Source organism: Aneurinibacillus terranovensis DSM 18919 (genome assembly GCF_000430625.1).
Classification (GTDB): domain Bacteria; phylum Bacillota; class Bacilli; order Aneurinibacillales; family Aneurinibacillaceae; genus Aneurinibacillus_B; species Aneurinibacillus_B terranovensis.
The window spans coordinates 179502-235198 of sequence record NZ_AUMJ01000004.1; the positions used below are offsets into that span (position 1 = coordinate 179502).

At 46.8% G+C, this 55697-nt stretch carries 57 protein-coding genes and 1 pseudogene; 51 read left to right on the forward strand and 7 right to left on the reverse strand.

What is annotated here, in order from left to right:
- From H525_RS0100905 to H525_RS0101100, 40 genes are all read left to right on the forward strand, one after another.
- A partial coding sequence (locus tag H525_RS0100905) for a chemotaxis protein CheW (protein WP_211236948.1) occupies positions 1–343 on the forward strand: 343 nt, incomplete at its 5' end.
- Between the two features lie 13 nt (positions 344–356).
- Entirely contained in the window at positions 357–833 is a 477-nt protein-coding gene (locus H525_RS0100910) for a chemotaxis protein CheW (protein ID WP_027414624.1), read from the forward strand.
- A 2-nt stretch (positions 834–835) separates the two neighbouring features.
- Positions 836–1456, forward strand: coding sequence for a chemotaxis protein CheC (locus tag H525_RS0100915; protein ID WP_027414625.1), 621 nt, complete (start codon positions 836–838; stop codon positions 1454–1456).
- Positions 1453–1935 carry a chemotaxis protein CheD gene (locus H525_RS0100920; RefSeq protein WP_027414626.1) on the forward strand — a complete coding sequence of 161 codons (483 nt, stop codon included), beginning with the start codon at positions 1453–1455 and terminating at the stop codon, positions 1933–1935. Before H525_RS0100915 ends, H525_RS0100920 begins: the two co-directional genes overlap by 4 nt.
- Before the next feature lie 3 nt (positions 1936–1938).
- Entirely contained in the window at positions 1939–2358 is a 420-nt protein-coding gene (locus H525_RS0100925) for a hypothetical protein (protein WP_027414627.1), read from the forward strand.
- A 17-nt stretch (positions 2359–2375) separates the two neighbouring features.
- Positions 2376–3164, forward strand: a complete 789-nt coding sequence (locus H525_RS0100930; RefSeq protein WP_035099489.1) for a FliA/WhiG family RNA polymerase sigma factor — start codon at positions 2376–2378, stop codon at positions 3162–3164.
- A 37-nt stretch (positions 3165–3201) separates the two neighbouring features.
- Entirely contained in the window at positions 3202–4638 is a 1437-nt protein-coding gene (locus tag H525_RS0100935) for a flagellar assembly protein A (RefSeq protein ID WP_162142459.1), read from the forward strand.
- Between the two features lie 14 nt (positions 4639–4652).
- Positions 4653–4979 (forward strand): hypothetical protein, encoded by a 327-nt coding sequence (locus H525_RS0100940; RefSeq protein WP_027414630.1) that lies wholly within the window; start codon positions 4653–4655, stop codon positions 4977–4979.
- 21 nt (positions 4980–5000) lie between these two features.
- Complete coding sequence (locus H525_RS0100945; RefSeq protein WP_027414631.1) at positions 5001–5492, forward strand: DUF6115 domain-containing protein; 492 nt, start codon at positions 5001–5003, stop codon at positions 5490–5492.
- A 188-nt stretch (positions 5493–5680) separates the two neighbouring features.
- Entirely contained in the window at positions 5681–6385 is a 705-nt protein-coding gene (gene rpsB, locus H525_RS0100950; RefSeq protein WP_027414632.1) for a 30S ribosomal protein S2, read from the forward strand.
- Between the two features lie 104 nt (positions 6386–6489).
- Complete coding sequence (gene tsf / locus H525_RS0100955; protein WP_027414633.1) at positions 6490–7377, forward strand: translation elongation factor Ts; 888 nt, start codon at positions 6490–6492, stop codon at positions 7375–7377.
- A gap of 130 nt (positions 7378–7507) precedes the next feature.
- Positions 7508–8230, forward strand: coding sequence for a UMP kinase (gene pyrH, locus H525_RS0100960; protein WP_027414634.1), 723 nt, complete (start codon positions 7508–7510; stop codon positions 8228–8230).
- 4 nt (positions 8231–8234) lie between these two features.
- Positions 8235–8792 (forward strand): ribosome recycling factor, encoded by a 558-nt coding sequence (gene frr / locus H525_RS0100965; RefSeq protein WP_027414635.1) that lies wholly within the window; start codon positions 8235–8237, stop codon positions 8790–8792.
- Between the two features lie 57 nt (positions 8793–8849).
- Entirely contained in the window at positions 8850–9620 is a 771-nt protein-coding gene (locus H525_RS0100970; protein ID WP_027414636.1) for an undecaprenyl pyrophosphate synthase, read from the forward strand.
- A 23-nt stretch (positions 9621–9643) separates the two neighbouring features.
- Entirely contained in the window at positions 9644–10420 is a 777-nt protein-coding gene (locus tag H525_RS0100975) for a phosphatidate cytidylyltransferase (RefSeq protein WP_027414637.1), read from the forward strand.
- A 23-nt stretch (positions 10421–10443) separates the two neighbouring features.
- The gene (locus H525_RS0100980; protein WP_027414638.1) at positions 10444–11601 is read left to right on the forward strand and encodes a 1-deoxy-D-xylulose-5-phosphate reductoisomerase; all 1158 of its coding nucleotides are present in this window, start codon (positions 10444–10446) and stop codon (positions 11599–11601) included.
- 24 nt (positions 11602–11625) lie between these two features.
- Complete coding sequence (rseP, locus tag H525_RS0100985) at positions 11626–12870, forward strand: RIP metalloprotease RseP (RefSeq protein WP_027414639.1); 1245 nt, start codon at positions 11626–11628, stop codon at positions 12868–12870.
- Between the two features lie 60 nt (positions 12871–12930).
- On the forward strand, positions 12931–14646 hold the full coding sequence (locus tag H525_RS0100990; protein ID WP_027414640.1) for a proline--tRNA ligase: 1716 nt from the start codon (positions 12931–12933) through the stop codon (positions 14644–14646).
- Between the two features lie 125 nt (positions 14647–14771).
- Positions 14772–19070, forward strand: a complete 4299-nt coding sequence (locus H525_RS0100995; RefSeq protein WP_027414641.1) for a PolC-type DNA polymerase III — start codon at positions 14772–14774, stop codon at positions 19068–19070.
- A 204-nt stretch (positions 19071–19274) separates the two neighbouring features.
- Positions 19275–19733, forward strand: a complete 459-nt coding sequence (gene rimP, locus H525_RS0101000; protein WP_027414642.1) for a ribosome maturation factor RimP — start codon at positions 19275–19277, stop codon at positions 19731–19733.
- Between the two features lie 26 nt (positions 19734–19759).
- Positions 19760–20932 carry a transcription termination factor NusA gene (gene nusA / locus H525_RS22375; protein ID WP_051330711.1) on the forward strand — a complete coding sequence of 391 codons (1173 nt, stop codon included), beginning with the start codon at positions 19760–19762 and terminating at the stop codon, positions 20930–20932.
- Between the two features lie 7 nt (positions 20933–20939).
- A complete protein-coding gene (rnpM, locus tag H525_RS25940) occupies positions 20940–21215 on the forward strand; it encodes an RNase P modulator RnpM (RefSeq protein WP_027414643.1) in 276 nt (91 codons plus the stop codon).
- Positions 21212–21532: a YlxQ family RNA-binding protein gene (locus tag H525_RS0101015; protein WP_027414644.1), complete on the forward strand. Its 321-nt coding sequence runs from the start codon at positions 21212–21214 to the stop codon at positions 21530–21532. The genes rnpM and H525_RS0101015 overlap by 4 nt, the downstream gene beginning before the upstream one ends.
- A complete protein-coding gene (gene infB, locus H525_RS0101020; RefSeq protein WP_027414645.1) occupies positions 21529–23979 on the forward strand; it encodes a translation initiation factor IF-2 in 2451 nt (816 codons plus the stop codon). Before H525_RS0101015 ends, infB begins: the two co-directional genes overlap by 4 nt.
- Positions 23980–24005: 26 nt before the next feature.
- Positions 24006–24365 (forward strand): 30S ribosome-binding factor RbfA, encoded by a 360-nt coding sequence (gene rbfA, locus H525_RS0101025; RefSeq protein WP_027414646.1) that lies wholly within the window; start codon positions 24006–24008, stop codon positions 24363–24365.
- A complete protein-coding gene (locus tag H525_RS0101030) occupies positions 24365–25357 on the forward strand; it encodes a DHH family phosphoesterase (protein WP_027414647.1) in 993 nt (330 codons plus the stop codon). The genes rbfA and H525_RS0101030 overlap by 1 nt, the downstream gene beginning before the upstream one ends.
- A complete protein-coding gene (gene truB / locus H525_RS0101035; RefSeq protein ID WP_027414648.1) occupies positions 25354–26274 on the forward strand; it encodes a tRNA pseudouridine(55) synthase TruB in 921 nt (306 codons plus the stop codon). Before H525_RS0101030 ends, truB begins: the two co-directional genes overlap by 4 nt.
- A gap of 23 nt (positions 26275–26297) precedes the next feature.
- Complete coding sequence (locus tag H525_RS0101040) at positions 26298–27242, forward strand: bifunctional riboflavin kinase/FAD synthetase (protein WP_027414649.1); 945 nt, start codon at positions 26298–26300, stop codon at positions 27240–27242.
- Positions 27243–27378: 136 nt separating this feature from the next.
- Positions 27379–27648, forward strand: a complete 270-nt coding sequence (gene rpsO, locus H525_RS0101045) for a 30S ribosomal protein S15 (RefSeq protein ID WP_027414650.1) — start codon at positions 27379–27381, stop codon at positions 27646–27648.
- A gap of 151 nt (positions 27649–27799) precedes the next feature.
- Positions 27800–29902 carry a polyribonucleotide nucleotidyltransferase gene (locus tag H525_RS0101050; RefSeq protein WP_027414651.1) on the forward strand — a complete coding sequence of 701 codons (2103 nt, stop codon included), beginning with the start codon at positions 27800–27802 and terminating at the stop codon, positions 29900–29902.
- Between the two features lie 117 nt (positions 29903–30019).
- Complete coding sequence (locus H525_RS0101055) at positions 30020–30964, forward strand: polysaccharide deacetylase family protein (protein ID WP_027414652.1); 945 nt, start codon at positions 30020–30022, stop codon at positions 30962–30964.
- A 68-nt stretch (positions 30965–31032) separates the two neighbouring features.
- Positions 31033–32295 carry a M16 family metallopeptidase gene (locus tag H525_RS0101060; protein ID WP_027414653.1) on the forward strand — a complete coding sequence of 421 codons (1263 nt, stop codon included), beginning with the start codon at positions 31033–31035 and terminating at the stop codon, positions 32293–32295.
- Positions 32282–32731: a dUTP diphosphatase gene (gene dut / locus H525_RS0101065; protein ID WP_027414654.1), complete on the forward strand. Its 450-nt coding sequence runs from the start codon at positions 32282–32284 to the stop codon at positions 32729–32731. The genes H525_RS0101060 and dut overlap by 14 nt, the downstream gene beginning before the upstream one ends.
- A gap of 131 nt (positions 32732–32862) precedes the next feature.
- Positions 32863–33111, forward strand: a complete 249-nt coding sequence (locus tag H525_RS0101070; protein WP_027414655.1) for a YlmC/YmxH family sporulation protein — start codon at positions 32863–32865, stop codon at positions 33109–33111.
- Between the two features lie 163 nt (positions 33112–33274).
- Positions 33275–34174: a dipicolinate synthase subunit DpsA gene (dpsA, locus tag H525_RS0101075; RefSeq protein WP_027414656.1), complete on the forward strand. Its 900-nt coding sequence runs from the start codon at positions 33275–33277 to the stop codon at positions 34172–34174.
- Positions 34171–34770 carry a dipicolinate synthase subunit B gene (locus tag H525_RS0101080; protein WP_027414657.1) on the forward strand — a complete coding sequence of 200 codons (600 nt, stop codon included), beginning with the start codon at positions 34171–34173 and terminating at the stop codon, positions 34768–34770. Before dpsA ends, H525_RS0101080 begins: the two co-directional genes overlap by 4 nt.
- Positions 34771–34865: 95 nt before the next feature.
- Positions 34866–35918, forward strand: coding sequence for an aspartate-semialdehyde dehydrogenase (locus H525_RS0101085; protein WP_027414658.1), 1053 nt, complete (start codon positions 34866–34868; stop codon positions 35916–35918).
- Between the two features lie 7 nt (positions 35919–35925).
- Positions 35926–37152 carry an aspartate kinase gene (gene dapG / locus H525_RS0101090; protein WP_027414659.1) on the forward strand — a complete coding sequence of 409 codons (1227 nt, stop codon included), beginning with the start codon at positions 35926–35928 and terminating at the stop codon, positions 37150–37152.
- A gap of 11 nt (positions 37153–37163) precedes the next feature.
- Positions 37164–38033, forward strand: coding sequence for a 4-hydroxy-tetrahydrodipicolinate synthase (dapA, locus tag H525_RS0101095; RefSeq protein WP_027414660.1), 870 nt, complete (start codon positions 37164–37166; stop codon positions 38031–38033).
- A gap of 240 nt (positions 38034–38273) precedes the next feature.
- On the forward strand, positions 38274–39938 hold the full coding sequence (locus tag H525_RS0101100; RefSeq protein ID WP_027414661.1) for a ribonuclease J: 1665 nt from the start codon (positions 38274–38276) through the stop codon (positions 39936–39938).
- Between the two features lie 61 nt (positions 39939–39999).
- Here H525_RS0101100 and H525_RS0101105 read toward each other — a convergent pair whose 3' ends face one another.
- On the reverse strand, positions 40000–40179 hold the full coding sequence (locus H525_RS0101105) for a small acid-soluble spore protein H (RefSeq protein WP_027414662.1): 180 nt from the start codon (positions 40177–40179) through the stop codon (positions 40000–40002).
- 184 nt (positions 40180–40363) lie between these two features.
- On the opposite strand from H525_RS0101105, the gene H525_RS22380 reads away from it, so the two are divergent.
- The 7 genes from H525_RS22380 (at position 40364) to H525_RS0101135 (ending at position 46180) form a co-directional block, all read left to right on the forward strand.
- A complete protein-coding gene (locus tag H525_RS22380) occupies positions 40364–40930 on the forward strand; it encodes a sigma-70 family RNA polymerase sigma factor (protein ID WP_035099558.1) in 567 nt (188 codons plus the stop codon).
- A complete protein-coding gene (locus H525_RS22385) occupies positions 40920–41417 on the forward strand; it encodes a DUF3600 domain-containing protein (RefSeq protein WP_035099493.1) in 498 nt (165 codons plus the stop codon). Before H525_RS22380 ends, H525_RS22385 begins: the two co-directional genes overlap by 11 nt.
- A 177-nt stretch (positions 41418–41594) precedes the next feature.
- A complete protein-coding gene (locus H525_RS0101120; protein ID WP_027414663.1) occupies positions 41595–41858 on the forward strand; it encodes a hypothetical protein in 264 nt (87 codons plus the stop codon).
- Between the two features lie 165 nt (positions 41859–42023).
- Positions 42024–42248: a hypothetical protein gene (locus H525_RS22390; protein WP_035099494.1), complete on the forward strand. Its 225-nt coding sequence runs from the start codon at positions 42024–42026 to the stop codon at positions 42246–42248.
- Positions 42249–42510: 262 nt separating this feature from the next.
- On the forward strand, positions 42511–43170 hold the full coding sequence (locus tag H525_RS22395; RefSeq protein WP_035099496.1) for a spore coat protein: 660 nt from the start codon (positions 42511–42513) through the stop codon (positions 43168–43170).
- 245 nt (positions 43171–43415) lie between these two features.
- On the forward strand, positions 43416–45125 hold the full coding sequence (locus H525_RS0101130) for a methyl-accepting chemotaxis protein (protein ID WP_027414664.1): 1710 nt from the start codon (positions 43416–43418) through the stop codon (positions 45123–45125).
- 290 nt (positions 45126–45415) lie between these two features.
- Complete coding sequence (locus H525_RS0101135; protein WP_027414665.1) at positions 45416–46180, forward strand: sulfite exporter TauE/SafE family protein; 765 nt, start codon at positions 45416–45418, stop codon at positions 46178–46180.
- A 27-nt stretch (positions 46181–46207) separates the two neighbouring features.
- Here H525_RS0101135 and H525_RS0101140 read toward each other — a convergent pair whose 3' ends face one another.
- From H525_RS0101140 to modA, 3 genes are read right to left on the reverse strand one after another with little or no spacing between them, the layout of a single operon-like run.
- Positions 46208–46867 (reverse strand): ATP-binding cassette domain-containing protein, encoded by a 660-nt coding sequence (locus tag H525_RS0101140; RefSeq protein WP_027414666.1) that lies wholly within the window; start codon positions 46865–46867, stop codon positions 46208–46210.
- A 13-nt stretch (positions 46868–46880) separates the two neighbouring features.
- Positions 46881–47558, reverse strand: coding sequence for a molybdate ABC transporter permease subunit (gene modB / locus H525_RS0101145; RefSeq protein WP_027414667.1), 678 nt, complete (start codon positions 47556–47558; stop codon positions 46881–46883).
- Positions 47559–47599: 41 nt separating this feature from the next.
- Positions 47600–48415 carry a molybdate ABC transporter substrate-binding protein gene (gene modA, locus H525_RS0101150; RefSeq protein ID WP_027414668.1) on the reverse strand — a complete coding sequence of 272 codons (816 nt, stop codon included), beginning with the start codon at positions 48413–48415 and terminating at the stop codon, positions 47600–47602.
- Positions 48416–48659: 244 nt separating this feature from the next.
- Between modA and H525_RS0101155 the strand changes: the two genes are divergently transcribed.
- The 3 genes from H525_RS0101155 to H525_RS0101165 all read left to right on the forward strand — a co-directional run bounded on the left by H525_RS0101155 (position 48660) and on the right by H525_RS0101165 (position 51814).
- On the forward strand, positions 48660–49616 hold the full coding sequence (locus H525_RS0101155; protein ID WP_027414669.1) for a helix-turn-helix transcriptional regulator: 957 nt from the start codon (positions 48660–48662) through the stop codon (positions 49614–49616).
- Complete coding sequence (locus H525_RS0101160) at positions 49603–50124, forward strand: SGNH/GDSL hydrolase family protein (RefSeq protein ID WP_155837047.1); 522 nt, start codon at positions 49603–49605, stop codon at positions 50122–50124. The genes H525_RS0101155 and H525_RS0101160 overlap by 14 nt, the downstream gene beginning before the upstream one ends.
- A gap of 307 nt (positions 50125–50431) precedes the next feature.
- Entirely contained in the window at positions 50432–51814 is a 1383-nt protein-coding gene (locus H525_RS0101165; protein ID WP_027414671.1) for a glycine--tRNA ligase, read from the forward strand.
- Positions 51815–51961: 147 nt separating this feature from the next.
- Here H525_RS0101165 and H525_RS22400 read toward each other — a convergent pair whose 3' ends face one another.
- Positions 51962–52270: a GntR family transcriptional regulator gene (locus tag H525_RS22400; protein ID WP_245590368.1), complete on the reverse strand. Its 309-nt coding sequence runs from the start codon at positions 52268–52270 to the stop codon at positions 51962–51964.
- Between the two features lie 342 nt (positions 52271–52612).
- Here H525_RS22400 and H525_RS0101175 point away from each other — a divergent pair, with 342 nt between their 5' ends.
- Positions 52613–53407 carry an IclR family transcriptional regulator gene (locus H525_RS0101175; protein ID WP_027414672.1) on the forward strand — a complete coding sequence of 265 codons (795 nt, stop codon included), beginning with the start codon at positions 52613–52615 and terminating at the stop codon, positions 53405–53407.
- A 171-nt stretch (positions 53408–53578) separates the two neighbouring features.
- On the opposite strand, the gene H525_RS0101180 is transcribed toward H525_RS0101175, so the two are convergent.
- Complete coding sequence (locus H525_RS0101180; protein WP_027414673.1) at positions 53579–54925, reverse strand: MFS transporter; 1347 nt, start codon at positions 54923–54925, stop codon at positions 53579–53581.
- Between the two features lie 511 nt (positions 54926–55436).
- Positions 55437–55697: pseudogene (locus H525_RS28365) on the reverse strand (AAA family ATPase); the annotation flags it as partial.

Sequence of the window (55697 nt, forward strand, 5' to 3'; positions counted from 1 at the left end):
TTCGATCATTGAGACCGCGGTCTTCTCGCCGGATGAGATTATGCACGCTCATCGTCAGGATGTGATTGACTTCCGCGGCCGGGTCGTTCCACTCGTCTCCTTAAAATCGCTGTTCTCTATCCCGGATAACGGAATCCCGAAAGATAAAGACATTTCCGTTGTTATCGTCCGTAAAGGGGAGAAAATGGCGGGACTAGTGGTGGATTCCTTTATTGGCCAGCAGGAAATTGTCCTCAAGTCGCTTGGCAAATACCTGGTGAATGTGTTTGCGATCTCAGGCGCGACCATTCTGGGGGACGGTCAGGTGGCGCTCATTATTGACTGCAATGCACTGATTAAATAGGGGAGGAAAAAGCATGCTAGATCACAAAGAAATAGTAGAAGAGATTAAGGTCATTGTGTTTCGGTTATTGGATGAAGAGTATGGGGTTGAGGTGGATCAGGTAAAATCAATTGAACGGCTGGAACACATTACCCGCGTCCCCCGTACACCGAAGTTTGTGAAAGGGGTTATTAATCTGCGCGGCGTCGTCACACCGATTGTCGATTTACGGCGGCGTTTTGGGCTGGCGGAAGCCGAGTATAATGAATCCACGCGTGTCATTATTGTAGGTGTCGGCGAAATTGAGGTGGGTCTTATTGTTGATTCGGCGAATGATGTGATTGATATTCCTGTGAACGCGATTGAACCGCCTCCTGAAGTAGTTGGAGGAATTGAAGCCGTTTATCTTCGCGGCGTTGCCAAACTCGCCAAACGCCTTCTTATTCTGTTGAATTTGGATAAAGTTTTAAATACGGAAGAACTAAAACAGCTTGAAAGCATTGAAGGGTAGCCATGGACAACATGAAATCATTTGATGACTTTCAATTTGACGTGCTGCGTGAGGTAGGCAACATCGGCGCCGGGAATGCGGCTACTGCTTTGTCCAAGCTTATCCAGAAGGAAATTGATATGAAGGTACCCCAGGTCAAAATCATTCCCTTTGATGAAATTGCTGATTTTGTCGGTGGGGCCGAAACGGTGGTCGTATCTGTTTTATTGCGTGTATTTGGTGACATACCCGCCCATATGTTTTTTATCATCTCTGTGGAATCGGCTAAAAATTTAATTAAACAATTGATGGGCATCGACACTGGGGAAGCGGAAGAATTCGACGAGATGGAGCTGTCTGCTCTTAATGAAATCGGGAATATTCTGGCAGGGTCCTACCTTTCATCTCTGGCTGATTTTACAAAATTAAATATGCAGCCATCCGTACCGGCGGTTGCGATTGATATGGCGGGAGCGATTTTATCATACGGGCTAATGGAGATTGGATATCAGGGAGATTACGCCTTGACCATTGATACCGCGTTTTTTGAAGGCAACGACGAGGTGGAAGGTCATTTCTTTTTAATTCCAGAGCCAGACTCTTTAAAACAACTTTTTATAGCGTTAGGAGTTCCGAGTGAATGAACATTGTAAAGGTTGGAATGGCTGATTTAAATATTGCAAAATCTCCGGATCGAATACGTACAACGGGACTGGGTTCTTGCGTGGGTGTCGTATTGTTTGATACGACAACGAAAATAGGGGGAATGGCTCATGTTATGCTGCCCGATTCATCATTAAGCAAGGGAAGCGTCAATATCGCAAAATATGCGAATACGGCGATCCCAAAATTAATTGATGATATGGAAAAAGCCGGGGCGAGTCGGTATAAACTTGTGGCCAAACTCGCCGGCGGCGCGCAGATGTTTGCTTTTTCTTCCGGCAGCGATACGATGCGCATTGGACCGCGAAATGTGGAAGCTTGTAAAATCGCGCTGAATTCGGCGCGCATTCCCATTCTTGCGGAGGATACGGGAGGGAATTGCGGACGCACGATCGAATTAGATAGTGGTACAGGAGTATTGTCTATTCGAACAGTAAATCAAGGGGTAAAGGAATTATAAACTATGTGGCTGGGCTCTTTTAAATGGAATATTTATATTGCCGGCATCGTCAGTGTTCTTACATTCATTTTCAGCATCATAAATAATTTGTTTTTAGAGAGCCTGCTGCGAGCTCTCAATGCTTTTGCGGTTTTTTTTCTGCTTATGTTTGTTGTGCGCTATCTGGGAAGCAAATTGATCGGTGAAGAGAACAGACATTTACTTGAGGCGGATAAAGGGCAGTTCATAAATCTCGTCACACCGGATTTACCACCGGCCTCCGACCCACCTCCTTCGCAGGATGTGGCATCGGATAAGACAACAGACGTGAATTTCCAGGAATTCTCTCCCTTTGATTTTCCAAAGGTTAGCGATAACCAGGAAATTTCGGACGTGAGCCCGGAGGATGTGGTGAAGGCATTACGGATGTTATCAAATGACTAGAAGGCGGTGAGTCCAGCGTGGGGCGAAAAGCTAAAAAAGCCATCGATATAAACAAGTGGAAAGCCTGGCGGGAACAGGGGGATCGCCAGGCAGAAATAGATTTGATTGAACAATACCTGCCGCTCGTAAATTATGTTGCCGCACGCCTTTCGATCGGCCTTCCCGGTACGGTTGATAGAGACGATTTGGTCAGCTTTGGTCGTTTTGGATTGTTGGATGCCTTAAAAAAATTTGATTATACGCGCGGGCTGCAGTTTGAAACTTATGCAATGTGGCGAATTCGCGGGTCGATGATTGACGGATTGCGTGAAGTCGATATCATTCCGCGTTCTGTGCGGGATAAAGCAAAAAAAATTGAAGAGGCCTACACCGTGCTTGAACAGCAGAATCTGCGCTCCGCTTCGGACGATGAAATAAGCGAGTATTTAGGCATGTCAGTGGAAGAGCTACACCGTACCTTCCAGGAAATATCGTTTGCATCCGTTCTGTCTCTTGATGAACCGATTCAAGACGACGAAGATCAGAAACATTCGCGGCAAAGCATTATTGTTGACGAACGGGCGGAAAAACCGGAGACGGCGCTTCACAAAGATCAGCAGAAAGAAATACTCGGAGAGGCAATATACAGGCTTCCCCCGAAAGAAAAAAACGTAGTTACCCTTTTTTACTATGAAGAATGTTCGCTTACGGAGATTGCCGAAATTATGGGGCTGTCAGCATCGAGAATTTCCCAATTGCATTCAAAGGCAATCTTTCGCCTGCGCGGGGCGCTTTCGCGAGCGAAAGAATCATTGTTGAAAGAGTAACGAAAGAAGAAGCAAAGGGAAAAGAGGGCTGATGACCGTGGGAATAACAGATAAGAAAGCGGAGGAACCTCATGGGGATAAACCTCTGTCAGAAATGATTGTCGTAACCATCTCGAAAGATAAACTGGAAGCAACACTTGATCTCTTCCTGGATAGAGAAAATATAACGATGACGGCCGAAGAACTGATGGATATACTTAGAGAGAAAAAAGTAACGTTCGGCATAGAAGAAGCGGTAGTAAAGGATATTGCGCATAATCCGCATTCATACATGGGGCAGCCGGTGGTCGTTGCGCGGGGAAAAGCCCCTGTGGCGGGTGAGAACGGACGCATCGAATATACGTTTGAACAAATTCATACGAACAAACCGAAGGAACGAGAGGATGGAACCGTCGATTTCTACAATGTTCTTACCTTGATGAACATTAACAAAGGACAGATGCTGGCCAAGAAAATCCTTCCTACCAAAGGGGAACCGGGCATGGCGGTTACAGGGGACGAGATTAAAGCGAAGGACGGCAGGGAGGTTCATTTTAGCATCGGCAAAAACGTCCTGCTCGATCAGGAAAAAATGCACGCGTATGCGGCCATCGATGGGCAAATATCCATTACGGAAAAGAATAAAATGAACGTTTTTTCCGTCTACGAAGTAAAAGGGGATGTCGATTTCAGCGTCGGTAACATTGATTTCGTAGGAAATGTCGTGATACGTGGGAACATTCAACCCGGGTTTGTAATCAAGGCGGGCGGTGATATCAGGGTAATGGGGAGCGTGGAAAGTGCGACGCTTATTGCGGGTGGATCGATCGAAATTACCGGGGGCATCATCGGCCATCATAAAGGATATGTACAGGCGGGTGTGGATCTTAAAACTGCGTTTATTCAGGAGGGAATAGCCAGCGCCGAGCAGGATGTGATTGTATCGCAAACGATAATGCGCAGCGATGTCAGAGCGGGGCGAGACATTATTTGCAAAGCGACCAAAGGGCTTATTGTCGGCGGTTCCGTTCAAGCTGGGGAACGGGTAATCGCAAAAATTGTCGGCAACAGTTCCAATACAATGACGACGATCGAAGTAGGGGTAAAACCACAGCTGCGTGAAGAGCAGGAAAAGCTGCGAAATGAAATTCGTGAGTCTAAGAAAGAAATAGAGAAGGCGGAAATAAGCCTTGCCTATCTCGATCAAATGCTGGCCCAATTGGGCAAGCTGCCTGCCGATAAGCAAAATTTACGGATTAAGTTTTTAAACAGCAAGCTTATTGCAGAAAAGAAAATTGAAACCTCAGAAGATCGGTTGAAAGAAATTGAGCATTTATTGAACGGCCCGGAGAACGCTCGAATTGAGTGCTCCGGCATCATGTACAGCGGTACAAAGCTGGTTATTGGCCGAGCCGTGAGATTTATAAAGGAAAATTGCAGCCGCATGTATTTTCGCCTTGGAGAAGACGGTGAGATTTCATCACATATTTTATAAGCGGGTGATTAGAAATGTCATTACGGCCGATTGAATTGCAAACCGCTATTCCTCGTATTCACGAAGTAGGGAAAATCCAGGACCAACAACAGCATCATCCACGGCAGGAACAGGTGGAACTTGGTCTGCAGATGCAAAGGGAAGAGGAGCGGAACCAAGCCCGTCCCGTGTCTGCCCAATCAGCGGATGAAGGCCATATTAAGGACCGCAACCAGAAGAAAGGCGATACGAAACAACAACAAAAGAAATCTGCTCAGCATCCGGCCAAAAGTAAACAGGATCAAAAGGATTCCGCTGCGCTCCACCCTTACATGGGACATACGATTGACATTACCTTTTAACACAGATAGTTGGTGAATGACATGTTTATTGAAATCTGGCTCGTACTGCTTACTGCTGTCGTTTTGTTTTTATTAATTCGAACGGTGCGGCGTCCGCTGTCTGCGGACAATCCCGCTCTGCATGATGAAATGGCCGCTTTTTTTGATGAATTTGAGCACGAAAATAAAGAGATGATGCAGTCTATCTCACAAATGAAGCGCTCTCTCGATCAAAAAATAGACGGACAGGCGTCCGAACTGGCGGCCCTGCGCCGGGAAATGGGGTCACTGTATACCCGGTGTGAACATCTTCAGCAGCTAGCTGCCGGATGGCAACAGGGCCCGCCGGAACAAAAACCGGCACCTGCCCAGGTAAAACCGGCGTTCTTTTTACGGGACGATTATAAAGATATTCCTCCGCTTTTTTATAAGGGGTATTCTACTCAGGAAATCGCGCGTAAGCTTGGCATCGGGAACGGTGAAGTCGAAATGGTCGTCCAGATGCTGAAAAAGCATGAAGCAAATGACCAATAAAACTTTTTTGCCGTCAGTTATCTCGATTATTGCTTTTCATTAACAAATATGGTATAGTTACAAACGGTGTGAAAATACACACGCCTTTTAATTTGAATGATGGTGCTTAAACGAAAATTTTAAGTTTCATTCAAAGATGAGAAAGGCGGAGGATTGACAAAAAACCATTTAGAGGAGGTGTCGTGAAGATGGCAGTAATTTCTATGAAACAATTACTCGAAGCGGGCGTTCATTTCGGTCACCAGACTCGTCGCTGGAACCCTAAAATGTCTCGCTATATCTTCACCGAACGTAACGGGATTTACATTATTGACCTGCAAAAAACAGTGAAAAAAGTTGATGAAGCTTACAACTTTGTTCGCGAAGTGGCAGCTGCAGGCGGCAAACTTTTGTTTGTCGGCACAAAAAAACAAGCGCAGGAATCTGTAGCTGAAGAAGCTGAACGCTGCGGAATGTATTTCATTAACCAGCGCTGGTTGGGTGGTACATTAACAAACTTCAGCACCATTCAGAAGCGTGTGGCTCGTCTCCACCAGCTTGAACAAATGGAGAGCGATGGAACGTTTGAACTGCTACCGAAGAAAGAAGTTATTTTACTCCGCAAAGAACAAGAACGCCTGGAAAAATTCCTTGGCGGTATTAAAAACATGAAAGACCTTCCGGATGCAATGTTCGTTATTGATCCGCGTAAAGAGCGCATTGCGGTCGCAGAAGCTCGCAAGCTTGGTATTCCTATCGTAGGAATTGTCGATACTAACTGTGATCCGGATGAAATTGACTATGTGATTCCAGGTAACGATGATGCGATCCGTGCCGTTAAGCTATTAACCGGAAAAATCGCTGATGCGATTCTGGAAGCAAATCAAGGTGAAGAAACTGCAGTTAATGCATAAATTCCGTAGGTAATGGAAAGGGTGGCCTGAGGTTTTTGAAACCTTTTTCCACCCTTTTCTTACACTCCGGGGAAAAATATACATGATTCTAGGAGGACCCGCACATGGCGATCAGCGCAAGCATGGTTAAAGAACTGCGTGAAAAAACGGGCGCAGGCATGATGGATTGTAAAAAGGCTTTGCAGGAAGCCGACGGAGATATGGAAAGAGCGATTGATATTCTTCGTGAGAAAGGCATTGCGAAAGCAGCGAAAAAATCTGACCGCATTGCAGCAGAAGGGCTTACAGGCGTTATCGAACAAGGCAATGTGGCTTGTATCGTAGAGGTCAACTGTGAGACAGACTTTGTTGCTATAAACGAAAATTTCAAGGCGTTTGTAACGGAAGTAGCCGAGCATATTATCAGCGAGCGTCCGTCTTCTGTTGAAGAAGCGCTGGGCCAGCCTTTTAAAGGAAACGGGGCTCCGCTTTCTGAAGTGCTGAATGAAAAAATTGCGCAAATCGGTGAAAACTTGTCGATCCGACGTTTTGAAGTCGCAGAAAAAGCGGATAATGCAGTGTTCGGTAAATATTTACATATGGGCGGCCGCATTGGAGTACTGCTTGTATTGAATAATTCTAAAAATGAAGAATTAGCGAAAGACCTCGCCATGCAGGTCGCGGCAGCTAAGCCAACGTATGTTGTCCGTGAAGAAGTGCCAACGGCTGAGCTTGAAAGAGAGCGGGAAGTGCTGACTGCCCAGGCTCTAAACGAAGGCAAGCCTGAGAATATTGTGCAAAAAATGGTAGAAGGCCGCATTAATAAATATTATGAAGAAGTATGCCTTGTAGACCAGACTTTTGTTAAAGACCCGGACAAAAAGGTAAAAGCTCTTCTGAAAGCAGAAAATGGGGAAGTAAGCCGCTTCGTGCGCTATGAAGTAGGGGAAGGCATTGAAAAGAAGGTGGATAACTTCGTAGAAGAAGTTATGGCTCAAACGAAAAAACAATAAAGCCTCCTGAAAATGAAAAAGAATCGCTTATGTAAAAATAGGGAACACACTGTGTTCCCTATTTTACAAAGTCAAAGAAATGCACAAATATGACCAACAAGAAATAAAGTATGATTGGAGTTGTTTTTCCATGCCTCTTCCCGCATTTAAACGCGTTGTATTAAAATTAAGTGGAGAAGCCCTAGCAGGTGACATTGGTTACGGGATTGACTCCAATGTCATTCAATCAATTTCTGTACAAATCAAAGAAATTGTCGAACTCGGTGTGCAGGTTGCCATTGTCGTAGGTGGGGGGAACATTTGGCGTGGCCTTTCAGGCAGTGAAAAAGGGATTGACCGCACAACAGCTGATTATATGGGAATGCTCGCTACCGTTATGAACAGTTTGGCCCTGCAGGATGGGTTGGAAAAAGTAGGCGTTCCTACACGGGTACAAACCTCAATCGAAATGAGGCAGGTTGCAGAACCGTACATACGAAGAAAAGCCGTCCGCCATTTGGAGAAAAACCGGGTCGTTATCTTTGCGGCAGGGACAGGAAACCCCTATTTTTCAACGGACACAACCGCAGCTCTCCGCGCGGCTGAAATCGAAGCAGAAGTCATCCTGATGGCCAAAAACAAAGTGGATGGCGTATACACCGCTGACCCGTCCATTGATCCGGACGCGCAAAAATTTGATTCACTCACATATCTGGAAGTGCTGAACAAAGGCCTGGGTGTCATGGACTCTACCGCATCCAGTCTGTGTATGGATAATAATCTTCCGTTACTTGTCTTCTCCATTATGGAAGAAGGAAATATTAAAAAAGCAATTATGGGCGATAAAATTGGTACAATAGTGAAAGGGGATTAATGTCATGCCACAACAGATAATTAAGGATGCTGAGCAAAAAATGGAAAAGGCGATTGGTGCTTTAAAGCGTGAACTGACGACACTGCGTGCCGGAAGGGCAACACCGGCCCTGCTGGATAAAATTGTGGTTGATTATTACGGATCGCCGACGCCCGTGAACCAAACGGCCAATATTACGGCTCCGGAACCGCGCCTTCTTGTCATCCAGCCGTGGGAGAAAACATTGCTCGGCCCGATCGAGAAAGCCATTCAAAAATCCGATTTAGGACTTACCCCTACGAATGACGGAAGTGTCATCCGTATTTCCATCCCGGCTCTTACCGAAGAGCGGCGCGCTGAACTTGTGAAACTGGCGAAAAAAGAAGGGGAAGAGGCTAAGGTAGCCATCCGCAACATTCGCCGCGATGCAAATGATGCGATTAAAAAGTTGGAGAAAGACGGAAGCCTGACAGAAGATGAAATGAAGCGCCACCATGATCAGGTGCAAAAAATAACCGATAAATTTGTTGATATAGTGGATAAAACGGTAGCAGAAAAAGAAAAAGAGATTATGGAAGTGTAAGTTCTTGCCCCCTCTTCCTGAGGGGGCTTATGATATTTTTTTACGGGGGATTGGCGTATGATTAATAAACTGTCGAGGTGGATGCATAATAACGACAATACGACAAAGGGGAAGGAGCTTGATCGCGACAATATCCCCGAACATGTGGCGATTATTATGGACGGAAACGGAAGATGGGCCAAGCGCCGTGGGCTGCCGCGGGTAGCCGGGCATCGGGCCGGGATGAAAACAGTCATTGAAATTACCCGTGCCGCGGATGAATTGGGCGTGAAATACCTGACGTTATATGCATTTTCCACAGAGAATTGGAAACGGCCAACGGATGAAGTTGAGTTTCTTATGCGTCTCCCGGGGCAGTTCTTAATGGCCGAGCTTGATGAATTGATTGAGCGCAATGTACAGGTCCGGATGGTAGGCAATGAAGAAAATCTTCCTTCCTATACCGTGCAGGCTGTTCGTGAAGCGATAGAAAAGACGGCAGGGAATACCGGGCTGATTCTAAACTTTGCGCTTAATTACGGGAGCCGGGCCGAAATCGTAAATGCCGTGCGCGAAATCGCTGCCGAAGTGCAGGAAGGACGGCTGGCTGCAGGCGATATTGATGAAAATGTGATTGGACGTTATTTAGAAACGAGCGGGATGCCCGATCCCGATTTATTGATTCGAACGAGCGGCGAACTTCGCTTAAGCAATTTTATGCTCTGGCAGATGGCGTACAGCGAACTCTGTTTTATCGGTGTATACTGGCCTGATTTTTCCCGCGATCATTTTTATGAAACAATTCTGGAGTACCAGCAGCGGAGCAGAAGATACGGAGCACTTACTTAGGTCTCATATCAGGGGTGGGGTGTTTGAAAACACGCATTATTACGGGAATCGTGGGAGGAGCTGGTTTTCTTCTACTCGTCTATGCAGGAGGGGTCTGGTTTACTTCCCTTATTTTTTTTATGGCTACCATAGCGTATTATGAACTTATCCGGATGAATAAAATGAAAATTTTCGATTGGCCTGCATTAGCCGGTCTGCTGCTGCTCTGGCTGCTGATTTTACCTCGCATGGTATGGCAGGGCGAATTCATTCGGGGCGATATTTTATATATATTTGTGCTGCTGTTTCTCTTTATTACGGTAGCTTCGAAAAATCGGATCCAATACCGGCATGTTGCCTATATACTGTTCAGCTGCATTTATTTAGGGATTGCGTTTCACTTTATGAATGAAACGAGGCTGGTTCAGGGGCTCGGCATAACGCTGGCCATTCTTTTTTCGACATGGGCTACAGATACCGGAGCGTATTTTGCCGGCAAATTTTTTGGCAAAACCAAATTGTGGCCGTCGATTAGCCCAAATAAAACGGTTGAAGGCTCGCTCGGTGGGATTGTGCTTACGGTTATCGTGATGGTTATTTTTGCTCTTTCCCTGCATTCCGTTCCGCTTGCAAAGGCACTTATTCTTGGAGTAGTCGTGTCCGTTAGCGGACAAATTGGGGATTTGATGGAGTCGGCCGTGAAGCGTACGCTCGATGTAAAGGATTCCGGCAGTATTTTGCCGGGACACGGGGGTATACTGGATCGCTTTGACAGTTTAATCGTTGTGTTTCCGGCATTGCACCTTTTACAATTATTGTAGGCCGCATGTTTTAGGGGGACATTATGAAAAGAATAAGTATTCTCGGTTCAACAGGATCGATTGGGACGCAGGCACTGGATGTCGTACGCCAGCATCCGGACCGATTTTGTGTTGCAGCTCTGGCTGCCGGACGAAATATCGATTTGCTAGTAAAACAGGCGATGGAATTTCGGCCCAAGCTTGTTTCTGTGGAAACAAAGGAACTGGCCGAAAAAATTAAATTGGAGTTACCTTCGGATATTGATGTATTATATGGAGAAGAGGGTGTAACGGCCGCTGCGGTACATCCGGACGCAGAATTCGTGGTCTCTGCAATTGTAGGCATCGCAGGGCTTGTGCCCACGCTGAAAGCAATTGAAGCGGGGAAAATGATCGGGCTGGCCAATAAAGAAACCCTCGTAACGGCCGGAAATATTGTGATGAAAAAAGCGAAAGAAAAGGACGTACCCGTCATACCTATAGATAGTGAACACTCCGCCATTTTTCAATGCTTACAGGGTGAATATCCCCGCTGTATTGAGCGCATTATTTTAACGGCTTCGGGCGGCTCGTTTCGCGATTTAACGCGGGAGCAGCTTGGAAAAGTTACGGTCGGGCAGGCGCTGCAGCATCCAAACTGGAGTATGGGGGCTAAAGTGACCATTGATTCGGCAACAATGATGAACAAAGGACTTGAAGTAATGGAAGCGCATTGGCTCTTTAATCTGCCATACGAGCGCATCCGGACAGTCCTGCATAAGGAAAGTATTATTCATTCTATGGTCGAGTTTAAAGACCATGCAATTATGGCTCAACTGGGAACACCGGATATGCGGATTCCGATTCAATATGCGCTGACGTATCCGGAGCGGCTCTCGATTTCATCAGAACCGCTGGATTTAGTCAGGATTTCCACGCTTCATTTTGCTGAACTCAATTTTGAACGGTATCCGTGCCTTGCTCTTGCATACGAAGCGGGCAGGCGGGGCGGAACGATGCCGGCGGTACTCAACGGTGCAAATGAAGCGGCTGTGGCCCGTTTTCTACGGGGGGAAATTAGCTTTTTAGCTATTGAAGATACTATAGCAGAAGTGATGGCAAAGCATGATCTGATTGCGGAACCGGCGCTTGAAGATATTTTTGAAGTGGACAGGTGGGCGCGTCACGCAGCATTCAGCCATCATGTAACCGGTGAAGGTTAAACAAACAGGAAAGGTGGAACCGTTTTGTTAATAAAGGTTTTATCCATAATTCTTGTGTTTGGAACACTCGTATTTTTTCATGAACTAGGGCACCTGCTGTTCGCCAAACGAGCGGGCATTCTTTGCCGTGAATTTGCGATTGGAATGGGTCCGAAACTGTTTTCGTTCGTGAAGGGTGAAACAAGGTATACGCTCCGTTTGCTTCCGATTGGCGGATTTGTGCGAATGGCCGGTGAAGACCCCGAGGTCATCGAGATTAACCGAGGCCAGGATGTTGGTCTGGAATTTGACCACAAAGGAAAGATCGCCCGGATTATCTTAACCGATATCCGCAATTATCCGAAAGCCCATGTCATGACTGTAGAGCATGCCGACCTGGAAAGGGAACTCGTGATTCGCGGCACGGAAGACGGACAGGACGTGTTCTATCCCGTTCATCCGCAGGCGATGGTTGTCAGCCAGAACCAGGAAACGCAGATTGCTCCGTTTGACAGGCAATTCGGCAGCAAAACGGTCGGGCAGCGTGCAGCCGCTATTTTTGCCGGGCCTCTCTTTAACTTCATCCTCGCATTCATCCTGCTTACCGTTATGGGATTAGCGTATGGGGTTCCAGTGGATCGCCCGATGATTGGACAGCTCGTTCCAAACGGGTCAGCGGCTGCAGCAGGCCTTATGGAAGGAGACCAGGTACTTTCGATTAACGGAAAACCGATTTCCCGATGGACGGATATGGTATCTGTTGTCAGTGGCTCTCCGGGTCGTCCGCTTGCTTTCACGATCAAACGGGATGGAATGACGTTGGAAAAAAGGGTGGTTCCGGTTAAGGACCCACAGAGTCAGACCGGTAAAATCGGTGTTTACCAACCGCTGTCGAAATCGCTCACAGGCGCAGCAAGCTACGGTGCAAAAACAACGTACGATTTCTCCAAACTTATTTATACGAGTCTTGGCAAACTGTTTACCGGCCAGGTACCGGTTAAGGATTTGTCAGGCCCTGTCGGGATTTTTAACTATACGGCGAAAGCAGCTGAGAACGGGTTTGTCATCCTGCTTCAATGGACGGCCGCGTTAAGTGTAAACTTAGGGATCGTGAATCTGCTTCCTTTGCCGGCATTGGACGGCGGACGGCTCGTTTTTCTTGGAGTGGAAGCGGTGCGTGGACGGCCTGTTGACCCGCAGAAAGAAGGGATGGTCCATTTTCTCGGATTTGCCTTCCTCATGCTATTAATCCTTGTTGTTACATGGAATGATATTCAAAAATTTTTCTAAGCATGCTGTAATTGTCATAAGAAAAGAAGAGTTGTCCAGCCACCTAGGAGGTAGAGTTTTTTGAAACAGTCGAAGTTATTTCTCCCAACACTTAGGGAGATTCCTGCAGAAGCTGAAATCGTCAGCCATCAATTAATGGTGCGGGCCGGACTGATGCGCCAGCTGGCGTCTGGTGTGTACACATATTTACCGCTTGGCCAGCGTGTGCTGCGCAAAGTACAGCAGATTGTCCGGGAGGAAATGGATGCCGCGGGCGCCCAGGAAATTTTGATGCCGGCCATTCAACCGGCCGAGCTGTGGAAAGAGACCGGCCGCTGGGACGCGTACGGTCCTGAACTCATGCGGTTAAAGGACCGGCATAACCGGGATTTTGTCCTTGGACCGACACACGAAGAAGTCGTGACCGGGCTTGTCCGTGACAACTTGAATACGTATAAGAAGCTCCCGATTAATCTTTACCAGATTCAGACGAAATACCGTGATGAAGTTCGCCCGCGCTTTGGCGTGATTCGTTCCCGCGAATTTATCATGAAAGATGCGTATTCGTTTGATACGAGCCGTGACGGCCTGGATGTGAGCTACCAAAGCATGTATGACGCGTATACCCGTATTTTTACCCGGGCCGGGCTTACATTCCGTGCGGTGGAAGCGGACGCCGGTGCCATCGGTGGTAAAGGGACACATGAGTTTATGGCGCTTTCCGATATCGGGGAAGATACGATCGCGTATTGTACGTCATGTAGTTATGCGGCAAATCTTGAGCAGGCGGAAGTAGTGTACAAGCCCGGTTCCGCCCGCGAAGAATCGCGTGCCGCAGAAAAAGTTCCAACCCCTGATGTAAAAACGATTGAACAGCTTATGAATCACTTTGGCGCGGAAGCGCGGCAACTGATCAAAGCCCTTGTTTTTAAAGCGGATGACCAATTCGTCATTGCTCTAGTACGCGGTGACCATGAAATCAATGAAACGAAAGTGAAAAATCTTTTTGATGCCAACGTGCTGGAAATGGCCACAGAAGCGGAAATGTCCGCGCTTGGTATACCGGTTGGTTTCATCGGGCCAATCGGCCTTCCTGACTCGGTTACGCTTGTGGCGGATGCTGCCGTGCAGCACATGACCAACGCGGTCGTAGGGGCTAACGAAAAAGATTACCACTATAAAAATGTAACGCCGGGAAAAGACTTTACCGTGAGCAAATATGCGGACCTGCGAAATATTGTGGAAGGCGACGAATGCCCGCGCTGCGGAGGGACGATTGCTTTTGCCCGCGGGATTGAGATAGGGCACGTGTTCAAATTAGGCACGCGCTATAGTGAAAAGATGGGCGCCAAATTTCTGGATGAGAATGGGAAAGAGCAAAACATGGTGATGGGTTGTTACGGCATCGGTATTTCCCGGACGGTTGCCGCCTGTGTCGAACAAAACAACGATGAACACGGGATGATATGGCCCTGGGCGCTGGCTCCCTATCAGATTCATGTGGTTCCTGTTAACATGAAAAATGAAGAACAGGCAAACCTCGCCGCTTCGCTCTATCAATCACTCCAGCGTGCGGGATATGAAGTGCTGCTGGATGACCGTGCGGAACGGGCCGGCGTTAAGTTTAAAGATGCGGATTTGATTGGATTGCCAATCCGGGTTACGGTAGGCGCCAAAGCCGGAGAAGGCATTGTCGAATGCAAGATTCGCTGCACAGGAGAAGCGAAAGAGATTCATATAGACGAGCTGCTTACATACGTAGATGAAATGAAACAATCGCTGCAGCAACAAGCGTAAATCAACAAAAGAATGATGGTCAGTCGGGTACTCCTTTTGAAAAAAGAGGAGTACTACTTATTTCAATAAGCTTAAAGGAAAGCGACCAATGAGTTCATTTTCCAAATGGGAGAAGGTAGTAACATATGGAGGATCATAAAGTAAAGCAGGAGCGATTCAGGATGCTCCTTGAACAGCTTGCCATTCCACCGGAATTTGTTGATGAGTATTTTAACGGCGGCATGATTGAAAAACTCGATGTGTACAGGCAGAAAAAGAAATGGCACTTTCATTTTCAACTGCCGGAAATGATTCCGGCCAACGTATTCCAGGCTTTCTATGTAAAGTTGGGACAGACCTTTAAACACATTGCGGAAGTGGACTGTTCGCTGTGTTATGCCAGCCCTGTTAATTTACCGGATTTTTTAACGGACTATTGGGCAACCATTATTGATAGAGTTGTCCCTCATATTAATTCTACGGCTAATTATTTGAAGAGTGCGGCTTATGAATTGATAGATAAGCAGATTAATTTGAGCGTACCGAATGAAGTTGCGCTGGAGATGATGAAGCGCCGCAAAGTTGATGAGTTTATCGTCCGTTCGATTGAACAGCTCTGCGGTGAAAAGACGCGTCTGACCTACCACGTGGAGCAAAATGAGGCTTCTTATCAACAATTCGTCGAACAAAGGGAAGAAGAAGACCGCTCGCGTGCGCTTGAAGCGTTGATCGAGAAAGAAAAGGAGGACGCGCCGGCTTCTTCTGAAGCGGATGTTCCAAAAGTTTTGCAGATTGGCTATGACATTAAGGATGACCCGGTTCCGATACGCGAGATTAGAGAAGAGGAAGGCCGGATTTGTATTCAGGGCCTTGTATTCGGTGCGGAAGTGCGTGAACTGCGAAGCGGGCGCTCTCTGTGCACGTTTAATGTTACGGATTATACCGACTCGCTTCAGGTTAAGATTTTTGCCCATGACAAGGAAGATATTCCGAAGCTGGCGGCCATTAAAAATGGTTTATGGGTAAAAGTTCGCGGTATGGTGCAGGATGACGCGTTTGCGCGTGAACTGGTGATGACGGCAAAAGATATTCGCGAAGTAAAACCAGTGGCTGCACGCCAGGATACGGCTGAGGAAAAGCGGGTGGAATTTCACTGCCACACAAACATGAGCGCGATGGATGCGATTGCGTCAGCAGAGCGAATCATCAAGCAGGCGGCCGCTTTCGGCCATAAAGCGGTTGCCATTACGGATCACGCCGTCGTTCAGGCGTTTCCTGAAGCATTTTCAGCGGCGAAAAAGCATGGGATTAAAGTTCTGTACGGGGTGGAGGCCAACGTTGTTTCCGACTCGACCGTTATTGTCCACCAGCCGCAGGACCGGGAACTCGAAAACGACACGTATGTTATTTTTGACGTGGAAACGACGGGACTTTCCGTCGTAAATCATACAATTATTGAGCTTGCCGGAGTCAAAATGAAGAACGGGGAGATTATCGGCCGCTATGAATCATTTGTTAACCCGCACGAGCCGATACCTTTAAACATTCAGGAGCTGACTCATATTACGAATGATATGGTCAAAGACGCACCGGAGCTCGATCAGGTTATTCGGGAATTCCTGGAATTTGTCGGGGGGGATGTGCTGGTCGCCCACAACGCGCGTTTCGATATGGGATTTTTGCAGGCAAGCTGCAAAAAACTCGGGCTGCCGCCTGTAACGAATCCGTTTTTCGATACGCTCGAACTGGCGCGCTTTCTCTATCCCGGCATGCGCAATCACCGGCTCAATACGCTGGCGGATAAATTCAACGTCAGCCTTGAAAACCATCACCGCGCTGTCGACGATTCCGAAGCAACCGGGTACGTGTTTTTTATGATGCTCAAAGACGTCCTGGAAAAAAATATTACCAATCTGGCTGACTTAAACAATCACGTCGGGCTGGACCTTCAGAATTCACGACCGTTCCACTGCAATATTTATGCGATCAACGAAATTGGCAAAAAGAATTTATACAAGCTCGTCTCGCTCGCCCATACGGAATACCTGTACCGGACGCCACGCATTCCGCGGTCGAAAATCGTCCAGTATCGGGAAGGTTTATTAATCAGTTCAGGGTGTGAAAAAGGCGAACTGTTTGAAACTGTGCTGAACAAAAGCTTTGAAGAAGCGGAAGCGGTTGCCCGTTTTTATGATGTGCTGGAAATTCAGCCGATTGAAATCAACCGGCATCTCATTGAAAAGCAGTTGGTAGCGAATGAGGACATTCTTATGGAAGCGAATCGGAAAATTGTTGAGCTGGGCGAAAAGCTGAACCTGCCGGTTATCGCTACCGGCAACGTTCATTATGTTGACCCGAACGAAAAAATTTATCGCGATATCCTGATTCAGGGAATTACCGGCTTTAGCCCGCTGAAAGACCAGCGCAAGCCGGATGCTCATTTTCGCACGACAAATGAGATGCTTGAAGAATTCTCTTATCTTGGCGAGCAGAAAGCCAGGGAAGTCGTGATTACGAATCCGAACGAGATTGCTGACCGGTTTGAGGAACTGGAAATTGTTCCGAAAGATTTATACACCCCTAAGATTGAAGGAGCGGAAGAAGAAATCCGCTCGATGAGCTACAGCAGGGCTCGTGAGTGGTACGGCGACCCGCTGCCGGATATTGTGGAGAAGCGGCTTGAAAAAGAACTGAACAGCATTATTACCCATGGCTTTTCCGTGATTTATCTAATCTCGCACAAGCTTGTGAAAAAATCGATTGATGACGGATATCTTGTAGGGAGCCGGGGTTCAGTCGGTTCTTCCTTCGTCGCGACCATGACGGAGATCACCGAGGTAAATCCGCTGCCGCCGCATTACCGCTGCCCGGAGTGCAGGCATAGCGAGTGGTTCACGAAAGGTGAATACGGATCCGGGTTTGACTTGCCTCCTAAAAAATGCCCGACATGCGATATAGCGATGATTGGCGACGGGCATGACATTCCCTTCGAAACGTTTCTCGGCTTTAAAGGGGATAAGGTGCCGGATATCGATTTGAATTTCTCCGGTGAATACCAGCCGACTGCGCATAATTATACGAAAGAACTGTTCGGTGAGGACTATGTGTACCGGGCGGGTACGATTGGTACGGTTGCTGAAAAAACGGCGTATGGGTTCGTCCGCAAATACTCGGAAGAAAAAGGGGTAACGTGGCGCAATGCGGAAATGAGCCGTCTGGCCGCCGGTTGTACGGGCGTAAAGCGAACGACAGGCCAACACCCGGGGGGAATTATCGTCGTGCCGGATTACATGGAAATCTATGATTTCTGCCCGATTCAATACCCGGCCGATGATAAGAATGCGGAGTGGAGAACAACGCATTACGATTTCCATTCCATTCACGATAACCTGCTAAAACTCGATATCCTTGGGCACGACGATCCGACGGTGATCCGGATGCTGCAGGATATTACCGGCCTTGATCCGAAGAAAATTCCTGTGGGCGACCCGAAAGTAATGGAAATCTTCAGCGGAACGGAAGCATTGGGCGTTACCCCCGAGCAAATTGACAGTAATATTGGCACGCTGGGCGTACCGGAATTCGGAACGAAATTCGTCCGACAGATGCTGGAAGACACACGTCCTTCCACGTTTGCTGAACTTGTGCAAATTTCCGGTCTGTCGCACGGAACGGATGTATGGTTGAACAACGCCCAGGAACTCGTCAGGAAGGGAACATGCGAGCTGAAAGATGTCATCGGCTGCCGGGACGACATTATGGTTTACTTACTCCACAAAGGATTGGAACCGTCGTTCGCGTTTAAAATCATGGAATCCGTGCGGAAAGGAAAAGGGCTGACTCCTGAGATGGAAGAGGAGATGAAGGCGAACAATGTTCCGGACTGGTATATCTGGTCCTGTAAACAAATCAAGTACATGTTCCCGAAAGCCCACGCTACCGCTTATGTGCTGATGGCGGTCCGCATCGCCTATTTTAAGGTGTATTATCCGATTCACTTTTACGCGACATACTTTACCGTGCGCGCCGACGATTTCGATGTGGCGCTCGCTGTGAAGGGATCGGCGGCAATTCGGGCGCGGATTAAGGAAATTGTTGAGAAAGGAAACGAGGCGCAGCCAAAAGAAAAAACACTGCTTACTGTGCTTGAAATGTGTCTGGAGATGTGTGAGCGCGGCTTTCACTTTAAAAATGTCGACCTGTACCACTCGCACGCTTCCCAGTTCATCATTGACGGCGACAATTTGATTCCGCCGTTTAACGCGTTGGCAGGCGTAGGAACAAGCGCGGCGGAAAACATCGTGAAGGCAAGGGAAGACGGGGAGTTCCTCTCGATTGAAGATTTACAGCAGAGGGCCCGCTGTTCCCGATCTGTCATTGAATTGCTCCAGCAACATAACTGCCTCAGCCACCTGCCTGAAACGAATCAGCTTTCACTTTTTTAGCGTATTAAGAAAGAGTGGTCTGCCGGCTATTTTTCCCTATCATTTGCCTGAATCCGGGGATTATGATATAATATTTTTTGGTAATACTAAGGAAAACGGAGCAAGCATGTGAAGAGTGGGGAAACCCACTCTTTCGTTTTACTTACTTTTCTTTGGCGTGCAAGAAAATTTTACTGATATTGATGAATTAGGGGGTTTATGCTTTTGAGCAAAAACGTCATCGCCATTACTGAACAATTGGTGGTGCCCATTCTGCAGCAGGATCATCTAGAGCTTGTTGAGATCGAATACGTGAAGGAAGGAAGCAACTGGTTTCTTCGGGTTTATATCGATAAAGAGGGTGGGGTAGACATCGAGGACTGTGGGCGGGTCAGCGAACAGCTAAGCAAGAAACTGGATGAGGCCGACCCGATCCCGGGCGCTTATTTTCTTGAAGTTTCTTCACCTGGGGCTGAACGTCCTCTTAAAAAAGACGCGGATTTTACGCGTGCAGTCGGAAAACATGTTCACATCACTACATATGAGCCAGTAGGCGGCGCCAAGGTGTTCGAAGGTGAACTTGTTTCCTATGACGGGAAGCAGCTTGAAGTTAAAGAGATAAAAACAACCGCGTTGATTCCGGTCGAAAAAATAGCAACGGCGCGGTTAGCTGTCGTTTTCTAGGATTGAAAGGAGGGCCATTAATAGTCATGAACTCAGAGTTTATTGAAGCTTTACACGACATAGAAAAAGAGAAGGGCATTAGCAAGGAGGTTTTGATCGAGGCGATAGAAGCCGCTCTCGTGTCAGGCTATAAAAGAAATTTTAATTCTGCCCAGAACGTGAGGGTTGATATTAACCGGGAACTCGGGAATGTAAGAGTGTTCGCCCGGAAAACGATCGTGGAGGATGTGACCGACCCGCGGACTCAGATTTCAGTTGATGAAGCGCATGAAATCGACCCGAATTACAGGGTGGAAGATGTTGTTGATATCGAAGTCACTCCCCGCGACTTTGGCCGCATCGCGGCGCAAACGGCGAAACAGGTTGTGACCCAGCGTATTCGCGAAGCGGAGCGGGGTATCATTTATAACGAATTTATTGACCGTGAGCAGGACATTATTACAGGGATTGTCCAGCGGCAGGACAGCCGTTTCTATTATATTGATCTCGGTAAAGTAGAAGCACTAATGCCGCTCAATGAGAAAATGCCTACCGAAACATTTAAGCAGGGTGATCGGGTAAAAGCCTTTATCACGAAAGTAGAAAAAACAACAAAAGGCCCGCAAATTTTTGTTTCCCGTACACACCCTGGCCTGCTTAAGCGTTTGTTCGAACTGGAAGTGCCGGAAATTTTTGATGGTGTGGTGGAAATACGCTCGGTTGCCCGCGAAGCCGGCGACCGTTCCAAAATTGCTGTTTATTCCGCGGAACCGAATGTAGACCCGGTTGGCGCCTGTGTCGGGCCGAAAGGAATGCGGGTGCAGACCATCGTCCAGGAGTTAAAAGGTGAAAAAATTGATATTGTGAAATGGTCTGAAGATACCGCCGAATACATCGCCAATTCGTTAAGCCCTTCGAAAGTAGTCCATGTGACTGTGTATGAAGGGGAAAAAGTTACCCGTGTGATTGTGCCGGATTACCAGCTGTCGCTCGCGATCGGTAAAAAGGGCCAGAATGCCCGCTTAGCCGCGAAATTGACCGGATGGAAGATTGATATAAAGAGTGAATCGCAGGCTCAGGAAGAAGGATTTGAGTTTTCCGAACCGGTTTCTATCATTTCATCGAAACAGGAAGTACAGCACCAGGATGAGCAAACAAGTGAGGCAATCGCGACTTCGGCTGAGAACAGTGACGTTACTGATCAAGAAGAAAAGGAGTAGAGATTTCGTGAAAGCGAGAAAGACTCCGCAGCGAAAATGCATTGTAACGCAGGAAATGATGGATAAGCGGGACTTGATTCGCATTGTCCGGACGCCCGATGGGGAGGTCAAGCTCGATCCGACAGGAAAAGCTTCCGGAAGGGGTGCCTATATTTCCCGGTCGCGCAGTGCTTTCGCCGCAGCAAAGAAAAAAAAGCTGCTGAATCGCCCGTTAAAAATGGAAATTACTGACGAAATGTACGACATGCTTGAAAAAGAATTCGCAAGGTATGTGGTGGAATGAATAAGGTTGAGCAGATGTTAGGTCTTGCCATGCGTGCCCGCAAAGTTTTGACGGGGGAAGAAACGATTGTCAAGGCAGTCCGGCAAGGAGAGGTGCGGCTCGTGATTCTCTCGAATGATGCCTCCGGGAATACACGTAAAAAAATAATGGATAAATGCACGTATTATCACGTACCTTGTGTCCTGTATGGGGACAGAGTGACACTTGGCTCTGCTCTTGGTAAAGAACAGCGGGTAGCCGTCGGTGTAACGGACGCCGGTTTTGCCAAAAAGATCGGTCAGTTAATCGGTCAAAATCAAACGGGGGTGGATGAATGAGTAAAATGCGTGTCTATGAATTCGCAAAAAAAATCGGATTAAGCAGTAAAGAGCTAACAAATCTTTTAGGCAAGTTACATGTTTCGGTTAACAATCATATGAGTATGTTGGAAACGTCAACGATGGAGCGGGTTGAACAGCACCTCAAACAAATGAAAGAACGTGCGGATGGGCAGCAGCGATATACGGAAAAGAGTGGGAATATGGAAGAAAAAAAACAAGAACACAAGAAAACAACTACGACCAGCCAGAATCAGAACCACAATCAAAACCAGAACCAGAATCAGCGGCCTGGAAACGATAACCACAGCCAGCATACCCATGCCGGTGAAAAAAATAAAAACGGTCAAAATCAGCGGGTAAACCGGCCTCAGTCTTCAGGGAACAACCGTCCAAACGCAAGCACAGGCGGCAATCGTTCCGCATCAGACAGCAATGCCGGATCGAATGCCAACCAGCATAGCGGCCCTAACAGAAACAAACCAAATCGCCCGAAGCCGGGTGGAGTAAAACCGGCCGCAGCGAAACCGGCCCGGGATGACCGCCACGATCAGACGCGTGGAAAAACGACCAAAAAATCAAAAGCAAACCCCAAACGTTTCGACGACAACAAAGTTTCGACAGAGGCTTCTGCCCGGATTGCCAACGGCAAAAGACGGCCGAACACGCCGCTTGCCGAACCAAAGCCGGAAGTAAAAGTCGAGAAAATTACTATTTCAGGTCCGATGACGGTAGCGGAATTGGGTAAGAAAATGAAGAAGGCTCCTTCCGAAATTATTAAAAAGCTTTTCGCCCTAGGAGTCATGGCCACAATTAACCAGGAAGTGGACACCGATACGATTCAGCTTATTGCCGCCGAATTTGATATTGAGGTGGAAGAAAAAATCGAACTCGATTACAACGATTTTGAAAATATCGAGGAAGTCGATGAACCGGAAACGCTGAAAGAGCGTCCGCCTGTTGTTACCATCATGGGGCACGTTGACCACGGGAAAACCACGCTGCTTGACGCGATTCGTGAGACCAATGTAACGTCCACGGAGGCCGGGGGAATTACCCAGCATATCGGAGCTTACCAGGTTATCAGGCACGGCAAGAAAATCACGTTTCTGGATACACCGGGCCACGCCGCATTTACAACCATGCGCGCACGCGGTGCACAGGTAACGGATATCGCCATTATCGTGGTGGCCGCCGATGACGGGGTGATGCCGCAAACGGTTGAAGCCATTAATCATGCCAAAGCGGCCAATGTTCCGATTATCGTAGCCGTGAATAAAATGGATAAACCGGCGGCCAATCCGGACCGCGTAAAACAGGAGTTGACAGAATACGGTCTTGTTCCGGAAGATTGGGGTGGGGAGACGATTTTCGTCCATGTGTCTGCCTTAAAACGTGAAGGGCTGGATGATATTCTTGAAATGATTCTCCTTGTTGCCGAAGTTCAGGAACTAAAAGCGAACCCCGATAAACGTGCGCGCGGAACCGTTATCGAAGCGGAACTTGACCGCGGACGCGGACCGGTTGCCACCGTGCTTGTCCAATCGGGAACGCTTAAAATCGGAGATCCTCTTGTCGTGGGAACGGCATACGGCCGGATTCGTGCGATGGTCAACGATAAAGGCCGCCGCATTAAAGAAGCAACGCCGTCCACGCCAGTGGAGATTACCGGCTTAAATGACGTACCGCAGGCCGGGGACCGATTTATGGTATTCGAAGATGAAAAAACAGCACGCCAAATCGGGGAACGCCGCTCAACGAAACGCCGTGAAAGCGAATTGCGTGCCAGCGCTCGCGTTTCACTCGATGACCTGTTTAACCAGATTAAAGAGGGCGATATTAAAGAAATTAACGTCATTATCAAGGGGGACGTGCAGGGTTCTGTTGAAGCACTCCGCGGATCCTTGGAGAAAATCGACGTGGAAGGCGTGCGGGTTAAAATTATTCATACAGGCGTAGGCGCGATTTCGGAATCCGATGTCATCCTCGCTTCCGCTTCGAATGCGATCATTATCGGGTTTAATGTTCGTCCGGACCCGAATGCCCGCGCGACAGCCGAAGCTGAAAAGGTAGACATTCGCCTGCACCGCATTATTTATAAAGTCATGGAAGAAATTGAAGCTGCGATGAAAGGAATGCTTGAGCCTGTTTATGAAGAAAAGGTAATTGGGCAGGCTGAAGTACGCCAAACGTTCAAAGTTTCAAAAGTCGGTACGATTGCGGGATCGTATGTAACCGACGGGAAAATTCAACGGGATGCGGGCGTTCGCGTCATCCGCGACGGAATCGTCATATTCGAAGGAAAAATCGATGCCCTCAAACGCTTTAAAGATGATGCGAAAGAAGTGGCACAGGGCTATGAATGTGGGATAACAATAGAGAAATTCAACGATATTAAGGAGGGCGACATCCTCGAAGCGTTTGTCATGGAGGAAGTAGCTCAGTAGCGCTATTTGTAAATGAGGTGAAACAAATGGGCAATGTCCGCACAAATCGCGTAGGCGAGGAAATCAAAAAGGAATTAAGCCAGATTATTCAGCGCGAGTTGAAAGATCCCCGCATTGGTTTCGTAACCGTAACAGGTGTAGAGGTTTCCGGTGACCTGTCTCAGGCAAAGGTGTTTATCAGTATTTTTGGCGATGAAGAAAAGCAGAGCGGCACGCTAAAAGCGCTGGAAAAAGCCAAGGGTTTTATGAGAACCGAGATTGGCCGGCGGGTCCGCTTGCGCCACACGCCGGATTTGCTGTTTAAAGTGGACGAATCCGTCGAATACGGCAACCGCATTGAAACCCTGCTGACCAAAATCCATCAGGAAGAAGGGGAAGACGAGTAATGTCGGATTTTACCGTTTCCCTGCAGGCTGCAGAACGCTTTATAAAAGAAAATGACCGCTTTTTGGTGGTCAACCACGTTAACCCGGATGGGGATGCGACCGGTTCACTGCTTGCAATGGGCTGGCTTCTCCGCCAGCTTGGCAAGCAGGTGACGCTTGTCAATGAGGGCCCCACCCCGGAGAAGTTTATGTTTTTGCCGGGCGCTTCAGACATTCTTGATGCCAGCAAGGCAGATGTGCAAAAGCATGATGTCGTTATCACTTGTGATTGTGCGGATAAGGCTCGAGTCGGACAGATTGCCGATTGGTTTGCGGAAGGCTGCCAACTGCTGAACATCGATCACCATCCGACGAATGACGGATACGGCACTGTTAATCTCGTGCGCAGCGAGGCAGCCGCCACAGCGGAAGTGCTGTATGATTTCATCCAAGCAATGAAACTGCCGGTTAGCAAAGAAACAGCGGTTTGCCTCTATACAGGGCTTCTGACCGACACCGGGGGCTTCCGCTATTCGAACACAACTTCTCATGTGATGGGCATCGCGTCCAGTTTGCTCTCAACGGGTGTTGAGCCGGGAAAAGTGGCCGAACGAGTGCTGGAGACGATAACAAAACCGTATCTCGCCCTGCTGACCAGAGTGCTGCCCACTATTGAATTTTCGGAAAGTGGCCAGGTTGCCTCGATGGCGGTTAGCCTGAGTGATATGCTGGAAACGGGGGCCGCGGATGAGGATACCGAAGGACTGGTGAATTACGGCCGGAATGTCGAAGGGGTTGAAGTAGGCATCCTATATAAGCAGAAGGCGGAGAACCAGGTTAAAGTCAGTTTGCGCTCGCGGGAACGCGTCGACGTATCCGCCGTTGCCAAATCGCTGGGCGGCGGCGGCCATGTACGGGCCGCAGGCTGTACGATCCACGGAACCATCGAGGAGGCAAAAAGAATTCTTTCACAAAAGCTGCGGGAAGCGTTTCAGAAGGGCGAAAAGTCATGAGCGAACTGTCCGGAATCCTGCCTCTCTTTAAACCGGAAGGTATGACTTCCCATGATTGTGTTATGAAGATTCGCCGACTGGCCGGCACGAGAAAAGTTGGACATACCGGTACGCTCGATCCCGACGTAACCGGTGTCCTTCCTATTTGTATCGGAAAGGCGACCAAAGTCGCGGATTATTTGCACGATGAACCTAAAACATACCGGGCCGAACTAACGATTGGAATCGCGACCGATACGGAGGATGCAGGCGGCCAAATCCTCGAAACGAAAGAAAAGCAGGATGATCTGACCGAGGCGGAACTTCGCTACGTGTTCGAACGCTTTACGGGTGCAATCACCCAGGTTCCACCGATGTATTCGGCAGTCAAAGTAAACGGGAAGCGGCTCCATGAATTGGCGCGTGAAGGAAAAATAGTGGAACGCCAGCCGCGCCAGGTGATGATTTATGGAATCAACCCGGAAGAAATTAGGTTGGACAAACCATATCCGACCGTACATTTCACCGTTTCCTGTTCAAAAGGAACCTATATTCGCACGCTGTGTGCAGACATTGGTCGTGAGCTTGGCTACCCTGCGCACATGTCTTATCTTCAGCGAATAAAAAGCGGCCCTTTCACTCTGGAACAATGCGTGACATTGCAGACAGTGGCGAAAGCCGCAGAAGAAAATACATTACATACGCTTCTCTATCCCCTCGATCGGGCGCTCATCCAATACCCTGCCGTGCATGTTCCTCAGGGCAGGGTCCAGGCTATTTTAAACGGCCTCAGCCAGCGTCACGTAAACCCGGGGGATTGGGAAAAAGGCGATAAACTGCGCTTATATGCGCCGGACGGTACGTTTCTTGCGCTGCACGCCGTTGTGGAAACAGATAGAGATACAGGGGTAGAATCAAAGCCTGTCAAGGTGTTTTAGTTTCAGTTAGAGGGGGAGACAATATGGAAATTCAGCGCATTGTTTATCCTTTGGCTTCGGATTTTCACGGGGGAGAATGCGTGCTTGCTATGGGATATTTTGACGGTGTTCATATCGGCCACAGGCGTGTCATACAGCAGGCGATCGATTGCGCCCGTTCTTTAGGAGTGCCGGCGGCTGTTATGACATTCGATCCACACCCGCGGGAAGTGCTCGGACAGAGCGGTTATACGCAGTATCTGACACCGCTTGAGGAAAAATTGAAGCAGCTGGATAAAATGGGCGTCGATATGGCCTATGTCGTAAATTTCGATATTTCGTTTGCCGCCATCTATCCCGAAGACTTTATTGATGAATTTTTGATGCGGTTACATCCAAAACACATTGTGGTAGGTTTTGATTATACGTTTGGACATAAAGGGGCGGGAACTGCGTTTACTCTCCAGGAGCATGCACGTGGACGCTATCAGCTCGATGTTATTTCTCCGATTAATCGTTTCGGTGAAAAAGTGAGCAGCACCCTGATTCGTGAGTATTTATACAGCGGAAAAATCAAGGAAGCCAATCAGTTTCTCGGCCGCCCCTACCGGGTGAGCGGATTCGTTGGGCACGGAGAGAAACGAGGACGCACAATCGGGTTTCCCACGGCGAATATTGACCTGGCCGCACCCTATATCATACCGAAAAACGGCGTATACGGCGTGCGTGTCTGGTATGATGGCCGTGCGTACAACGGTGTGATGAATGTTGGAATCAAGCCTACGTTTGAAAACGAGCGCAAGTTTAAAACGCTTGAGGTCTTTATTTTAGATTTTATGGGTGATTTGTACGGCAAACAGCTAGATGTTGAATTTTTGTTCTTTATCCGTGAAGAGCAGAAGTTCTCCGGGGTAGAAGCGCTCATTTCCCGGATTCAACAGGATGTCGATGTCGCCAGCGCTGCATTTGCTGCGGGTTCCCGCCAGTAAAATCCGTTCGTTTTCCTTTACTCGGCCCATAGGGTATGGTATACTGTCTTCTGTAAGTTTAATGAACCGTAGCTTGGAATACCGATTCACCAACGGTTTTCTAGGGTACAGGGGATTACATGAGGAGGTGAACAGGATGGCTTTGACACAAGAACGCAAGCAACAACTCATTGAAGAATACCGTACACACGAGTCCGATACCGGATCACCGGAAGTACAGATTGCTATCCTTACGGAAAAAATCAATTATTTAAATGACCACTTGCGTACGCACAAGAAAGACCACCATTCCCGTCGCGGGCTTCTGAAAATGGTTGGTCAGCGCCGTAACTTGCTTGCTTATCTTAAAGATAACGATGTAGCCCGTTACCGTGAATTAATCAACAGATTAGGCTTGCGCCGATAGTTTATGTTTTAAAAAAAGCGGGGATTCCCCGCTTTTTTCATGTTCGTTCATATTAACAACATTTTCTTTTATTTCTAAGCTTTGCAGGAAATACTAGAATGATGACGAAGTATCATTTGTTAAGTCACAGAGAGGAGGCACCATTTCTTTTATGGATGCAAAAGTATTTGAATTTGATTTTGCAGGACGGAAAATGTCTATCGAATACGGAAAACTGGCCAAACAGGCAAACGGTTCTGTGCTGGTCCGTTACGGAGATTCGGTCGTATTAAGCGTGGTAACGGCTTCGAAAAACCCTTCTCCACTGGATTTCTTTCCACTTACTGTAAATTACGAAGAGCGGCTTTACGCGGTTGGAAAAATCCCGGGAGGATTTATCAAACGGGAAGGTCGCCCGAGCGAAAAAGCGATCCTCGCAAGCCGCCTGATTGATCGCCCGATTCGCCCGCTTTTCCCTGAAGGCTTCCGCAATGAAGTACAGGTTGTTAATACGGTCATGTCTGTTGACCAGGACTGTTCGACAGAAATAGCAGCGATGATCGGTACATCAGCAGCGCTCTCCATTTCTGACATTCCTTTTAACGGCCCGATCGCGGGGGTAATTGTCGGAAGAGTGGACGGGGAACTTGTGATCAATCCGACCGTTGAACAAATGGAAAAAAGCGATATTAACCTGACGGTAGCCGGTACATATGACGCGATCAACATGGTTGAAGCAGGGGCAAAAGAAGTATCGGAAGAAGTCATGTTGGAAGCGCTCATGAAAGGCCATGACGAAATCCGTAAAGTAGTGAAACAAATTGCCGCCATAGCGGAAGAAATAGGCAAGGAAAAAGTGGAAGTCGATCTTCACCAAGTGGATGAAACGATCGAACAGGCTGTGCGTGATTTTGCCGCTGAGCGGCTCATTAAAGCCGTACGCATTGAAGAAAAGCAGGCACGTTACGATGCCATCGACGAGATTAATGAAGAAACGCTCGCGCATTTTGCGGAAATCTATCCGGATGATGCGAAAGCGATTAGCGAAGTTCTCCACACGATCGTTAAAGACGAAGTACGCCGCTTAATCACGGTTGACAAAGTCCGTCCGGACGGCCGCGCGCTCGACGAGATTCGCCCGGTTAGCTGCGAAGTCGGTGTCCTTCCGCGTGCACACGGTTCCGGTCTTTTCACGCGCGGGCAAACTCAGGTTCTCAGCGTTTGTACGCTCGGCGCGCTTGGGGACGTACAAATCCTTGATGGACTGGGGCTTGAAGAGTCAAAGCGTTTCATGCACCATTACAACTTCCCGCCATACAGTGTAGGGGAAGCAAGACCACTGCGTCCGCCAGGCCGGCGCGAAATCGGCCACGGTGCATTAGGAGAGCGTGCGCTTGAACCGATTATTCCTGATGAGGACACATTCCCATACACGATCCGTCTTGTGTCAGAAGTCTTAGAGTCGAACGGGTCAAGCTCACAGGGCAGCATTTGCGGAAGCACCATGGCGCTCATGCAGGCAGGTGTACCCATTAAGGCGCCGGTAGCCGGTATTGCGATGGGACTTGTTAAAGATGGTGAAGATTACACCATTCTAACGGACATTCAGGGGATGGAAGATCATCTGGGTGATATGGACTTTAAAGTAGCAGGTACCCGTGATGGTATTACGGCACTGCAGATGGATATTAAAATCGAAGGCATTAATCGCCAGATTCTTGAAGAAGCGTTAACCCAGGCGCGTGCAGGGCGGCTTTTCATCCTTGGTAAAATGGAGGAAGCCATCAGCGAGCCAAACAAGGAGTTGTCTCCATTCGCACCGAAAATTACTACGATGCGGATTAATCCGGACAAAATTCGGGATGTGATTGGACCGAGCGGCCGTATCATTAATAAAATTATTGAAGAAACGGGCGTTAAGATCGATATTGAGCAGGACGGCCGCGTTTACATTGCGTCGGTGGACAGTCAAATGAACGAAAAAGCGAAGAAAATTATCGAAGATATCGTACGTGAAGTGGAAGTGGGACAAATCTACCTCGGTACGGTCAAACGAATCGAAAAATTTGGCGCGTTCGTTGAAATTTTCTCCGGCAAGGATGGGCTCGTGCATATCTCCCAGCTTGCGGAAGATCGGGTGGGCAAGGTAGAAGACGTAGTAAAAATAGGGGATCAGCTTCTTGTTAAAGTAACAGAAATTGATAACCAGGGACGCATCAATCTTTCTCATAAGGCCGTTCTTAAGGAACAAAAGCAGCAGCAGGAACAAAAATAAACACCAAGATAGCGACGTCATTTTCATGACAGATAGTCGCTATTTTTTATTTTCGTGCATAGCTCCGGACCGGGGGGCATAAAGTGGTACAAACCTTATAAGGAGTGTTTTGTACCGATGAAACAGTTCGGCTTGGTAGCACTTGTCTGTGTAATTATATATACGATTGTTGATTCGAGGTCGGTTACGGAATACATCGCTTCCCGCAAGACGCGAATGGTTAGTACGAATACCATCAGCCAGTGGCAGAAAGAGATGAGTGAGGCTGGCAAAGCGAATATTCCGCCGGTTGACGCCAAAATAGACCCCATCTGGAAAGCCATCCCCGGCTATAACGGTTTAGTAATGGACGAACAGGCGACAGCAAGCAACATGCTGACAGCGGGCAAGTGGGATCCGCGCCTTATTGTATACAAAGAAGTGCCTCCACAGGTTCAGCTTGATCAATTGAAAACCGCCCCGATTTATCGCGGCAATCCGAATAAGCCGATGGTCTCCCTCATGATTAATGTCGCTTGGGGAAACGAGTATCTCCCTAGCATTCTGGATACGTTGAAGAAGGAAGGGGTGAAAGCCACCTTCTTTCTTGATGGAAGCTGGACGAATAAATATCCGGATGAAGCGAAGAAAATAGCGGAAGCCGGACATGAAATCGGAAGCCATGCCTACTCCCATCCGGATATGAGCAAACTTTCGCTGGTGCGGATAGAACAGGAGATTACGCGAACGAATGAAGCGATTCAGCAGGCTACAGGTGTCACGCCGACGCTGTTCGCTCCCCCGTCCGGCGATTTTGACGACCGGGTAGTGAAGGCAGCCGGCAGGTTTCGGCTGAAGACGATTCTCTGGACGGCAGACACCGTCGATTGGCGCAAGCCTACGCCGGACGTTTGGTTTCGCCAGGTTGCGCCCAAAGTTTCAAACGGCGTTCTCATCCTGATGCATCCGACGAAGCCAACAGCAGAAACACTGCCGCGTCTGATTGAATATATTAAAGGGAAAAAGCTCGCCATCGGCACCGTAAGTGAAACGCTTTCATCCAAACGGGTTTCTATTGAGTGAATCGCTCAAATTTGTTATAGTAAATATTTGTACGAACGTTTTTAATGCGCAATAGAGGAGGAACCTGAGTGATTGAAAAATACACCCTGAAAAATGGGGTGCGCGTTATCATCGAAAAAATTCCTACTGTCCGATCCGTTGCGTTAGGAATCTGGGTCGGCACCGGTTCAAAGTTTGAAAATAAGCCGATAAATGGAATTTCCCATTTTATAGAACATATGCTTTTTAAAGGTACAGATACACGATCGGCCAAGCAGATTGCCGAATCCTTCGATGAAATCGGCGGCCATGTCAACGCGTTTACATCAAAGGAGTATACGTGTTATTATGCACGTGTTCTGGATGAACATGCTCCGGTCGCGCTCGATATTCTTGCCGATATGTTTTTTCATTCAGTATTTGATGAGCAGGAACTTGAAAAAGAAAAGAATGTTATTATTGAAGAAATTAAAATGTATGATGATACACCGGATGATCTGGTGCACGACATGATCGCCGCCGCATCTTACCAGAAACATCCGCTTGGATACAGTATTTTAGGGACAGAGTCCGTATTAAACAATCTGACGAAAGATGATCTCACACGGTATATTGAAGGCAGATATACACCCCGGCAGACTGTTATCACCGCTGCGGGTAATGTGACCGATGACATGCTAAAGCAGATTACTGCATACTTTGCCGATTTTACGCGCACACCTGTTGAATTCGTTGAGGACGTTACACCTGAATTCACAGCCGGAACCCTGTGCAGGCAAAAGGATACGGAGCAGGCTCACCTTTGCTTGTCCTTTCCCGGCTATCCCGTAGGCGATAAAAACATCTATTCCCTTATTTTAATGAACAACATTTTGGGGGGCAGCATGAGCTCGCGTTTGTTCCAGGAAGTCCGGGAAGAAAGAGGGCTTGCCTATTCCGTGTTTTCTTACCACTCTTCCTTTAAAAACACCGGCGTTTTCACCCTGTATACCGGGACGGCGACAAAGCAACTGGAAGAGGTATATCACGTGATGATGAACACGGTGGCCCAACTGCGCGATAAAGGAATCACGCAGGAAGAGCTGAAAAAGGGTAAGGAACAGTTAAAAGGAAGCCTGATGCTAAGCCTGGAAAGCACAAGCAGCCGAATGAACCGGCTTGGCAAAAATGAATTGCTTCTCGGACGCCACCTGGGCCTCGATGAAGTCATTGAGGCTGTGGAAGGTGTTACCCTCCACAGTATAAAAGAAGTGATCGACTCTATTTTTCAGCACAAGATGGCGACTGCGCTGGTCAGCCCGCTTGATGCCATTCCAGATTATATGAGGAGCGATATTCTTGTCACACGTTAAGGTTGAAATTAAAGTCCTTCCGGGGAACGAAGATATTGGGATCCCCAAAAAAATGACAGACCTGGCAAGCGGCTTCGATTTATGCGCCGCCGTCAAGGAGCCTGTCACCCTCGCGCCTGGCGGGAGAGCGCTCATTCCGGCAGGATTTGCTCTGGCCATGCCGGAAAACCTCGAAGCCCAGGTGCGGCCGCGAAGTGGGCTGGCATATAAAAAAGGCATTACAACCTTGAATTCACCCGGCACAATTGATGCGGATTACCGCGGGGAAATTGGCGTTATTCTTATCAACCACGGGGAAGAATCCTTTACGGTGGAACGCGGCGACAGAGTGGCCCAGATTGTCTTTCAGTGGGTTCCACATATCCAGCTGACCGAAGTGAGAACCCTGACGGAAACCACGCGCGGGGAAGGCGGATTCGGCCATACGGGCGTATAAATTCCGTTATGCATCCGTGATAAATCCGTTATCAGCCAAAATGAAACGAGAAAGACTGGTACCCTTGGTGCTGGTCTTTTTTATTGGAAGGGAGAATAAAGCTAAAATAGGAAAAGAGGAGGGGGAATAACATGCGGTTCAGTGAGCTAGGCGGAAAAGAAATTATTGATTTGGACAACGGCGAACGGATGGGAACGGTAGGACAGTCTGATCTGGTAATTGACCCCGGCAGCGGGCAAATCAAATCTATGATTATTCCGATGGGAACCATTCTCGGACTTGGCCGTAAAAAAGAGGAAGTCATCATTCCGTGGAAATCGATTCGAAAAGTTGGCAGCGACATGATTATTATTGAAATGCAAGAAAAAAGTACAGTATAAAAGAAAACGATTTGGCTGGCGGGCAGCTGTCACCAGTGAAAGTGTCTCTGAATAATATGTGGGTGTAACGCAACGAATTCCGGGTAACCAGAACTGCTGCAGTCGTTTTAGTACTTTAACTGAACGCAGATTTGCAGTAAAATGATTTGAAAGGGGTTATCATATGCTAACGGGAATTCATGCTGCCTTCATTGGCGGAGACGCCCGCCAGCTTGAAGTCATTAAGAAATTCATTGAGCTTGATGCCACCGTAACCTTAATCGGGTTCGACAATTTAGAGAGCAGCTTCACAGGAGCAGTGAAACGGCCGCTCTCTTTTGACGTCTTACACGATGTAGATGCTTTAATTTTGCCTGTTGTCGGTTCGGATGAACAGGGGTATGTCGAAAGTATTTTTTGTTCCAAACCGATTCAACTACTGGAAAGCCATTTTGCTGCTTTGCCTTCAACCTGCTGCATTTATACAGGGATCGCCCGCAGCTTTCTTAAAAAACAAGCGGAAAACTACAGCATTGGCTTACAAGAGCTCATGAACCGTGATGATGTGGCAATTTATAATTCGGTTCCCACGGTGGAAGGCGCACTTATGATGGCCATTCAAAATACAGATATAACGATTCACAGTTCGGCGAGTGCCGTGCTCGGATTGGGTCGGGTCGGGTTATCGTTGGCCCGTACGCTCGCCGCTCTTGGCGCCCATGTACGGGTGGGCGCCAGAAATTCTGCGGATCTGGCGAGGATTTTTGAGATGGGATTAACCCCTTTTCCTATCGAGGAATTAAGCCAGCAGATCGATGATGTGGATATCATTTTTAACACGATTCCTGCTCAAATCATTACCGCTCGGATCATTGCGAACATGAAGCACAGTGCGCTTATCATTGACCTTGCATCCAAGCCAGGCGGTACGGATTTTCGCTATGCGGAAAAAAGAGGAATCAAGGCAATTCTCGCTCCTAGTTTACCCGGAATCGTTGCTCCGAAAACAGCGGGACAGATTATGGCTAACACTCTGTCGCGGCTTGTTTTTGAACATACGGAAAACAGGAGGGGAAAAAAGTGAATATACAGGGAAAAACAATCGGATTCGGGTTAACCGGATCCCACTGTACATTTGCCGAAGTGATGCCGGAAATTCAAAGGCTGGTCGATGCGGGAGCAGATGTAATCCCCGTTATTACACATACCGTTGCCAGTACGGATACACGTTTCGGCACATCTGACGATTGGCAGCAGCAGCTAAAGGACATTACAGGCCATCATATTATTACTTCCATTCCTGATGCTGAGCCGCTTGGCCCCACCAAGAAATTGGATGTAATGGTGATCGCCCCGTGTACCGGGACGTCTCTGAGCAAGCTTGCGAATGCTGTTACAGACAGCCCCGTCCTGATGGCCACGAAGGCGACGCTGCGCAACCTTCGTCCGGTTGTTCTGGCGGTTTCAACGAATGACGGACTCGGTCTGAATGCAGCCAATATTGCAAAACTGATGGCAACCAAAAATATTTACCTGGTCCCATACGGCCAGGATGCACCCGATAAAAAACCGAACTCTCTGGTTGCCCGCATGGAACTTATAAAGGAAACGTGCGAAGCGGCGCTCGAAGGAAAGCAACTTCAGCCTGTACTTGTCGAAAAATATCGATATATGCAGTAGATAGTTCTATAATATAAACAAACTGGCTAGAGCGAGGCGCAACGCCGGGGCTAGCCTGATAAGTTCTTTACAGTTACTTATGAGGAGTGGGGAAAATGGAGAATCAAACAGGATATCATGTAGCAGTTGTAGGAGCTACCGGCGCAGTAGGGGAACAAATGTTAAAGATGCTTGAACAGCGGCAATTCCCACTAAAATCTTTGAAAGTCCTGGCTTCTGCCCGTTCCGCCGGCCAGAAGGTCGCCTTTCGCGGGGAAGACATCACGGTGGAAGAAACTACACCGGAAGCGTTTGAAGGGGTTCAAATCGCCCTGTTCAGCGCCGGTGGAAGCGTCAGTAAGAAATTTGTCCCGGAAGCGATCAAACGGGGTGCTGTTTGTATAGATAATACGAGCGCCTACCGGATGGATCCGGAGGTGCCGCTTGTCGTTCCGGAGGTTAATCCGGATGCGATGAAACAACATAACGGTGTGATTGCCAATCCGAACTGTTCCACTATTCAGATGGTCGCGGCTCTTAAGCCGCTGCACGATAAATTTGGCATGGAGCGGATTATCGTTTCCACATACCAGGCGGTATCCGGCGCCGGGGCGAAAGCGATTGCGGAACTTGAAAACCAGTCGAGAGCAGCCCTGAACGGTGAAGAAGTGAAAAAGGAAGTGCTGCCGGTCAGTTCGCTGCCGAAGCATCACCAGATCGCATTTAATGCGATTCCGCAAATCGATGTGTTTCTCGATAATGGTTTTACGAATGAAGAAATGAAAATGATCCGTGAGACAAAGAAAATTTTTGGAAACGAAGATGTTGCGGTATCGGCGACATGTGTGCGAATTCCGGTCGTCAAAGGCCACTCTGAAGCCGTGTATGTGGAATTTGAAAAAGATTTTGAGCTTGCTGACGTCAGATCCCTTCTGGAAAACGCGCCAGGGGTTGTACTCGTCGACAATCCTGAAGAACAGGAATATCCGATGGCGCTGGACGCAGCAGATAAAATTGAAGTGTTCGTCGGGCGGCTGCGCCGTGACTTAGATCATCCACGCGGGCTCCATATGTGGGTTGTTTCAGATAACCTGCTAAAGGGTGCTGCCTGGAACGCTGTACAAATTGCCGAGGAGCTAGTCAAAAGCGGTTTAATTGAGGAGAAATAGAAGCAAGATGAAAATACTTGTGCAAAAATTTGGCGGCTCTTCTTTAACTACGGTTGAAAAAAGAGAACGCGCTATTCACCACATCCTGCGTGCACTTGAACAGGGATTTAGCGTGTGTGTTGTTGTGTCCGCAATGGGACGCAAAGGAGATCCATATGCGACAGACACCTTGCTGGATCTCATTAAAGAGAACGGCAACGCGTTGGAGGCTCGGGAAATGGATATGCTCCTGTCCTGCGGCGAATTGATTTCGGCCGCAACGCTTGCCAGCATGTTGAATGCCCGCGAACGAAAGGCGACTGTATTGACCGGGGGCCAGGCGGGTATTTTAACAAATGAAGATTATACAAACGCGCAAATTATTACGATCAATCCCCAGCGTATCATTCGTGAATTGGAACAGGGAAGAATCGCGATTGTTACTGGTTTTCAGGGGCGTACGCTGGAGTGGGATACCACCACGCTCGGGCGCGGCGGAAGCGATACGTCCGCCACAGCTCTGGGCGTCGCGCTCAAAGCGGAAATGGTGGATATCTTTACCGACGTAGAGGGAATTATGACGGCGGATCCGCGCATTGTCAAGGAAGCGCGTCCGCTTTCCAGCATTACGTATTCGGAAATATGCAATATGGCGTACCAGGGTGCGAAAGTGATCCATCCACGTGCCGTTGAAATCGCTATGCAGACGAATATTCCAATCCGTGTGCGCTCGACATTTTCTGATGATGAAGGAACACTGGTGACAAGCGTGGCCGAATTGGACCGGGTGGCCGGGGAAGTCAATGACCGCCTGATTACTGCGATTGCCCATGTTCCGAATGTTACCCAGATTAAAGTGCTGGCAAAAGAAGGCCAGTATGATCTGCAGATGAAAGTGTTTAAAGCGATGGCGGAAAACGGCATCAGCGTTGATTTTATCAACGTAAACATCATGGGCGTTGTTTATACGGTACGCAATGAACTAGCGGATAAGGCAATCGGAATCCTCCGTGAGATGGGATATGAACCGCACGTCACGCGCGATTGTGCAAAAGTATCTACGATCGGCGCCGGAATGGCGGGGGTTCCCGGTGTGATGGCACGCATTGTCGAGGCGCTTACGAAAGAAGAGATTCAAATACTTCAATCCGCCGATTCCCATACAACGATCTGGGCTCTTGTCAAAGAAGAGGATATGGTTCGGGCCGTACGCGCGCTGCATAAAACGTTTGACTTAGATAAGGTTCAATATTGAGGGGGAGAAACGTGAGTACTTTCGGACGACTATTAACGGCAATGGTTACACCATTTGATGATGAATTGCGCGTAGACAGAGATAAAACGGAAAAGCTTGTCGAGCATTTGATTGCGACCGGGACGACTGCACTTGTAGTGGGAGGGACGACCGGAGAATCGCCTACCTTGACCAGCCAGGAAAAAATCGGGTTGTTTCGGCTTGTGGTGGAGATCGTAAATGGCCGGATCCCCGTGATTGCGGGTACGGGCAGCAATAATACAGCGGCATCGGTTGAATTAACGCAAAAAGCAAACGAAACCGGAGTGGACGGCATTATGCTCGTCGTCCCCTATTACAATAAACCTTCCCAAGAAGGTTTGTACCGCCATTTTAAAGCGGCGGCATCAGCGACGGAACTGCCGGTCATGCTCTACAATATCCCCGGCCGTTCGGTCATCAACATGACCGTCGACACGGTGGTTCGGCTTGCAAACGATGTGAAGAATATCGTGGCCATCAAAGAAGCGAGCAGTGAAATTTCACAGATGTCGTTCATTATTGACAGAACACCGGATGACTTCGTTTTATATACCGGTGATGACAAAATGACGTTACCCTGCATGTCCATAGGCGGTGCAGGGGTCGTAAGCGTGGCGAGCCACGTAATCGGGAATGAAATGACCGAAATGATAAACGCCTTCCTTAGTGGGGATCTTGCTAAAGCAAGCCGTCTTCATCGCCAATGGCTCCCGGTATTTGAAGGGCTGTTTATGGCGCCAAGCCCTGCTCCTGTAAAAGCGGCGCTCGCCCTTAAGGGTATTGATACGGGCGGTGTGCGCCTCCCGCTTGTTGAACTGACGGAAGCCGAGCAGGAATTCGTAAAAGAACTATTTGCATAGCTGATTTGTTCAAATAATGCCGTTGAAAGCCGGAAAGAACGGCGAATGAAAAAGAGTGGTGCGCAGGTCACTGCTCTTTTTTTGATCCGGCCTTTATACATAATCTATGGATTTTACGGAAATAGTATGAACGATGCACTTGTTTTTCAATTAAGCAATCATGTATAATTATAACAAGTGACTGGAACGGTTTATTGTTTGATCTATTGTAACTACAACTGAATAGAAGGAGGTACAAATTTGTCCAAACTAAACCAGAAAGCCTTGTCAATTTTTGCTTTGGGCGGCGTGGGCGAAATTGGCAAAAACATGTACGTGGTACAGTATGAAGATGACATCGTGGTAATTGATGCCGGTCTCAAGTTTCCGGAAGAGGAAATGCTCGGTATCGATATTGTCATCCCTGATATCACGTACCTGCAGGAAAACAAAGAAAAAATCCGGGGCATTATTATTACGCATGGACATGAAGACCATATTGGCGGTCTTTCGTATGTGCTGCGTCATATTAACGTACCGGTATATGCTACAAAGCTTACCCTCGGTCTAATTGAAGGGAAATTAAAAGAGGCAGGGCTGCTCGGGGATTCGAAACTTAACCTTATCGATAACAAATCGGAGATTCAACTCGGCTGTTTCACTGCCAGCTTTTTCAAAACAAACCACAGTATTCCTGACTCAGTCGGCGTCTGCCTTGACACACCTGAAGGGTATGTCGTGCATACGGGAGATTTTAAGTTCGATCAAACACCGGTGAATAACCAGATGGCTGATGTTGCCAAAATGGCTGCGATTGGAGAGCGTGGGGTGCTGGCTCTGCTTTCGGACAGCACCAATGCTGAGCGACCGGGCTATACAGGTTCGGAACGCCAGGTGGGGGAAGCGATCGAAGAATTGTTTTACAAGGCGAAGGGACGCATCGTTGTCGCCACGTTTGCATCCAACATTCACCGTATTCAGCAAGTAGTTGATGCAGCCGCCCTCTGCAACCGGAAAGTAACGGTCGTTGGCCGTTCGATGGTTAACGTTGTAACTATTGGAATGGAACTCGGGTATTTAAATGTTCCTGAAGGTATGCTGATTGAGCCGGAGGAAATCAACAAGCTTCCTGCCGAACGTGTCGTCATTCTTTCTACCGGCAGCCAGGGCGAGCCAATGTCCGCGTTGACCCGCATGGCGCGTTCCGCGCATCGCAAAGTTGATATTTTGCCCGGTGATACAGTGATGATTGCGGCAACCGCGATTCCGGGAAATGAGAAGTATGTCGCCCGCACGGTTGACCAACTCTATCGCATCGGTGCCAATGTCATATACGGAAGCCACATTCACGTATCGGGCCATGGCAGCGCTGAAGAGCTTAAGCTGATGTTAAATCTGATGAAACCGAAGTATTTTATTCCTATCCACGGGGAATTTCGAATGCTTCGACAACACGCCATTCTAGCTGAACAATGTGGGGTTCAGCCGGAAAACATTTTTTTACTTGACAATGGAGATACTGTTGAGATTATGGGCGGCAAAGCGCGCTACGGCCCGAAAGTTCATTCCGGCATCGTTTTAATCGACGGTCTGGGTGTGGGTGATGTCGGGAATATCGTGCTGCGCGACCGTAAGCTTTTATCGCAAGATGGTATTTTAGTTGTTGTAGTTACATTGAGCAAACAAAATGGACAGATCCTTTCCGGACCAGACATTATTTCACGTGGTTTTGTCTACGTCCGTGAATCGGAAGCATTGTTAGATGAAGCCAACCGTATTGTCAGCCAGACACTTAACCGCTGTGTAGAAGAAAACGTTAACGAGTGGTCTTCCCTTAAAACAAACGTACGCGACGCCCTGGGAAGATTCCTTTATGAACAAACCCGGCGCCGCCCGATGATCCTTCCGATTATTATGGAAGTGTAATTCAATAAAAGAACGGCAGAGCCGAAAACCCTTAATATGACTGGGTTTTCGGCTCTTTTACTTATTCTTCTTTTAAGCTGTACAATGGCACTTCTTGTTCGTTCTCCGGTTGATTAAGCGGGTAAATTCTCGCCGTTTCATTTTCTTCATCTACATGTTGGATATAAATCGGAGTCCCACCATATGTGACATTTACCATAATAGGTGAAGCAGCAATTTCTTTTGCTCGTTGTTTGTTCATGATAGTAACCTCCTCGCCATAGCTATAATGTTAGCTCCTAACTATGTAAATATTCTCAAATATAAATGAGACATCTCCGGCTTTTATGAAAAGTTTTAAAAAAACCGAACCAAATTCCCGAAACAAACCAATATATAGTGAAACGGATAAGGGGAGGGGATAACGAGTGGATCATTCACGCACAATGGACGAACTCATCCAGCTTACGGTTGCCGGTGACCGTAATGCGTTTGAGGAAATATACCAAAGAACAGTTCCATCTATCTACAGAACCGTTCACTTCCTTATCGGGGAATCCTCGGATGCTGAAGATGTCATACAGGAAATTTACATCCAGGTTTACAAAAGCCTTCCGAAATTTAAGGCAGGACATCCGTTTCAGCCATGGGTGACAGGGATTGCCGTACGTCAGGTAAACACATACCGGCGCAAAAGATGGAGGAAGTTCGGTTTGCTGCAGAAAGCAGCGATACTGGGAAGGGAGGTAGAGACAGATTTTTCCGAAGACGTTGTAAAAAAATTAGAAAACCGCGAATTGCTGCTTGCATTAGAAAAATTACCGTACAAGCTAAAGCAGGTTATCATTCTTCTCTATCTGAATGAGTACTCACAGGAAGAGGTAGCCGGAATTCTGGGGATACCTCTAGGTACAGTAAAGTCGAGGCTAAGCGCTGGACTCAAAAAGCTGCGTGGCACGCCTTGGAATATGACGCCTATGCTGCGAAAGGTGGAAAAACGGAATGGATATTGAGAAGCGGATTATGTCTGCCCTGCAGGAAGAGGCAATAAACATTGTTCCTGCACCTGAATTGAGAGAAAAAGTGATGGCAAGCATTCCATTTGAAAAGGGGAGAAAACAAGTGAAAAAAAGACTCGTCGCAGGAATTGTGGCGGCCGCCGTACTGGTACCGACAGCGGCTTATGGGAGCTATTCGTATCTGGCAGATCAAGTATTTGGCTCGTCAAATGTAGTAAAAGAGCACGGAGGAACCCAGCAGCAATATGACCATTTTGAATCAAAGCTACAGCAGGCAAAGAAAAAGCTGACAGCAAAGGAATTCATCACATTTGTTGGACTGCTGAAAGACCTCGCCTATTATCATTTGAAAACGATAGACAGCCATGGAAATATTCATCCGGATCGTCTGCAGAAGAAAGACCGGGCCGATTATGACCGTCTCCTGCAGGAAGTACAGCCTTATTTTGATAAGTTGAATGGGGACATTCAAACAAAATAGAAAAAAGCCAGGTATCGTATCATGTAAAGAGTAGGGTGCGTGCCTTCAGCTGCAATTGTTCATCCATTTAAAATGGAAGTGTAATGGCCATTTTAGGAAAACAATACTTCTATATTTTCGTTTACATGAAGTGAGAACTGGGTTGCCCCATTAAAAGAATGAACAGGGATGTTGTGTATGGAAATGAGTCAGGGTACACCGATATTTTCTGGAGAAATCAATGTGAATTCACAAGATTATATACTTACAGAGGTCAAAAGTATTGCCACCCAATCTATTATAAGTAAACAACGGCTGAAATCATTACACGATTATTTATTACGGCGAAAAGGTGACGAGTCTGTCATTATTGCCATTAATGATCAAATACCGTTACTGCTAAATGGTCAGGAAGTGGGACAACTACTTGACGAACTCAATCAAATAATTAAACGATTTTAGGCGAAACCCGATGGTTTGGGATAATTGGCTTTTTCGTATAAAGCAGCAGCCCGGTCATTTTTTTTGTCCTGGCATATTCTTTATTGAATACTTTAGAAGAAAAAGGAGGATTTTTTCGGATGCGAAAGAAGCCGGGTTTTATACCACCAGCAAGAAACGGTACCCATGAGGAACTATTTTACTACCCGATTTATCGGCGGCGGCGGTATATTTATTTGTTTCCTCCCCCTTATCTTAATGGGCCGTATCCCTTTCCGCCTTCTCCCGCCTACAACCCGTTCATTTACCCTTACAGGGGGAGAAAATGATAGTAAAAAGGGCGGGGCTGGTCCGGGATATAGCGGATTAAATCTTCTCCTCCCTGACCCCGGTAAGCGGATTCGTGAGTAACCGCTGAAGATTCTTCCACCTTGCTAAAAGACCAGCGGTAGTGAGCGACGTCAGGGAGGATATTGCGCCACCGGAATATCCCCATTCGCTAAGGGATCGTAAATCAGCGATATCAAACAACCTGGCAGCTACTTCCCGGGAGGTAGCTCCATTTGGATTACCATGAGGTTGTACTTTTTACTATAACAGAAATTGGTGAATAAAGGGGGGCTGACACGTCAATCCTATAGTTGTACCAAAATTATTACATAGGAGGCAAAAAATGAACAGGAAACCAGGCGCGCATGAAATAATGGAAATGCATGAGGTATTAAGAACCGCCGTAGATGGTATTAACCAGTTCCAATTATACCGCCCGCATGTTAGAGACCAGCAGCTCCTGAATATTTTAGATCATCAACTTCACCATATGACCTATGAATACAATCATATGGTTTCGTTTTTGGCGAACCAAGGAATCGCAAACCCGGCTGCCCAGCGGATGATGCCCCAAACGAATCAGATGAATCAACCTAATTCAATGAATCAACCTAATTCTGTGAATCAGATAAATGCAATGGTGCACGAGGCGCATCTGACGAATCAAGCCCCTACATACGGCCTCCATAATCCGGCTCCGGATAGTCCTAATCAATCGATTCAGGCAATGGATGACCGCGATGTAGCTTCCGGAATGTTAGGCTGCCACAAAGCTTCGGCGAAAATGAGAATGAACGCGGCATTGGAATTTGCGGATCCGATGCTCCGCCGTATGGTTATGCAGGGCGCGAATGCCTGTGCCGAACAGGCGTATGAAGTATTTCATTACATGAACCAAAAAGGGTACTACCAGGTTCCTACCATGCACGAACATACCGCTCAAACGCTGATCAGCACATACCAGCCGGTATCGGATGTCAATATGGGACAAACGTTTCAATAGCCCCTGATTTTTAGGTGTTGCACCCTTAACCCAATCTGTACCAAGCAAAAGCCAACAAAAATCTGTTGGCTTTTTTATGTTCCGATTATAACAAAAAAGGGTTTCGTATAGTAAATTTGGCATTTGTAAAAATTCTTTATTTGTTATTATAGTAATAAATGGGGAATAAATATGATGGCGATACGGTTCGGTGGTATCGTTTCGCATATGTGGAAGGAACTAAAAAACGATAGGAGAAGAAAGACATGGGGGAAAAATTTCGTTTTACGATTCGCAGCAAACTTTTAAGCTCGTATTTTATTATTATTTTGTTGTTCTCTGTTGTCGGCTATATGAGCTACGCCGCTTTTACCAATGTGGAAAGCCATACAAGCGACATTGTGCTTGATGCCATTCCGACAGGGAATGCCGCAAAGGGTATCCTGACTGACCTGATCAACCAGGAAACCGGAGTGAGGGGGTATGTCCTGACCGGGCAGGAATCTTTTTTAGATCCATACATAAGCGGCAAGGCTCAGCTTGAAAAAGATTTGGCAACCATTCGTGAGCATGAAGCCAACCACCCGATTATGAAACAATTACTGGAAGGCGAAGCCAGCCAGAAAATCCAAAATATCCAGACATTCTTTGAAAGCGAAATTAGTTTGGTTAAGAACGGGAAGACCCAGGACGCTCTTAAAAAAATTGATGGTGGCAAACAGGATATGGACGCTTTCCGCGGTATTTATGAAAAAATGAACGCCGATGTCACCAAATTAATTAACGATGCCTCGAATGCAAGCAAGCAGGCGAGTGAAAAGTCTAAATTGATTATATTGATCGGTGAAATCGTCATCTTGTTGATTGTGATCATTGTAGCTCTTTTACAGGTAAGGGCGATTATCCGTCCCATTCGGACAATGGACAAACAGCTTAAGGAAATTGCCGAAGGGGAAGGCGATCTTACGCGGGAAATCCACCTTGCGACCAATGACGAAATTTCCGATCTGTCTAAATCGTTTAACCAAATGCTTGCCAATCTCCGTGGAATCATTCGCCAGGTTATGCTCACAACTGAACATGTAGCTTCTTCCGCGGAACAGTTAAACGCAAGCGCCGACCAAACAAGCAAGGCGACCGAACACATCGCGTCTACTATTCAGGAATTAGCTGGCGGTTCGGAAGAACAATATCGTTCAGTGGAAGGAAGCACGAAAGAGATCAACACAATGGCGCAAGAAGTACAACAAATCACGGAGAACACCAACGCCGTATTCACAACATCAACGAAGGCCTCCAAAATGGCCGAAGAAGGGACAGGCGCTATTAAAAAAGCCGTCTCGCAAATGAGTTCTATTAATAGTACGATCAGTAAGCTGTCCCAAGTAGTAAAAGAATTAGGAGATCGTTCACAGGAAGTTGGAACGATTATCGATGTGATTACCGGCATTGCGGAGCAGACTAATTTATTGGCGTTAAATGCGGCGATTGAAGCTGCAAGGGCCGGAGAAAATGGAAGAGGCTTTGCGGTAGTCGCTGATGAAGTGAGAAAGCTGGCGGAACAGTCCGGTCAATCCGCTCAAAAAATCGGGGAACTTGTCGCGACAATTCAAGACGAGACCAATAAGGTAACAGAATCCATGAAGGAAAGCATTCAGGAAGTAGCCGTTGGCATGGATGTGGTCAACAATGCAGGCGAACTGTTTAGCCGTATACAGCAGCTCGTTAGCGAAGTGGAGCAGCAGATAAAAGAAGTGACAGCAGCTTCCCAGCATATCGCCAAGAGTACTGATCAAGTAGCTTCCCGGATGAACACGATATCGGAAGTTGCCAAGACGACGACGGCAGGAACGCAAACCGTTTCCGCCTCTGTGGAAGAGCAGTTAGCATCTATGGAAGAAATCTCTTCGTCTTCTACAACCTTGACCAGTGTTGCAGAGGAACTGCGCATAATTATTGAGAAATTCAAGGTGTAACGGCTCCAAACGTGTGCCGCAATTATAAAGACGCCCATTTTCTATGAAGCAAATTCCGGATTTTCTGGATGCTGTCATGTGAAAATGAGGCGTCTTTTTTCGTTCACACAAAAGTGTCAGCATGCCGGAGGGGCTGCTCTCACACAAAGAAAATAAGGTGCATATGTTATGGCAAGAGACACCGGCCTATCTGCGGTTTACAGTAGTTGATTTTTTCTTTCTTTCCTAATTTTTAACGTTATGGTCATTCACATGCGCTGCATGAGTATGCCCGGAAAGGCGTGATAAGATTGAGTATAGGAATTGTTTTGATGGGGCTCCTGGTTGGTTTTTTAGTTGGTTTAACGGGGGTAGGAGGAGCTTCCCTTTTAACCCCGGTCTTAATTTTGTTTGGCATTCACCCGTCTGTCGCGGTAGGCACCGACTTAGTGTATAATTCGATTACCAAAATGTTCGGAGTGGTTCAACACTGGAGACAAAAAACAGTTAATGTAAAGATGATGAAATATCTGGCGATGGGAAGTATTCCGAGCGCGCTCGTTGCCATTGCGCTTCTCCATTTTTTTGGCAAAATGCACGACAATCAAGAACTAATTATTAAACACTCTCTCGGGTATGTATTAATTTTAGTTTCCATCTCAATTATTATCCGCGTGTGCTGTGATAAAAAATTGCGACCGAACCGCTGGCAGGAGAAATCCCTTGAAGAAAAGCGCGGATTAACCATTTTAATTGGGGGTGTTTTTGGCTTTATTGTTGGGCTTACATCGATTGGCTCCGGTTCGCTTTATGCGGTTGCGATGCTGTATCTTTATCGCATGAGCGCGACCGAGATGGTGGGGACGGATATTGCCCATGCCTTTCTTCTTGCCACATTTGCCGGAATACTGAATGCCGGCTTTGGCAATGTAAATTATATGCTTGTTGGCAATCTCTTACTTGGTTCTATCCCGGGCGTTTTAATAGGCAGTACGATTTCGGCCAAAATCCCGACCAAACCGCTCCGGACCGTGGTTGCAACGGTTATTCTTATCAGCGGATTGAAGCTTATTTGAATCATCAAAAGTCGCAGCATTACCTGTTCAGGTGAAATGGCGGCTTTTTGTATCTTCACATATTTTCCCTTCTTCCAGAAAAATGATTCGGTCTCCCAGTTTATCAGCTTCCTGCAAGTCATGGGTGACAAGAATAACAGGAATGTTCCACATGGTATGGAGCGACATCAATTCTTCCTGGCACCGCACGCGAGTCGCAGCATCCAGAGCGGAGAAGGGTTCATCTAATAAAAGCACCTCTGGTTCCGTTGCGAGTGCCCGGGCAAGCGCTACCCTTTGTCTTTCACCCCCGGAAATGTGACGGGGATATTTCGATAGAAGATGCCCGATTCCGAGTACGTCAATCAACTGCTGCAAGTGGCCGGGCGTTGTTTGTTTATCCTTTGACCTGCTTCCGTACATAATATTTTTTTCCACCGTCATATGGGGGAAAAGGGCGTAATCCTGAAAAACATAGCCAATGTGCCTTTTTTGCACAGGTAAACGCTTTGTTTCTCTGCTGAAAAAAAAACGTTCATTGAGTGCTATCGTCCCTGAATCCGGGTTGGTCAGTCCGGCAATGCTATTGAGAATGGTCGTTTTGCCCGCACCTGACGGCCCGAATAAAACGACAATCTCATTGTCCACCTGAAACGAAACGTCAAGGAAAAAGTGCGGCAGTTTTTTTTGTATATGAACGGAAAGCATAGGTACCATCCTTTTAGTTCTTCAGATCTGCATAGCGGCGATTTCGTTTGCTCCACCAGTTCAACCACGTAATTGTACTAAAGCCCAGCGCTACAATAATAATCACCCAGAAGGCAGCATTGTCCATGTCGCCTGCGTCAACGGCAAAATAAATAGCCAGAGGAATGGTGTTCGTTTTTCCCGGGATATACCCGGCAATCATAAGCGTTGCGCCAAATTCTCCGAGTGCCCTGGCAAAGGAAAGAACCAATCCGGCTAAAATCCCCGGCCACGCGAGCGGAAAGGAAACGGTCCAGAAAATTCTCCACTCGGAAGCTCCCAGCGTGCGTGCTGCATTCTCTACTTTCTCATCAAGAGTTTGAAACGCGGCAGAAGCCGCCTGGTACATTAACGGAAAAGCAACGACAACCGAAGCGATGACGGCGCCAAGCCATGTAAATACAACCTGGATGCCAAACCACGAGATAAGCCAATGCCCAATCCAGCCATTCCTTCCGAAAAGAATCAGCAGTGCAAACCCAACTACCGTAGGGGGTAAGACGAGAGGGAGCAGGAAGAAAGAGTCAAGCAGGCTCTTACCAGTAAAGTTCCTTCTGGCGAGCAGAAATGCGAGCAGCACTCCTGTGATAAAAACGATGGAGGTGGATATTCCGGCTACTTTAAGCGATAAAAACAACGGTGTCCAGTTTATGTTTTGCACGAATCCCACCTCCGGTTATCGTTTTACTCTCTCTATTTGAAGCCATATTTCTTTAGAAGTTGTTTTCCTTTATCGCTTGATAAGTAGGCCAGGAACACTTTTGCCTCTGCCGGGTGGGCAGAATTTGCAATCACCGCTCCCGGGTATACAATAGGTGTATGCCAATCCGTTTGAGCCATGGCTGCTACTTTTACTTTTTTTGAAACAAGCGTGTCGGTGGCATATACCGCTCCGAGATCCGCGTTTCCTGATTCCACATAGGTCAGAACCTGGCGTACGTCTTTGCCTAAGACAAGCTTGCTTTGCAATGCATCCCACAGCTTAAGGTTTTCCAATACTTCTTTAGTGTATCTTCCAGCCGGGACACTTTGCGGTTCTCCAATCGCGAACTGTTGAATTTTTTCAGGAGCAATGTCTTTAAACGATGTAATGTGTATCGGGTTATCTTTATTCGTGATCAGAACGAGTTCGTTCTTAGCAAAAGTAACACGGGAATCTTTTACGATCAAGTTCTTTGCCTGCAGGGTATCCATATCTTTATTGCTGGCAGATAAGAAGACATCTGCGGGAGCCCCCTGGCCTATCTGTTGAGCCAGTTTGCCTGAGCTGCCGAAATTGTATGTTAAACGAATGTTGGGGTGCTCCTGTTCAAATGAAGTTTTTACTTCATTTAACGCGTCCGTTAAACTCGCCGCCGCTGAAATCATCAGCTCGGTTTTTTGTGCGGGTGCCGACCCGGGTGAAGTCTTGTTACCCGCGAGCCGCGCTGTTTTTTCATTGTTTGAACAGCCCGCAGGAATAAGCAGTATAAACAAAGCCAATAAACTTAAACAAACTCTTCTATACATCATATCCTCCTCGTACCCTCTCAAAATGTCGTTTTAAAACTCGTTATCAATAAATAGAACGTATGATATAGTAAACACAACGAATTAAAATGAATGATAGAAAATCATAACTAAGTATAACTAAGTATAACTAAATATAACTAGTTATATTTAGATGATAATCAGCATTTTTTACGATGTCAATGAAATTGATTTACATAGTAAGCGAAACGCCAGACAAAGCAGGAGACGTGAGGGATATCGCATGAACAATCTTTCCTACACAATCGAGGAAATTGCCGGGATATTAAAGGTTTCGAAACTGACGGTATACGGGCTGATAAAAAAAGGGAAATTGCCTGCCTATCGGGTTGGACGACAGATGCGTGTCGATGCGGCTGATTTGGAGGTCTACAAAAGCAATACGAAGGGGAGAGAAAGAGAAAATCCTATTCTCCCAAATGCTGATCTTTCCCGCAGCCAGGAGGAACAGGTCCAACATGCAGCAGCGTCTGGACAATCTATCATAATTAGCGGACAGGATATGTGCCTGGATATCCTGGCAAAACACGTGGAGAAGCGGACTATCGGGTATCGGCCCCTTCGCTCCTATGTCGGAAGCCTCAACAGCCTGATTTCAATGTACAGGGGCGAAGCAGATATCGTCAGCGTGCATCTGCTGGATGGGGACACGGGTGAATATAATGTTCCGTACGTTCGTAAAATTCTCGTCAGCCACCGGTATGTCATTGTTAATTTACTTTCACGGCGGGCAGGATTTTATGTAGCCAAGGGAAATCCGAAACAAATTCAAACGTGGGAGGATATTGCAAAACCCGGGGTGCGTATGGTAAACCGGGAAAAAGGGTCGGGGGCGCGGGTTCTGCTCGATGAACAGCTGCGCATTCACAACATCCCGGCAAAAAAAATAATCGGGTATGACAAAGAGGAGTCCAATCACTTAGGGGTGGCAGGTTCTATTGCAAGCGGGGAGGCCGATGCCGGGATTGGCATTGAAAAAGCCGCGGCGATTGTAGGCGTTGATTTTATCCCGCTCATTAAAGAACGGTATGATATCGTGATGATAAAATCGCCACATAATGAGCAGCTTATCGAAACGATGATTGAGGTCTTACAATCTTCGTCTTTTCAACATGAAGTGCGATCGATAGGCGGCTATGATTTATCCCAAACAGGCCGCATCATTTATGAAACAGAGTAATATAGGAACTCTATCTGCTGAAAGAGGGATGCGTGTGATTTCCTGGTTTGCCGCTCATAGGAAACGTATTCTATCGTTTTTGATTCTCGTTCTTGTTATGTATACGATCCCGGCAGATGCACGGGCGGATGTAAAAAAAGCAGATTACCTGGCGCTTGGAGACTCGTTAGCTGCGGGCCAGACACCTTATTATAAAGTCGGGAAAGGATATCCCGACTACCTGGCGGAAACGATGCGTTCTGCCGGATATAAAGTGACACTCGATAAACGGTACGCAGTTCCCGGCTATACAAATGAAAATTTGTATCTGCCCAACCCGGTCGATATTCATCCGAGCGGGCAGGGATATAAGGTTATTGCCGGTGAGTTTTGGAATCATATAAAAAATGATTTTGCCTCCAAACCGCAGGAAAAAGCAGTTCAAGAGGAAAAGACTTCTGACGGCCTGCTCGCTGCCTTATATCGATTTTTTGAATGGCTCATAGGTAAAATAAATGTATGGGGGTGACTTTTTGGCCGCCGGTGACTTGACTTTTGTGTTTCAGGTTTTGTAATATTAACGCAAACCATATTTTATCAGGCTGTGAAGGATCAATAGTACCTGAAGCCCTTTTGTCCAGCGATCCGGGGATGGTGGAAGCCCGGGAAAAGATCAGGGAAACGGCAATCCGGAGCTGTGTTATTTTAAGGGGGCGCACGAATGTGCGTCAACTAGGGTGGAACCGCGGGTGTTCAAGCTCCCGTCCCTAGGCATATAGATGCCATGGGATGGGGGCTTTTCTTTATTTTATCTACGACTAAGGAGAGAAAGTAAAATGAGTGTATCTATGGATCAAGTGGTTGGCCTTGCCAAACACCGGGGCTTTATATTCCAGGGTTCGGAAATTTACGGAGGCCTTGCGAATACGTGGGATTACGGTCCTTTAGGCGTCGAACTCAAAAACAATATAAAACGCGCCTGGTGGAAAAAATTTATTCAGGAATCCCCTTATAATGTTGGGCTGGATGCGGCGATTTTGATGAATCCGCAGACATGGGTAGCTTCCGGTCATATCGGAAACTTCAATGACCCGATGATCGACTGTAAAAATTGTAAAGCGCGCCACCGTGCTGACAAATTAATTGAAAATACGCTGGCTGAAAAAGGAATTGAAATGATTGTCGACGGCCTGTCCTTCGCGCAAATGGCCGATTTGATCCGGGAGCACCAGATTGCGTGCCCGGACTGCGGCAGCCATGATTTTACCGAGATTCGCCAGTTTAATCTTATGTTTAAAACGCACCAGGGTGTAACCGAATCGAGTGCAAACGAAATTTATCTTCGCCCGGAAACAGCACAGGGTATTTTCGTAAACTTTAAAAACGTGCAGCGGACGATGAGAAAAAAACTTCCTTTTGGGATTGGCCAAATCGGGAAAAGTTTCCGGAACGAAATTACGCCCGGCAACTTTACGTTCCGCACCCGTGAGTTTGAGCAGATGGAACTGGAATTTTTCTGCAAGCCGGGCGAGGATTTAAAGTGGTTTGAATACTGGCGAAACTACTGCCACCAGTGGCTGTTATCCCTCGGGGTAAAAGATGAAAATATCCGACTGCGCGATCATTCTGCAGACGAATTATCCCACTACAGCAACGCTACAACCGACCTGGAGTATAAGTTTCCTTTCGGATGGGGGGAACTGTGGGGAATTGCCGACCGGACGGATTACGACTTAAAGCAGCACATGGGGCACTCCGGAGAAGATTTCAATTACATCGACCAGGAAACGAACGAGCGCTACGTTCCGTATTGTATCGAGCCTTCCCTGGGGGCGGACCGGGTAACGCTCGCATTTCTGCTCGACGCTTTTGCAGAAGAACAGCTCGAAGGCGGTGACATCCGTACGGTGCTGCGCTTCCATCCGGTGCTTGCACCATACAAGGCAGCGGTGTTCCCGCTCTCGAAAAAACTTTCTGAAGGCGCGTTAAAGATTTTTGAAAACTTGTCCAAACACTTTATGGTCGATTTCGATGAAGTCGGTTCCATCGGCAAGCGATACCGCCGCCATGATGAAATCGGAACACCATTCTGCATCACGTACGACTTCGACTCCGAACAGGATGGGCAGGTTACCGTACGGGACCGCGATACGATGGAACAAAAAAGAATGCCAATTAGCGAATTGAAGGCATTTATCGAAGAGAAGATAGAGTTTTAAAAACGAAGGTGGCAGGTTTTCCTGCTGCCTTTTTAGTCCGTTAAGGAAAGTATATGTTGCTTTACAGTGTTAAAGCAACATATACTTTTCTCATTCAGAAAATAGCAATTAAAATCTGAATATTTAAATTTTATCATTGACAGCTCGTTAACTACCATGCTCCAGTAATTGTATTCCCATTGCTTTAATGGTTTCCGTGTAATTGATCATTTTTATCCATTCTTGGATTGGTTTTGCTGAAACAAAGGTTCCTTTACCGTGCACCTTTTGCAAGATTCCTTCGCGAACTAAAATGGAAACGGCCTCTCTAACTGTGCTTCTGCTTACGGAATACATATCCATAAGCTCTCTCTCGCTAGGGATTTTTTCCTTATAATAACCCTGTAAGATTTGCTCTTCTAATATATTTTTGAGTTGAACATGCAAAGGAATTGGATTGTTGCTATCTAATTCCATAAACATCCCCCCCCCGTTATCGTAAGATCGGTTTATCATTTTACTATTATAATTGTACCTTTCTACATTTAGCTATAGTAGTAGTTAAATGAAAGAGAAAATTTTCTTGTTAGAGGGTTCCCTTATTTTTATTTTCCTGTGCATTTCCACCCTCAATACATATGATTGTTTATGCCATCCTTTATCGCCTGCTTATCCTTGCGCTGGCGGTGCGTATTGACATGAAAGTAGCTTGGCAGCTTCTCTGGTATTACCACAAAAAAGAAATCTCCCACAAAAACTTGACTCAGTCACTTGTCAAGAAATATTTGAGTATTTAACTTTCTACGCTATAATAAGATTATGGAAAATAAAAACCTTTTAACGACAAAACAACCTAATAACAAAGAAACTGCTTCTGTACAAGCCGTTGAACGTGCCTTGTTACTATTAAAATTAATTAGTGAAAGCTCATCTCCAGTATCAATAGGAGACTTGGCTAAAAAAGCTAAATTAAATCGAACTACTGCTTGGCGATTGATTGGAACACTTGAAAATCAAGGATTTGTAGAAAAAGATATGCTTACAAATGGCTATCAGCTCGGCTACGCAGTCAGTCAACTTATTTCTCGAAACGACCAATATGCTGCTTTAATACGAAGAGCACGCCCAATTCTAGAGAAGCTAAAAGAAGAGACTGGCGAAACAGTTTTACTGAGCGTACCTAAACACAACGGAATTCTTACAATTGATCAAATAGACACTGATCACAGCGTTAGACTAGTAGATTATTCAAATACCATTTCACCATTACACTGTACCTCTAACGGGAAAATTCTGTTGAGTTTGCTGCCGGACGAAGAGTTAAATATTTTACTAAGGCAGCCACTTAAAAAATTTACAAATTACACTATTATAGATCCGGAAGAATTACGTCGAGAGTTGAAGAATGTTCTTGTTAGAGGTACAGGAACCTGTATCGGTGAATTCGATGAAAACGAAAACGCAATTTCGGCGCCTATTTTTGATGATAAAAAGAACTTAATTGCTTTTATTACCGTAGGAGGACCTGGTTTTCGTCTTACGCATAACAAGCTTTTATTGCTAAATGATAAAATGTTAGAAGCTGCCCAAAAAATTGAACAGCAACTTAGATAATTCATTGAAAATTGTAAGAAAAACTCGCGGGCATTGTCGCTCTTCCTTTTTCAACCCAGAAGACAAATATAGCTTTCTATCCGTCAAGACAAAACAAAAAGGGACTTTCTTAAAAGTCATTAATGACGATTAGAACAGCCCCTTTTTGTTACTATTTAATACAGTCTTGCGTTATACAGAATAGCTTGTTTTACTTGTTTTCTGTTCAGAACCGCCGGCTTCACTTAATGTTAATTCTTTTGTTTCCGGTGCCCAGGCAATGGATACAATCGATCCAATGACTAAAACGGCTGTAAGAGAAAGCATAGTAGGGAGCATACCAAAACTAGAAAGAGTGATAGGAAGCAGGAATGTTCCTACTGCAGATCCTAACCTGCTCATGGCCGTAGCAAAGCCGACTCCACTGGAGCGTACCTCTGTTGGAAAACTCTCTGCAGGGAATACGCCTACCAGGTTACTCGCTGCTGACAAAATTAATGTGAAAATGGCAAATGCAATAATTATAAAGATAGTGGCACTGCTTGGCAAAACACTAAGCACGAATAACGAAGCGCTGAGGATAATAAAAGAACTGATTAAGAAGCCTCTGCGTGAAAATTTAATCGTAAACCAAATCCCTAGTACTGCACCTACGACAAGTAAGGCGTTTAATAGCAAGTCTGTTCCAAAACCTTGTTTTAGTCCCATACTCTCAAGTATAGTCGGAAGAAAAGTGTAAATAGCAAAGTATGGAATAACGAGACAGATGAAAAATAAACTGTTAAACGCGGTACGCTTTCTAAATTTCTTGCTAAATAGAACGGCAAAGCTGCTATTTGTTTTCGTAACAGGAGTTTCATCATCAAGAACTATATTCGGTCCAACATATTTTTTTACAATTTCTCTTGCATCTTCGATACGTCCTTTGTTAATAAGCCATCTTGGCGACTCCGGTGTTCCCATACGCAGGAGAAGGATAGCAAAAGCCGGAATAGCAGCAGATGCAAGCATCCAGCGCCATGCGTTAGGACTAGAATCAATAAAATAATAACCTAGTACACTAGCAGTAACATATCCAAACGTCCAAATCACACTAAATGATCCGAGTAAAGCCCCACGATGTTTCCTTGGCAAAAATTCTGCCAGCATGGTATGTCCAACACTGTAGTCTCCGCCCAAACCGATCCCGATCAGAACCCGTAAAATAAAGAGTTCCATTGCATTATGAACAAACAACTGCATAAAGGATGCTGCGGTAATAATTAAGAAGCTCGTAACAAATATTTTTTGCCTACCGATATAATCTGAAATCCAGCCAAGAAATAAACTTCCCAAAAAGAGCCCTATTAAAGCTGAGCTGCCAATCAAGCCAACCCAAAACGGAGTAAGGCCCATTTGAGGAGTAATTACCGTAAGAGCCATACCAATCAGCCCGAGGACATATCCATCGTTAAAATGTGCACCGAATGTGAGCCCTGCCATTTTGAAGTGAAACTTATTAAGCGGGGCATCATCAAGCTTAATTTTTTGTTCAACCATAGTTATCTCGCCTCTTTTCTTTATTTCGGTATTTAAATTAATGACAAATAATTACACTCACGATGTCTGTTTTAAAAAAGAAAACGTTTACAAATTAGGTGTGTGATAATAAGAGAATGCTTTTGAAAACATAATCGTTCACATTATGAACTATTTATTCGCTATTTGAAGGTTAGCAAAATTATAAAATGTAACACGAATGTATGTCAAACTAATTTTTTGAAATTTATAAAATGACGAGTTTTACATGTATGGGCTTGAAAAACAGAGGGATGGAATTTCTTGAACAAAATAAAAAGGCTTCTCGCTTTAGATATGCCTAAAGTAAAAGCCTGCATGGGGATGCCTCCTGTTTTCTTGTTTAGTGATTAGCCAAGGTTGGGAGAAATTTTTTGTGCTGTCGAAATAATGTGGGTGTTAATGACGTAGTATATCGTCCCGAAGGTGACGGCGTTAGTTGTCCGCAAATTGACGAATCTATTGTCCAAGTGTCATTTGAAAAAAGGGAGAATCATGATAATTCTCCCTCAATCACCCGTTTGACCATGTGATCATCAATAATTCGATGTCCGTTCTGTGCTCCATAAAGTAAACAGTGCGTACATACCTTGTTGATGAGCCTTGCGGCCCCTCCGGAATAGCGGTGGATTTCATCTAATGCACCGTCAGAAAAGATTTGTTGGTCTACTCCTGCATAGTGAAGATGCCGTGCCACATACTCGTCAACCTGTGCACGATCATAATGACCCAGTCTGCATTGAAGGTCGATTCT

Bases quoted from the DNA above. Each gene is read 5' to 3' on its own strand.
- H525_RS22380 (WP_035099558.1), top strand. From the start codon at position 40,364: ATGGACGAACTCATCCAGCTTACGGTTGCCGGTGACCGTAATGCGTTT.
- rpsB (WP_027414632.1), top strand. From the start codon at position 5,681: ATGGCAGTAATTTCTATGAAACAATTACTCGAAGCGGGCGTTCATTTC.
- dpsA (WP_027414656.1), top strand. From the start codon at position 33,275: ATGCTAACGGGAATTCATGCTGCCTTCATTGGCGGAGACGCCCGCCAG.
- nusA (WP_051330711.1), top strand. From the start codon at position 19,760: ATGAACTCAGAGTTTATTGAAGCTTTACACGACATAGAAAAAGAGAAG.
- H525_RS0100915 (WP_027414625.1), top strand. From the start codon at position 836: ATGGACAACATGAAATCATTTGATGACTTTCAATTTGACGTGCTGCGT.
- H525_RS22385 (WP_035099493.1), top strand. From the start codon at position 40,920: ATGGATATTGAGAAGCGGATTATGTCTGCCCTGCAGGAAGAGGCAATA.
- H525_RS0100925 (WP_027414627.1), top strand. From the start codon at position 1,939: ATGTGGCTGGGCTCTTTTAAATGGAATATTTATATTGCCGGCATCGTC.
- H525_RS0101160 (WP_155837047.1), top strand. From the start codon at position 49,603: ATGAAACAGAGTAATATAGGAACTCTATCTGCTGAAAGAGGGATGCGT.
- H525_RS0101085 (WP_027414658.1), top strand. From the start codon at position 34,866: ATGGAGAATCAAACAGGATATCATGTAGCAGTTGTAGGAGCTACCGGC.
- dapG (WP_027414659.1), top strand. From the start codon at position 35,926: ATGAAAATACTTGTGCAAAAATTTGGCGGCTCTTCTTTAACTACGGTT.
- H525_RS0101055 (WP_027414652.1), top strand. From the start codon at position 30,020: ATGAAACAGTTCGGCTTGGTAGCACTTGTCTGTGTAATTATATATACG.
- H525_RS0101105 (WP_027414662.1), bottom strand. From the start codon at position 40,179: ATGAACAAACAACGAGCAAAAGAAATTGCTGCTTCACCTATTATGGTA.
- H525_RS0101155 (WP_027414669.1), top strand. From the start codon at position 48,660: ATGAACAATCTTTCCTACACAATCGAGGAAATTGCCGGGATATTAAAG.
- H525_RS0101040 (WP_027414649.1), top strand. From the start codon at position 26,298: ATGGAAATTCAGCGCATTGTTTATCCTTTGGCTTCGGATTTTCACGGG.
- H525_RS0101070 (WP_027414655.1), top strand. From the start codon at position 32,863: ATGCGGTTCAGTGAGCTAGGCGGAAAAGAAATTATTGATTTGGACAAC.
- H525_RS0101180 (WP_027414673.1), bottom strand. From the start codon at position 54,925: ATGGTTGAACAAAAAATTAAGCTTGATGATGCCCCGCTTAATAAGTTT.
- infB (WP_027414645.1), top strand. From the start codon at position 21,529: ATGAGTAAAATGCGTGTCTATGAATTCGCAAAAAAAATCGGATTAAGC.
- H525_RS0101015 (WP_027414644.1), top strand. From the start codon at position 21,212: ATGAATAAGGTTGAGCAGATGTTAGGTCTTGCCATGCGTGCCCGCAAA.
- H525_RS0100920 (WP_027414626.1), top strand. From the start codon at position 1,453: ATGAACATTGTAAAGGTTGGAATGGCTGATTTAAATATTGCAAAATCT.
- H525_RS0101165 (WP_027414671.1), top strand. From the start codon at position 50,432: ATGAGTGTATCTATGGATCAAGTGGTTGGCCTTGCCAAACACCGGGGC.
- rbfA (WP_027414646.1), top strand. From the start codon at position 24,006: ATGGGCAATGTCCGCACAAATCGCGTAGGCGAGGAAATCAAAAAGGAA.
- H525_RS22390 (WP_035099494.1), top strand. From the start codon at position 42,024: ATGAGGAACTATTTTACTACCCGATTTATCGGCGGCGGCGGTATATTT.
- H525_RS0100945 (WP_027414631.1), top strand. From the start codon at position 5,001: ATGTTTATTGAAATCTGGCTCGTACTGCTTACTGCTGTCGTTTTGTTT.
- modA (WP_027414668.1), bottom strand. From the start codon at position 48,415: ATGTATAGAAGAGTTTGTTTAAGTTTATTGGCTTTGTTTATACTGCTT.
- truB (WP_027414648.1), top strand. From the start codon at position 25,354: ATGAGCGAACTGTCCGGAATCCTGCCTCTCTTTAAACCGGAAGGTATG.
- rpsO (WP_027414650.1), top strand. From the start codon at position 27,379: ATGGCTTTGACACAAGAACGCAAGCAACAACTCATTGAAGAATACCGT.
- H525_RS0101130 (WP_027414664.1), top strand. From the start codon at position 43,416: ATGGGGGAAAAATTTCGTTTTACGATTCGCAGCAAACTTTTAAGCTCG.
- H525_RS0101140 (WP_027414666.1), bottom strand. From the start codon at position 46,867: ATGCTTTCCGTTCATATACAAAAAAAACTGCCGCACTTTTTCCTTGAC.
- frr (WP_027414635.1), top strand. From the start codon at position 8,235: ATGCCACAACAGATAATTAAGGATGCTGAGCAAAAAATGGAAAAGGCG.
- H525_RS22395 (WP_035099496.1), top strand. From the start codon at position 42,511: ATGAACAGGAAACCAGGCGCGCATGAAATAATGGAAATGCATGAGGTA.
- H525_RS0100940 (WP_027414630.1), top strand. From the start codon at position 4,653: ATGTCATTACGGCCGATTGAATTGCAAACCGCTATTCCTCGTATTCAC.
- H525_RS0101175 (WP_027414672.1), top strand. From the start codon at position 52,613: ATGGAAAATAAAAACCTTTTAACGACAAAACAACCTAATAACAAAGAA.
- H525_RS0100910 (WP_027414624.1), top strand. From the start codon at position 357: ATGCTAGATCACAAAGAAATAGTAGAAGAGATTAAGGTCATTGTGTTT.
- H525_RS22400 (WP_245590368.1), bottom strand. From the start codon at position 52,270: ATGGAATTAGATAGCAACAATCCAATTCCTTTGCATGTTCAACTCAAA.
- tsf (WP_027414633.1), top strand. From the start codon at position 6,490: ATGGCGATCAGCGCAAGCATGGTTAAAGAACTGCGTGAAAAAACGGGC.
- pyrH (WP_027414634.1), top strand. From the start codon at position 7,508: ATGCCTCTTCCCGCATTTAAACGCGTTGTATTAAAATTAAGTGGAGAA.
- H525_RS0100970 (WP_027414636.1), top strand. From the start codon at position 8,850: ATGATTAATAAACTGTCGAGGTGGATGCATAATAACGACAATACGACA.
- H525_RS0101120 (WP_027414663.1), top strand. From the start codon at position 41,595: ATGGAAATGAGTCAGGGTACACCGATATTTTCTGGAGAAATCAATGTG.
- H525_RS0100995 (WP_027414641.1), top strand. From the start codon at position 14,772: ATGGAGGATCATAAAGTAAAGCAGGAGCGATTCAGGATGCTCCTTGAA.
- H525_RS0101050 (WP_027414651.1), top strand. From the start codon at position 27,800: ATGGATGCAAAAGTATTTGAATTTGATTTTGCAGGACGGAAAATGTCT.
- H525_RS0100980 (WP_027414638.1), top strand. From the start codon at position 10,444: ATGAAAAGAATAAGTATTCTCGGTTCAACAGGATCGATTGGGACGCAG.
- H525_RS0101030 (WP_027414647.1), top strand. From the start codon at position 24,365: ATGTCGGATTTTACCGTTTCCCTGCAGGCTGCAGAACGCTTTATAAAA.